Annotated in this window: 33 protein-coding genes; 14 read left to right on the top strand and 19 right to left on the bottom strand. The window is 62.8% G+C overall.

Annotated elements, in window-relative coordinates; translation table 11 throughout:
• The first annotated feature begins 178 nt into the window (after window positions 1-178).
• A complete protein-coding gene (gene yegS, locus BM70_RS0125380; RefSeq protein ID WP_025858634.1) occupies window positions 179-1,099 on the top strand; it encodes a lipid kinase YegS in 921 nt (306 codons plus the stop codon).
• Here the strand turns inward: yegS and BM70_RS0125375 are convergent.
• The 3 genes from BM70_RS0125375 to BM70_RS0125365 all read right to left on the bottom strand — a co-directional run bounded on the left by BM70_RS0125375 (window position 1,058) and on the right by BM70_RS0125365 (window position 3,427).
• Entirely contained in the window at window positions 1,058-1,717 is a 660-nt protein-coding gene (locus BM70_RS0125375; protein ID WP_025858633.1) for a response regulator transcription factor, read from the bottom strand. The genes yegS and BM70_RS0125375 overlap by 42 nt on opposite strands.
• A complete protein-coding gene (locus tag BM70_RS0125370; RefSeq protein WP_025858632.1) occupies window positions 1,714-2,607 on the bottom strand; it encodes a sensor histidine kinase in 894 nt (297 codons plus the stop codon). The genes BM70_RS0125375 and BM70_RS0125370 overlap by 4 nt, the downstream gene beginning before the upstream one ends.
• Before the next feature lie 370 nt (window positions 2,608-2,977).
• Window positions 2,978-3,427 (bottom strand): hypothetical protein, encoded by a 450-nt coding sequence (locus BM70_RS0125365; RefSeq protein ID WP_025858631.1) that lies wholly within the window; start codon window positions 3,425-3,427, stop codon window positions 2,978-2,980.
• Between the two features lie 539 nt (window positions 3,428-3,966).
• Between BM70_RS0125365 and BM70_RS0125360 the strand changes: the two genes are divergently transcribed.
• On the top strand, window positions 3,967-4,902 hold the full coding sequence (locus BM70_RS0125360) for a chemotaxis protein CheV (protein WP_025858630.1): 936 nt from the start codon (window positions 3,967-3,969) through the stop codon (window positions 4,900-4,902).
• Between the two features lie 39 nt (window positions 4,903-4,941).
• A complete protein-coding gene (locus tag BM70_RS0125355) occupies window positions 4,942-5,748 on the top strand; it encodes an MOSC domain-containing protein (protein ID WP_025858629.1) in 807 nt (268 codons plus the stop codon).
• Window positions 5,749-5,751: 3 nt separating this feature from the next.
• Here BM70_RS0125355 and BM70_RS0125350 read toward each other — a convergent pair whose 3' ends face one another.
• Window positions 5,752-6,525: an SDR family oxidoreductase gene (locus tag BM70_RS0125350; RefSeq protein WP_256220944.1), complete on the bottom strand. Its 774-nt coding sequence runs from the start codon at window positions 6,523-6,525 to the stop codon at window positions 5,752-5,754.
• Window positions 6,526-6,590: 65 nt separating this feature from the next.
• Between BM70_RS0125350 and BM70_RS0125345 the strand changes: the two genes are divergently transcribed.
• Window positions 6,591-7,484 (top strand): AraC family transcriptional regulator, encoded by an 894-nt coding sequence (locus BM70_RS0125345; RefSeq protein WP_025858627.1) that lies wholly within the window; start codon window positions 6,591-6,593, stop codon window positions 7,482-7,484.
• A 51-nt stretch (window positions 7,485-7,535) separates the two neighbouring features.
• On the opposite strand, the gene BM70_RS0125340 is transcribed toward BM70_RS0125345, so the two are convergent.
• From BM70_RS0125340 to BM70_RS0125305, 8 genes are all read right to left on the bottom strand, one after another.
• Entirely contained in the window at window positions 7,536-7,820 is a 285-nt protein-coding gene (locus tag BM70_RS0125340) for a pyrimidine/purine nucleoside phosphorylase (protein ID WP_010208796.1), read from the bottom strand.
• A 154-nt stretch (window positions 7,821-7,974) separates the two neighbouring features.
• A complete protein-coding gene (locus tag BM70_RS0125335) occupies window positions 7,975-8,517 on the bottom strand; it encodes an exonuclease domain-containing protein (RefSeq protein ID WP_025858626.1) in 543 nt (180 codons plus the stop codon).
• Between the two features lie 73 nt (window positions 8,518-8,590).
• On the bottom strand, window positions 8,591-10,465 hold the full coding sequence (locus BM70_RS0125330; protein ID WP_043274369.1) for an acetyl/propionyl/methylcrotonyl-CoA carboxylase subunit alpha: 1,875 nt from the start codon (window positions 10,463-10,465) through the stop codon (window positions 8,591-8,593).
• The gene (locus BM70_RS0125325; protein WP_025858624.1) at window positions 10,462-11,223 is read right to left on the bottom strand and encodes an enoyl-CoA hydratase/isomerase family protein; all 762 of its coding nucleotides are present in this window, start codon (window positions 11,221-11,223) and stop codon (window positions 10,462-10,464) included. Before BM70_RS0125325 ends, BM70_RS0125330 begins: the two co-directional genes overlap by 4 nt.
• Window positions 11,220-12,377, bottom strand: a complete 1,158-nt coding sequence (gene atuD / locus BM70_RS0125320) for a citronellyl-CoA dehydrogenase (protein ID WP_025858623.1) — start codon at window positions 12,375-12,377, stop codon at window positions 11,220-11,222. The genes BM70_RS0125325 and atuD overlap by 4 nt, the downstream gene beginning before the upstream one ends.
• A gap of 45 nt (window positions 12,378-12,422) precedes the next feature.
• On the bottom strand, window positions 12,423-14,039 hold the full coding sequence (gene atuC / locus BM70_RS0125315; protein WP_025858622.1) for a geranyl-CoA carboxylase subunit beta: 1,617 nt from the start codon (window positions 14,037-14,039) through the stop codon (window positions 12,423-12,425).
• A gap of 3 nt (window positions 14,040-14,042) precedes the next feature.
• On the bottom strand, window positions 14,043-14,915 hold the full coding sequence (locus BM70_RS0125310; protein WP_025858621.1) for an SDR family oxidoreductase: 873 nt from the start codon (window positions 14,913-14,915) through the stop codon (window positions 14,043-14,045).
• A 13-nt stretch (window positions 14,916-14,928) separates the two neighbouring features.
• Window positions 14,929-16,707, bottom strand: coding sequence for an acyclic terpene utilization AtuA family protein (locus BM70_RS0125305; protein WP_025858620.1), 1,779 nt, complete (start codon window positions 16,705-16,707; stop codon window positions 14,929-14,931).
• A gap of 153 nt (window positions 16,708-16,860) precedes the next feature.
• Here BM70_RS0125305 and BM70_RS0125300 point away from each other — a divergent pair, with 153 nt between their 5' ends.
• Window positions 16,861-17,484 carry a TetR/AcrR family transcriptional regulator gene (locus tag BM70_RS0125300; protein WP_025858619.1) on the top strand — a complete coding sequence of 208 codons (624 nt, stop codon included), beginning with the start codon at window positions 16,861-16,863 and terminating at the stop codon, window positions 17,482-17,484.
• A 94-nt stretch (window positions 17,485-17,578) separates the two neighbouring features.
• Window positions 17,579-18,367 carry an ABC transporter substrate-binding protein gene (locus tag BM70_RS0125295; RefSeq protein ID WP_025858618.1) on the top strand — a complete coding sequence of 263 codons (789 nt, stop codon included), beginning with the start codon at window positions 17,579-17,581 and terminating at the stop codon, window positions 18,365-18,367.
• A gap of 162 nt (window positions 18,368-18,529) precedes the next feature.
• Here BM70_RS0125295 and BM70_RS0125290 read toward each other — a convergent pair whose 3' ends face one another.
• Window positions 18,530-19,081: an RNA polymerase factor sigma-70 gene (locus tag BM70_RS0125290; RefSeq protein WP_005789991.1), complete on the bottom strand. Its 552-nt coding sequence runs from the start codon at window positions 19,079-19,081 to the stop codon at window positions 18,530-18,532.
• Between the two features lie 302 nt (window positions 19,082-19,383).
• On the opposite strand from BM70_RS0125290, the gene BM70_RS0125285 reads away from it, so the two are divergent.
• The 3 genes from BM70_RS0125285 to BM70_RS0125275 all read left to right on the top strand — a co-directional run bounded on the left by BM70_RS0125285 (window position 19,384) and on the right by BM70_RS0125275 (window position 35,888).
• Window positions 19,384-20,136, top strand: a complete 753-nt coding sequence (locus BM70_RS0125285; protein WP_025858617.1) for a thioesterase II family protein — start codon at window positions 19,384-19,386, stop codon at window positions 20,134-20,136.
• A gap of 50 nt (window positions 20,137-20,186) precedes the next feature.
• Window positions 20,187-33,068, top strand: a complete 12,882-nt coding sequence (locus BM70_RS0125280) for a non-ribosomal peptide synthetase (protein WP_025858616.1) — start codon at window positions 20,187-20,189, stop codon at window positions 33,066-33,068.
• Between the two features lie 129 nt (window positions 33,069-33,197).
• Window positions 33,198-35,888 (top strand): hypothetical protein, encoded by a 2,691-nt coding sequence (locus BM70_RS0125275; protein WP_025858615.1) that lies wholly within the window; start codon window positions 33,198-33,200, stop codon window positions 35,886-35,888.
• A 62-nt stretch (window positions 35,889-35,950) separates the two neighbouring features.
• Here BM70_RS0125275 and dsbG read toward each other — a convergent pair whose 3' ends face one another.
• The 3 genes from dsbG to dsbD are packed head-to-tail and all read right to left on the bottom strand — an operon-like array spanning window position 35,951 to window position 39,260.
• Window positions 35,951-36,712: a thiol:disulfide interchange protein DsbG gene (dsbG, locus tag BM70_RS0125270; protein ID WP_025858614.1), complete on the bottom strand. Its 762-nt coding sequence runs from the start codon at window positions 36,710-36,712 to the stop codon at window positions 35,951-35,953.
• Window positions 36,688-37,533 (bottom strand): prolipoprotein diacylglyceryl transferase family protein, encoded by an 846-nt coding sequence (locus BM70_RS0125265; protein ID WP_025858613.1) that lies wholly within the window; start codon window positions 37,531-37,533, stop codon window positions 36,688-36,690. Before BM70_RS0125265 ends, dsbG begins: the two co-directional genes overlap by 25 nt.
• A complete protein-coding gene (dsbD, locus tag BM70_RS0125260; protein WP_025858612.1) occupies window positions 37,533-39,260 on the bottom strand; it encodes a protein-disulfide reductase DsbD in 1,728 nt (575 codons plus the stop codon). Before dsbD ends, BM70_RS0125265 begins: the two co-directional genes overlap by 1 nt.
• A gap of 163 nt (window positions 39,261-39,423) precedes the next feature.
• Here dsbD and BM70_RS0125255 point away from each other — a divergent pair, with 163 nt between their 5' ends.
• The 5 genes from BM70_RS0125255 to BM70_RS0125235 all read left to right on the top strand — a co-directional run bounded on the left by BM70_RS0125255 (window position 39,424) and on the right by BM70_RS0125235 (window position 44,279).
• Window positions 39,424-40,104 (top strand): response regulator, encoded by a 681-nt coding sequence (locus tag BM70_RS0125255; RefSeq protein WP_025858611.1) that lies wholly within the window; start codon window positions 39,424-39,426, stop codon window positions 40,102-40,104.
• Complete coding sequence (locus tag BM70_RS0125250; protein ID WP_025858610.1) at window positions 40,101-41,423, top strand: ATP-binding protein; 1,323 nt, start codon at window positions 40,101-40,103, stop codon at window positions 41,421-41,423. The genes BM70_RS0125255 and BM70_RS0125250 overlap by 4 nt, the downstream gene beginning before the upstream one ends.
• 124 nt (window positions 41,424-41,547) lie before the next feature.
• Window positions 41,548-42,315, top strand: coding sequence for an N-acetylmuramoyl-L-alanine amidase (locus BM70_RS0125245; RefSeq protein WP_025858609.1), 768 nt, complete (start codon window positions 41,548-41,550; stop codon window positions 42,313-42,315).
• A 265-nt stretch (window positions 42,316-42,580) separates the two neighbouring features.
• Window positions 42,581-43,975, top strand: coding sequence for an aspartate aminotransferase family protein (locus BM70_RS0125240; RefSeq protein ID WP_025858608.1), 1,395 nt, complete (start codon window positions 42,581-42,583; stop codon window positions 43,973-43,975).
• A gap of 82 nt (window positions 43,976-44,057) precedes the next feature.
• The gene (locus BM70_RS0125235; RefSeq protein WP_025858607.1) at window positions 44,058-44,279 is read left to right on the top strand and encodes an MbtH family protein; all 222 of its coding nucleotides are present in this window, start codon (window positions 44,058-44,060) and stop codon (window positions 44,277-44,279) included.
• A gap of 282 nt (window positions 44,280-44,561) precedes the next feature.
• On the opposite strand, the gene BM70_RS0125230 is transcribed toward BM70_RS0125235, so the two are convergent.
• Genes BM70_RS0125230 through BM70_RS33400 form a run of 3 tightly spaced genes read right to left on the bottom strand, consistent with a single transcriptional unit; the run spans window position 44,562 to window position 48,311 of the window.
• Window positions 44,562-45,899, bottom strand: a complete 1,338-nt coding sequence (locus BM70_RS0125230; RefSeq protein ID WP_025858606.1) for an amidohydrolase — start codon at window positions 45,897-45,899, stop codon at window positions 44,562-44,564.
• A 17-nt stretch (window positions 45,900-45,916) separates the two neighbouring features.
• Window positions 45,917-48,082, bottom strand: a complete 2,166-nt coding sequence (locus BM70_RS0125225; RefSeq protein WP_025858605.1) for a mechanosensitive ion channel family protein — start codon at window positions 48,080-48,082, stop codon at window positions 45,917-45,919.
• 52 nt (window positions 48,083-48,134) lie between these two features.
• Entirely contained in the window at window positions 48,135-48,311 is a 177-nt protein-coding gene (locus BM70_RS33400) for a hypothetical protein (RefSeq protein ID WP_016970148.1), read from the bottom strand.
• Window positions 48,312-48,488 lie beyond the last annotated feature (177 nt).

Here is a 48,488-nt window from a genome sequence, read left to right as displayed (position 1 = left end):
TGGTTACTTTTGGGCTCTTTTCAAAAGTGACCCGCCGTAAGGGCGGAACCAATACCAGCCGTTACCCAAAAAACGGATATGCACTCAATCATCCAATTTTTTTCCCCATCCAATGGCTTTTTTCTCCCCGCCCAAGGTCCACATCCTCCAAGCACCCTTGAATCAGGAGATTCCCGCAATGACCACCCCCAAAGCCCTGTTGATCCTCCACGGCAAGCAAGCCCTCAACGAGGACGTACGCTCTGCCGTGCAGGCCCGACGCGAGCAGGGCGGGGAGCTGGCGGTGCGCGTGACATGGGAAGGCGGCGACGCCCAGCGCCTGGTCAACGAAGCCCTCTCTGACGGCTACACCCACATCATCGCCGGTGGCGGCGACGGCACCTTGCGCGATGTGGCCGAAGCCATGGCCCTGGCCAAGACCGACGCCAGCCTGGTGCTGATGCCCCTGGGCACCGCCAACGACTTCGCCAAGGCCGCCGGCGTGCCGTTGGAGCCTGCCCAGGCCCTGGCGCTGCTGGACGTGCCGCCAAGGGCCATCGACCTCGGCCAGGTCGGCGGGCAGATCTTCCTCAACATGGCCACCGGCGGTTTTGGCAGCCAGGTCACCGCCAACACCTCCGAGGACTTGAAAAAGGTCCTGGGGGGCGCCGCCTATCTCTTCACCGGCCTGACCCGTTTCAGCGAGTTGAAGGCCGCCTATGGCGAGCTCGAAGGCCCGGAGTTCCATTGGAAGGGCGAGTTGCTCGCGCTGGGGATCGGCAACGGTCGCCAGGCGGGTGGCGGGCATGTGCTGTGCCCTGGCGCATTGGCCGATGACGGCTTGCTGGATGTCAGCATCCTGCCGGCGCCGCAGGAAGTGGTCGGTACCCTGCGTGAGCTGATGAACAACGGTTGGGGCCTGGACACCATGTTTGTGCGGGCGCGGTTGCCGTGGGTGAATATCAAGGTTGCGCAAGGCCTGTACATCAACCTGGATGGCGAGCCGCTGGAGGGTGATGACCTGCATTTCGAGGCTTTGCCCAAGGCCTTGCGCGTGCACCTGCCGGTGGATTCGCCGCTAGTCGTCCAGGCTGATGATCTGCTCGCGCACCGCAAATAGCACCAGGCCCGCCACGTCGAAAATCTGCAGGCGCTTCATGATCTGCGAGCGGTGGGCTTCCACGGTCTTGATGCTCAGGCCCAGGCCATGGGCGATTTCCCGGGTGGACTTGCCGCGCACGATCAGGCGCAGGATCTCCAACTGCCGCGCCGTGAGGTTGTGGCTGTGGCCGGCGGGGGTGGTGGGGCCCTGGCTGCGCACCAGCGCCTGGTTGATCACCGTATGGGCAATCGCCGGGCTCAGGTAGCGTTCGTTGTTGCGCAAGGCCAGCAGCGCGTGTTCCAGCTCGTTGGCGGTGGTGTCCTTGAGCAGGTAGCCATGGGCGCCGGATTCCAGCGCGCACATGATCAGTTCGGGGTCGGTGTGCATCGACAGGATCAGCACGCGGCTCTTGGGATAGGCGCGCTTGAGTTGCTGCAAGGCATCCAGGCCGCCGGTGTGCTTCATCGACAGGTCCAGCAGCACGATGTCCGGCAGCAGGGCGCTGAACCGCTCCAGCAACTGCGCGCCATCGCTGGCTTCGCCGATCACCGTGTAGCCGGGAATGTCCTGGACCAGCGCGCGTACGCCGGCCCTGATCAGTGCATGGTCATCCACCAGGAGTAATTTGCAGGTCACTCGAGAACCTTAGGGGAGCTGGCCCGTTCGAGGGCGCGCGGCGCCCAGGGGAAGAGCGCGTCGATCCGGGTCCCTTTGCCTGGCTGGCTGCTGACGGAGAGTGAACCGCCAAGCTGATCAATCCGCTCGGACATGCCGGCCATGCCCCGTTGGCCTTCCAGGCCTGGGTTGATGGCGGGCGAAAAGCCCTGGCCGTCATCGCTGATAAGCAGCGACAGGCCCTCGGGCAGGCGTTGCAGGCGAACCAGCAGATTGCGCGCCTGGGCGTGGCGTAGCATGTTGGTCACCGCTTCCTGGGTAATGCGAAAGGCCGCCACGGCCATTTCTTCCGGGATACCGGTCAGCCGTTGCTGGCATTCCAGGCTCCAGTGAACCGGGGTGTTTTCCAGGGTCTTGAGCAGGTGCGCGCGCAGGCTGGCTTCCAGGCCCAGGCTGGCCAACTGGCGAGGGTTGAGGATGGCGGAGACGTCGCGCACCTTGGCCAGGGTTTCATTCAGGGTATTGCACAGCACCGTGCACTGGCTTTGCAGGTCCTCGGGCAGTCGGCGCTTGAGCCATTCGCTTTGCAGCTTGGCCGCGGTGAGCAGTTGGCCGATATCGTCATGCAGTTCGCGGCTGAGGCGGTGGCGTTCGTTTTCCTGCACTTGCAGCAGGCGGTCGGCCAACTCCTGGGGTTGAAACTTGATCGATTTGCGCGAACGCCATTGTCGCAGGCCAACCACCACCAGGGTGGCCAGGTTGAGCACAATCACCAGCAACGGCAGCGGCGCGGAGCGGGTATAGGCCCACAGGCTCAGCAGCAGCGAGCCAAGGCACAGGGCGAGGATCAAGCGGTGTGCATTGCTGCGGGACGCGGACCTGGCGATAAGTGTCTTGAGACTGGCATACATAGCAGATGGAGCCAATGAGGGTTCGCTGCGGGAAGATCGGTCACGGCGGCTGACCGGGCTCTGTTTGGGATGCGCTATCGAATCGTTTTTATGCATGATGAAGTTGAGTCACTTCGAGCGGGGCATAGTACCACCACTATTACCGTTGGTCGCCTGGTGCCGTGCCTGGCAGGGTTATTATCCGCGCAAATGCTCCGGGTGGTATTCCCAGAGTTCATAGAGTGGGGGAGTTATATTATTTCCGTGTGGTTGTATCGTTATTGCCGTTAGTGGCTATTTGATATCTATGGGCGGTTTATCCAACTCCGAAAATTTAATTGATGTTGTCGTTTTCAGACAACTTCAGGTTTAAACACGACGCGATATGCGCTTACGACGCATGGTGTACACGTTGCTGCGGTTTATAACTGAAATCCTTTTGCGGGATCTGCAGCGTGACAGTGGCAATCAACGTCGCTTGCTCAGTGTCATCCATGCTCAACTCGCCGGTGCGAATGTCGATCAGTTCCAGTTGCCACGCCAGTAATGTCAGGCACGCATGCAAAGCGTCCAGGGCCTCGTCATGCAGTTGCATGGGGCTGGCGGCATTGGCAATCAGGTACTGGATATGCCGGGAAAATTCGCTGATGGCTTGCAGGGCCAGGCTGTCGGCCTTTTCGGCCAGCTTGGCCAGGCTGGTCTTCATGCAGTCGATGGCATCGCTATCATCGCGAATCAGGTGCAGATGGCTCAGGCACTCTTCCGACTTGGCCAGCAGCGTTTCCGCTTCCATCAAGAATTCGGGAAGTGTGGTTTGCCATTCATTTGCGCTGTTCATCATGCAAGTCTCCACAACATAAGGTCGGGTGATGAGAGGTCGCACCGGGTGAATGGCTTAAAACTAGCGCTGAAATATGACTGAAATCTGTAGGTTGCTTCTGAGTTTTCAGTAGGACGTTTATTAGAGTGACGGCAACGGCGGTGCGTGGCCCTCATGAGTGGGGTCAATTGCACACCTTCAGTTACCGACATCTTTATGTCTGGAAGGCCTGTGGGCCGAGGGCTTGGGATGGCAAACAAAAGCCTGACTCCATTCATGCATTGAGAATGGCGTCACATTAATGGCTATTAGATATTGCGAATATCAGGTTGGGCCTGATTGTGCATAGGGGAATCCCTTAGATAGCGGAACCTTGCGTCGAATTGAATGTCGCGCAACGTTGCTGGGCCGCTATCTGGAGAGCGAGTGCAGTAAAGCATGATGTCAGTGTGACATCAATGAATTTACGTGGCATTTTACAAGGGTCAAGGTCTGGCGCTCGCCGCCGATAACCAGGCTTATGTGAACTGCACAATTCCTCAGCGCATCAGGAGCTTTTAATGGCCGGCATTCTCGACACGGTAGATCAACGCACGCAACTGGTGGGTGAGAATCGCCTGGAGATTCTCATGTTCCGCCTGGCCGGGCGCCAGTTGTTCGCGATCAACGTGTTCAAGGTGCAGGAAGTGCTGCAACTGCCCAAGCTGACGTTGATGCCGCAACGTCATCCGTTCGTGTGCGGTGTGGTCAACCTGCGTGGCCAGACCCTGCCGGTGATCGACCTGTCCCAGGCCATCGGCATGCGCCCGCTGGTGCCGGGCCCCAACAGCACCATCATCGTCACCGAGTACAACCGCTCGGTGCAGGCGTTCCTGGTGGGCGGTGTGGACCGCATCGTCAACATGAACTGGGAAGCCATCCTGCCGCCGCCGACCAGTGCAGGGCGCCAGCATTACCTCACCGCCATCAGCAAGGTCGACGACCAGTTGGTGGAGATCATCGACGTGGAAAAAGTCCTCGCCGAGATCGTGCCGTACAACGCCAAGGTCTCCCGTGAAAAACTCGACGATCCGGTGCTTGAGCGCGCCCGTGGCCGTGAAGTGCTGCTGGTGGATGACTCCAACGTGGCCCTCTCGCAACTGCGCGACACCCTTGGCCAACTGGGCGTGAAGATGCACATCGCCAGCGACGGCCTGAAGGCGCTGAACATGCTCAAGGCCTGGGCTGACAGCGGCCAGGTGATGACCGACAAACTGCTGATGATCTTCACCGACGCCGAAATGCCCGAGATGGACGGTTACCGCCTCACTACCGAGATCCGTAACGACCCACGCCTGCGCAAACTGTACGTGGTGCTGCACACCTCGCTGTCGGGCAGTTTCAACGACTCGATGGTGAAGAAGGTCGGCTGCGACAACTTCCTGTCCAAATTCCAGCCCGACAAGCTGGTGGACGTGGTGCGTCAGCGTCTGATGCTGGACGAAGTGCCCGCTTGACCTTAGGGTGATGGCTTTGCCCCTCAGGAAAGCAGGCCCATGCTTCGTCTCAGCGCGTTGTACCGTTACCCCTTGAAGTCCGGCAAGGCCGAAATACTGCAACAGGTCGGCCTGGATAAACTGGGGGTGGACGGGGATCGACGCTGGATGCTGGTGGACGAGGCCAGCGGGCGTTTTCTCACGCAGCGCGCCGTGGCCAAGATGAGCCAGCTGTCGGCACTGTGGAACAGCGCCGGCGGGCTCACCCTGAGCTCGCCTGGCTACACGTCGTTGGACGTGGCCCTGCCTGGCGGCGATGCCGAGTTGCGCGGTGTGACCATCTGGCGTGACACCTTGCGTGTGCCGGACGCGGGCGACGAGGCTGCGGCGTGGGTCAGCGACTTTATCGGCAAACCGACGCGCCTGGTGCAAATCCCCCTCGAACGTGCGCGCACCACCGAGGCCGGTTATGGCAAGGACGATGACCAGGTCGCGTTTGCCGACGGTTACCCGCTGCTTTTGATCGGCCAGGGCTCGCTGGACGATCTCTCGCAACGCATCGGCCGGCCCATGGAAATGCTGCGCTTTCGTCCCAACCTGGTGATCGAAGGCGGCGAAGCCTTTGCTGAAGACGGTTGGAAACGCTTGCGCATCGGTGATGTGGAGTTTCGCGCGGTCAAGCCGTGCTCGCGCTGCATCCTCACCACCATCGACCCGCAAACCGGCGAACGCAGCGTCGACCGCGAACCCTTCGCGACGCTGGATACCTATCGCAAGACCGAAAATGGCGCGATGTTTGGCCAGAACCTGGTCAACGATGGCATTGGTCGCCTGGAAGTCGGCATGCCGGTGACGATTCTCGAATAAGCGCTAGCGAGTCAGGGCCAGGGCATCCGCGCCGGCTGCAAAGCGCAGTCGGCCGGACGTATCATTGGCTGCGCGCCATACCCCCTGCGCCACATCACTCTCCTGCGTGACTGCGGTGGGGTTGGTTGCCCAGGCGAACACGCGATGGGCAAACGGTTCGTAGGCTTCGGGAATCAGGCCTTGCATGCGCTGCTGTCCATTGCTGGTGAAGCGCGTGGTGGGGCCGTAGCCTGGCTGGACGACCTTGATGTTCACGTCGAACTCCTTGAGCTCCAGTTCCAGCGACCCGGAAAACCCTTCGATCGCGGTCTTGCTGGCCGTGTAGACCGCCACCAGCGGAAAGGGCGCCAGCGTTGCGCTGGAAGTGACATTCACAATCGTCCCGGCCCGGCGTGCGCGAAACTGCGGGATCACCGCTTGGCACATCGCCATGACCCCAAAGGTATTGGTCTCGAACACATCGCGCACGGTGGCCATGGGGGTGGCTTCGAACGCGCCGAACAAGCCGATGCCGGCGTTATTGACCAGGACGTCGATGGGGCCGGCAGCCTCAAGCGCCCGTGCGATGCTGTCGGCGCAGGTCACGTCCAGCGCAAGCACGCGCAGGCGGTCCGACGCCGGCAGCAGGTCTTCGCGCGGTGTGCGCAGGGTGGCGATGACTTTCCAGCCCTGCGCCAGGAAGTGACGGGCCGTGGCAAGGCCGTAGCCCGAGGAACAGCCGGTGATCAGTACGGTTTTCATGGGACGCTCCAATCGTTGAGTTGATTCGTCCGCCACGATAGAGAAACCTTCGCGGATGATCGATGATGCAACGTCCTTATCTGTTTAGTCGGAGTCCAGACATGGCCGATCCGCTGTCCGAAGTCGTTCGATTGCTGCATCCCCGCGCGGCGTTCGCCAACCCCATCAGCGGCAAGGGCAACTGGGCTGTGCATTACACGGAATTCGGCCTGCCCAGTTTCTGCATCATGCTGGAGGGCAGTTGCCTGCTGACGGTCGAAGGGCATGCGCCCGTTGCCGTCAGTGCCGGTGATTTTGTCCTGTTGCCCACCACGCCGGCCTTTACCCTGTCGAGCTTTGCGCCTGCACCCGCGGTGCAGATGGACCCCCATCAAGTCGCCAGTGCCCGTCGCGAGGTGCGTTATGGCGACCCAGAGGGCGCGCCGGAGATGCGCTCGCTGGGCGGCTCGTTCGTGTTCGACTGCGCCGATCCGGGCTTGCTGGTGTCGCTGTTGCCCACGGTGGTTCACGTACGGGACTCGACCCGCCTGTCGCAACTGGTGAACATGGTCGGTGAGGAGTGCGCCCCACAACGAGCGGGCAGTGAGTTCGTCCTGTCGCGGCTGGTGGAATTGTTGCTGGTGGAAGCCATGCGTTCGGCTGCGACGGGCAATGCCCCGGCGGGGCTGCTGCGTGGCTTGGAGGATGAGCGACTGGCACCGGCGCTGAAGCAGATCCACGCGCGTATCGGCCACGCCTGGACGGTCGACCAATTGGCGAAGGTGGCAGCGCTTTCTCGCTCGGCGTTCTTCGAGCGTTTCACGCGGGTGGTGGGCATTGCGCCGATGGCCTATCTGCTGGGATGGCGCATGCAGATCGCCAAGCAATTGCTGGCCGAGAACAGGCTGGCGGTCGGCGACATTGCCGAGCGGGTGGGCTATGGCTCGACCAGCGCCTTCAGCGTGGCGTTCAGCCGGTATGTCGGGGTCGCGCCGAGTCAGTACGCCCGCCCATAAAAAACTGCCCGTCTCCTGGGAGACGGGCATTTTTTTGCCTGCCGTTAACCTTTAGCCGCGGTATTCGCACAGGTAAGCGGTGTCCACGGCGACCTTCAGCTGGAACTTGCTGTTGGCCGGCACGTTGAACTGGCTGCCGGCGGCGAAGGTTTCCCACTCGCTGGCATCCGGCAGCTTGACGGTCAGGGCGCCGGACACCACGTGCATGATTTCACGCTGGGCGGTGCCGAATTCGTATTCGCCGGGGGCCATCACGCCGATGGTCGCCGGACCTTCTGCGGTGCCGAAAGCGATCGACTTGACGGTACCGTCGAAGTACTCGTTGACTTTGAACATGGGCGATTCCTCGGAAAGTGGGTTAAGGCTTCCTGCTTCCTGCTGGGGCCGGCTGGCTGCTTGAGCGATGCAAGCCCGCCGGCAAGCCGGCTCCTACGGGGAGCGCAGATTACGGAAAAAGGCCGGCCAGTATGCCCAAGCCTTCGGGAGCTGCCTAGACCGGCAAAATCAACGGCAGCAGGCGTGCGGTGTTGCGTGCATCCTCCAGCGCCCGATGTTGCTGGCCATGGAACTGCATCCCCGCCAACTGCAGGGCGCCGTTGAGTCCCAGGGGCTTGTCCAGGCGCCGGGCCTTGGCGAAGCGCTGCTTGAGGTTCACATGCGGTGTGTGGGCGAGTGCGCTGGCCAGGCTGTGGCGCTGCCACTCCAGCTCAAGTTGCACGCGGTCGTAGTCACCCCAACTGGCCCAACCCTCCAGGCGTGCCTGGTGCTGGCCCAGCCAGCGTTCGAACAGCGGCCACACCTCGGTGATCGGTGCGGCGGCATCGATGTTCGCCTGGGTGATGTGCGTCAGCTGACGGCAGAAGGGCGTCAGCAATGGCCGGCGCAGCGGCCGTACAAAGCGCTGGAAGTGATCCAGCTCGCGCCCCTGGCGGTTGACCAGGCTGGCGCCGATCTCGATGACTTCCATCTCCGTCACGGGCCAGCCGCCTTCATCCGTTGTGGCTTCAAGGTCAATAATCAGCCAATGAGGCATCGCGCAGGTTCCCGTACTCTTCCCTTTCTGTTGGGGATAGAGCGTAGCCCGGCCCTGTAGTTCCGCCTAGGGGCTAGACGATCTCGAGCAAAACCTGACGATTGCGCACTTGATCACCGGCGACCACCTGCACGCCCTGGACCACGCCGTCGATGCCGGCCGTCAGTGGGTGTTCCATTTTCATCGCTTCGAGCACCAGCAGCAGTTGGCCTTTGGTGACGCTGTCGCCGGCGCTGACCCGCACATCGACAATCGCCCCGTCCATCGGCGCCTTGACCGTGCCGCTGCGGGCCTCGGCCTGGCGGCTGGCGATGTGTTGGGTGCGGTCGATCACCGTGAGGCCGGGTAGCCACAGTCGGTTACCGTCGAGGTGATAGGCGACGCGGCGGCGGATGCCATTGAATAGCACCGTGGCGTAGCGACCGTCGGTGCTCAGTTGCAGGTGCTCGGCGCTGACGCTGTGGAGGTCGCCGTTGACCTCAAGGCGATAGTTGCAGGGCGCGCCGGCGTTGTTGCGCCATCCCGCCAGTGCTGGGGAATACTGGTTTGCGCTGTGTGCGTAAAACAGCGCGGCGGCCAGGCTGAGCTGCTCTTTCGACGGCACCTGGGGCGGGATTTCGCTGAAGTGTTGCGCGATAAACCCGGTGCTGAAATCGCCAGTGATGAAGGCCGGGTGCTTGAGCAGGGCGGCCAACAGCTGGCGATTGGTCTCCAGGCCCAGCAATACCGTGTCTTCCACGGCCCGTAGCAGTTTACGCCGCGCCTCTTCGCGGGTGGCGCCATGGGCGATGATCTTGCCCAGCATCGGGTCATAGAACGGGCTGATGCGCTGGCCTTGGACCACACCATGATCGGTGCGCACGCCGGCAGCCGGTTCCCAGCGCAGCACCTCGCCGGTTTGCGGCAGGAAGCCCCGGGCCGGATCCTCGGCGTAGAGGCGCACTTCCATGGCATGGCCGCTGAGGATGACGTCGGCCTGTGTCAGCGGCAGCGGTTGGCCGGCGGCGATCTGCAGCTGCCAGTCCACCAGGTCGAGACCGGTGATCAGTTCGGTCACCGGGTGTTCCACTTGCAGGCGAGTGTTCATTTCCAGGAAATAGAACCGGCCGTGACGGTCGAGCAGGAATTCCACGGTGCCGGCGCCGACGTAGTTCACCGCGCGCCCAGCCTTCAGGGCCGCTTCGCCCATGGCTTGGCGCAGCGCGGGTGTCATGACCGGGCAGGGCGCTTCTTCGATGACTTTCTGATGGCGGCGCTGCAGCGAGCAGTCGCGTTCGCCGAGGTAGATCAGGTGGCCGTGGCTGTCGCCGAACAGCTGGATTTCGACGTGGCGTGGGTCGATCAGCGCTTGTTCGAGGATCAGTTCGTCGCTGCCGAAGGCGTTTTTGGCTTCCGAGCGGGCTGTCTGCAGGTTGTCCAGCAAGGCTTCTGGGTGGTGCACCAGGCGCATGCCGCGTCCGCCACCGCCGGCGCTGGCCTTGATCATCAGCGGGTAGCCGATGCGCTCGGCTTCTTGTTGCAGGGTGGTGTCGTCCTGGGCGCTGCCCTGGTAGCCGGCGATGCACGGCACGCCGGCGTCGAGCATGGCGAGTTTGGACAGGCGTTTGCTGCCCATCAGCTCGATGGCCTCGACGCTGGGGCCGATGAACGTGAGGTGGGCGTGCTGGCAGGCGCGGGCGAAGTCGGGGTTTTCGGAGAGGAAGCCGTAGCCGGGGTGGATGGCGTCGGCGCCGGTGAGCCTGGCGGCTTCGAGGATGGCTTGGATGTTGAGGTATGACTGTTGGACGGGGGCGGGGCCGATATGCACGGCTTCGTCGGCCATCTGGACGTGCAAGGCCTGGGCGTCGGCGTCGCTGTAGACCGCCACGGTGCGGTAGCCCAGGGCTTGGGCAGTGCGCTGGATACGGCAGGCGATTTCGCCGCGGTTGGCGATCAGAATCTTGTTCATTTGGCCCACCGTGGCTTGCGCTTTTGCACAAAGGCTTGCATGCCTTCGATGCCTTCTTCACCGGTCACCGCTGCGGCGAACCACTCAGCGGCCTCATCCAGCAGGGGGCCCAATGGCTGCTCAACACTGGCCAACAATAAGGCTTTGGTCCGCCCATTCGCCCCTGGCGCACACTTCAGTACCTGCCCTAAAACCTCATCCAAGCGCTCTGCCAACGCCTGTGGATCGCGTTCGGTAAAGTGCACAACGCCCAGCCGCTCGGCTTCCAGGCCGTCAAAGCGCGCGGCGGTCAGCGCCAGTCGGCGTGCCTGGGTCAATCCGATGCGCTTGACCACAAAGGGTGCAATCTGCGCCGGCAGCAAGCCCAGGCTGGTCTCCGGCAGGCCGAATTGCGCCTGGTGATCGGCGATGGCGATATCACTCACGCACGCCAGGCCAAAGCCACCGCCCAGCACCGCGCCTTGCAGCACCACGATCACCACTTGCGGCACCGCTTCGACTTCTTGCAGCAAGGTGCCAAATGCGCGGTTCAGCGCTTGCAGTCGATTGCCCGCTGTGACCAGGTCTTTCACATCGGCCCCGGCGCAAAAATGCCCACCGGCGCCGCTGATCACCAGTGCGCGCACCTGGCTGTCCAACTGCGCCACCACTGTGCGCAGTTCATTGACCATCTCCAGGCTCATCGCATTGCGGCTGTCGGGCCGGTTGAGGGTGATGTGCAGCACGCCGTTATGGGGTTCGAGCAGCAGGGTGTTCATGGCTTTTTCCCAGGCAAGGTGCCCATCAGTTTGCAGATGATGCCCAGCATGATTTCGTCGGCACCGCCGCCGATCGATACCAGGCGCACATCGCGATAGGCGCGGGCCACGGGGTTGTCCCACATGAAGCCCATGCCGCCCCAGTATTGCAGGCAACTGTCACTGACTTCGCGGCCCAGGCGTCCCGCCTTGAGCTTGGCCATGGAGGCCAGGCGGGTCACATCCTGGCCTTTGATGTATTGCTCGGTGGCCTGGTAGACCAGCGCACGCAGGCATTCGATTTCGGTGGCGAGTTCGGCCAGGCGAAAGTGAATGACCTGGTTGTCGATCAGCGCCTTGCCGAAGGTCTGGCGCTCCTTGCAGTACTCGATGGTGCTGTCGATGCAGTGCTCCAGGCCCTTGATCATATTGGCCGCGCCAAACAGGCGTTCTTCCTGGAACTGCAGCATCTGCATCATGAACCCCGCGCCTTCGTGGCCGATGCGGTTGCGTTGGGGCACGCGCACGCTGTCGAAGAACACCTGGGCGGTCTCGGAGCTGTGCATGCCGAGCTTTTCCAGGGGCGGGCTGACGCTGATGCCGGGTGTGTTCATCGGCACCATGATCAGCGACTTGTTGATGTGCGGCTTGTCGTCGGAGGTGTTGGCCAGCAGGCAGATGAAGTCGGCGCTGGGCGAGTTGGTGATCCACATTTTGCTGCCATCGATCACATAGTCATCGCCGTCCTTGCGCGCATGGGTTTTCAACCCGGCCACGTCGGAACCGGCGCCGGTTTCCGAGACACCGATGCAGCCGACCTGCTCGCCGCTGATGGCCGGGCGCAGGAATTCGTCGCGCAGTTCATCGGAGCCGAAGCGGGCGAGGGCGGGCGTGCACATGTCGGTCTGCACGCCGATGGACATGGGAATACCGCCACAGCGGATGGTGCCGAACTCTTCGGCGGCGACGATGGAGTAGCTGTAGTCCAGGCCCATGCCGCCGAATTTCTCCGGCTTGGATATGCCCAACAGGCCGAGGGCGCCGGCCTTGCGGAAGATCTCGTGGATGGGAAAGCGCCCGGCTTTTTCCCATTCGTCGACATGGGGGTTGATCTCGCGGTCGACGAAGGCGCGGACGGTGCGGCGCAGTTCCTGATGTTCCTGGGTAAAGATCATTTTTACTGTGCTCCTTATCGCGACGCGGAGCGTCTCGGGCGAAATTTAGAGGCGTGCTACACCGAAGGTATTGGCTTGCAACTCACGCACCTCGGCCTCATGGCAGATATCCAGCAGAAAGCCCAGCAAGGTTCGCGTATCCCTGGGATCAATCAGCCCGTCATCCCACAGGTTCGCGCTGCCGTAGAGCGCGGTGGACTGGCTGTCGAGCTTCTGCGCGGTGACCTGCTCCAGCATGTCCAGCACCTTGGGATCTGGCACCAGGCCGTCCTTCAACTGCTTGGCCTCTGTCACGATGCGCAGCACCTTGCCCGCCTGGGCGCCGCCCATCACCGCCGTGCGGCTGTTGGGCCAGGCAAAAATGAAGCGTGGGTCCAGGCCGCGGCCGCACATCGCATAGTTGCCGGCACCGTAGGAGCCGCCCACCACCACCGTGAGTTTAGGCACTCGCGCATTGGCCACCGCCTGGATCATCTTCGCACCGTGCTTGATCACCCCTTGCTGCTCCGACTCGGTGCCCACCATGAAACCGGTGGTGTTGTGCAGGAACAGCAGCGGCGTACGGCTCTGGTCGCACAGTTGGATAAATTGCGCGGCCTTGCTCGCCCCCTTGGGCGTGATCGGGCCGTTGTTGCCGATCACACCGACGGCACGCCCCTGAATGTGCAGGTGGCCGCAGACGGTGTGGGCATCGAACTCGCCCTTGAATTCAAGGAAGTGCGAACCGTCGGCCAGGCGCGCGAGGATTTCGCGGACGTCGTAGGGTTTTTTCGGGTCATCCGGGATCAGGCCCAACAGCTCTTCGATGGGGTACAGCGGCTCTGTATAGGCACGTTTGGGCGCAGGCGACAGGCGATCATTCCAGGGCAAACAGCGGACAATCTCCCGGGCGATGCGCACGCCGTCGGCGTCATTTTCCGCCAGGTACTCGGCGGTGCCGGCGGTTTGTGCGTGCATCTCGGCGCCGCCCAGTTCTTCATCGGTCGCCACTTCGCCGGTCGCGGCTTTAAGCAGCGGCGGGCCGGCGAGGAACAGCTTGGCCCGGCCGCGCACCACCACCACGTAGTCCGACAACCCCGGTTGATATGCGCCGCCCGCTGTGGCCGAGCCATGCACCACGGTGATCTGCGGCAGGCCCATGGCCGACATGCGCGCCTGGTTGGCGAAGCTGCGCGCACCTTCGACGAAGATCTCGGCGGCATAGTTGAGGTTGGCGCCGCCGCTTTCGGCGAGGGTCACCACCGGCAGTTTGTTCTCCAGGGCGATCTGTTGCAGGCGCAGGGATTTCTTCAGGCCGGTGGGGGAAATAGTGCCGCCCTTGATCGCGCTGTTATTGGCCACCACCAGCATGCGCACGCCGCTGACGTAGCCGATCCCGGCGATCAACCCACCACCGGCGGCGCTGCCGTCCTTGTCGTCGTGCAGCTTGTAACCGGCCAGGCTGGCCAGTTCCAGGAACGGTGCGCCGGGGTCCAGCAGCAGGTTGAGGCGTTCGCGGGGCAGCAGTTGGCCGCGCTTGTCGAACTTGGGCTTGGCGTCCTGCGCCTTGCTCAGCAGGTTGTGCTCCAGTTGGCGTAGCTGGGCGATGGCCGCCAGCATGGCTTCGCGGTTTTGCGCGAACTGGGTACTGTGGGCGTCGATCAGGGATTCAATCACCGGCATGGTCTATTGCTCCGCCTTGAGCACATCCGGCAGGTAGGCACGGTGGAAGCCATTGAAGGGTTCGCTCGGCGACTGCGCCTTGTGCAATGGCCAGGCGCGGCTGCCCAGGCTGGCGGCACCGTCGATGCGCAACGTACTGCCGCTGATAAAGGCGGCGGCGGGGCTGAGCAGGAACACGATGGCCGCGCTGACTTCCGACTCGGTGCCAATGCGCTTGAGCGGCACGTGTTCGCGCAACGTCGGGATCACCGCCTTGAACGCGCCTTCGTAGGTGTCCATGCCGCTGGAGGCGATCCAGCCCGGCGCCACGGCGTTGACCCGTACGCCGGCGTAACCCCATTCGAAGGCGGCGGTCTTGGTGAAGTTGTCCATGCCGGCACGCGCCGCGCCCGAGTGGCCCATGCCAGGCATGCCGCCCCACATGTCGGCGAGCATGTTGACGATGGCGCCGCCGTGCTTGCTCATGGATTGGTTGAACACTTCCCGGGCCACCAGGAAGCCGCCGACCAGATTGGTGCGCAGCACCGTTTCGAAGCCTTTTTGATTGATCGCGGCCAGCGGCGACGGATATTGGCCGCCTGCATTGTTGACCAGGCCGTGGATCGGGCCGTGTGTGTGAATGATGTGTTTGACCAAGGCCTTTACCGCCTCCTCGTCGCGAATGTCGCACACCTGCCAATCGGCGGTGCCGCCATCTTCGGCGATCTCTATCGCGACGTTCTGCAGCTTTTGCGCCTTGCGTCCCACCAGAATCACGTGAGCGCCGAGGGCCGCCAATTCATGGGCGGTGCAGCGGCCAATGCCACTGCCGCCACCGGTGACCACCACGGTTTGCCCCTGGAACAGGTCGGCTTTGAAGATCGAGTCGAAGGCCACGGCAATGCTCCTGTCAGTTGAGAGAGTCTGCGATGTGTTGCGGCACGGCAATGGGGATTTCCAGCAGTTGCTGGGCGAAGGCTTTGCCCTGCGGGTCGATGCGCAGGCTGGCGATGCCGCCACCGCCCAGGGCGTTTTCCAGCAGGAAATTGAGGCTGTGGCTGCCGGGCAGGTACCAACGCTCGACGCGGCCATGCACAGGGTCAAGCACATGGCCCATCCAATCGACGATGACTTCCGGGGCCAGCGCCTCGGCGATCCACGGCAGGTAGTCGGGGTCGCGGGCGATCACGCCGATATTGCTGTGGTTGCCTTTGTCGCCGGAGCGCGCCACGGCCAGTTTCACCAGCGGCACGCTGGCGTCGGCGCGACCTTGGGGCTTGGGCGGATCCATCGGCGCATCGGGCAGGGTGGGGGCGTCGACCTTTGGCAGGGCACAGGCGTGGCGTTCGCCCTGGAAGTCGATCTCTACGGCACAGGACGCCTTGTCGATCAGGAACGAAAACAGCCGGATCAACGGGTACACGGTGGGTCGGCCGCCGACGATGCCAGTCAGGCCCGGCGCCATGCCGGTTGCGGCCTGGGCGATCTCGCGGGCGAACAGCACCAATGCCTGTTTGCTGGGGTGACGCACCGCCAGTTTCACCACCACTTCGCGGCCGTCCTGGCGCATCGCGTGGGCGCCGTAGGTGGCCTCGCTGCCGAGCAGTTCGATGTTCACGTCGGTGTACGGCGCCCAGCCGCGTTGGCTGAACAGTTCAGAGGTCTTGTTGATGATTGCCTGGCTGACCCGTTCGGCCTTGGCCACCGCATCGATCCCGGCGATCAGGCAACTGGCGGTGCAGCGGAAACCATCCGGGTAAGTGGCGCTGACTTTGTACTGGTCGGTCGGCGGCGAACCCTTGGCGCCGTGCAGGCGTACGCAGTGCTTGCCTTGTTGCTGCAATTTGACCTGGCTGAAATCGCAGATCACATCCGGCAGCAGATACGCGTGTGGGTCGCCGATTTCATACAGCAGTTGTTCCGCCACACTGAGTTCGCTGATCAATCCGCCGGTGCCGTCGACCTTGTTGACGGTGAACTGGCCGTCGGCGCTGACTTCGACGATCGGGAAGCCGATGTGCTCGTAGTCCGGCACGTCGCGCCAATCGGTGAAGTTGCCACCGGTGCACTGTGCGCCACACTCGATGATATGCCCGGCCAGTGCGGCCTGGGCGAGGCGGTCGTAGTCCTGCCATGACCAGTCGAATTCATGCACCAGCGCCGCACTGACCACCGCGCTGTCGACCACGCGGCCGGTGATGACGATATCCGCGCCCAGTTTCAGCGCCTGGCTGATACCGGGGGCGCCCAGGTAGGCGTTGGCGGACACGCACAGGGGCGGCAGCGGCGTGCCGTTGAACATGTCGGTGATGCCGCGCAGGTGCTTGAGCTGGGGCTGCAGGTCGTCTCCCAGCAGCACGGCGATTTTCAGTGCAACGCCGGCCTTGTCACAGGCGACTTGCAGGGCGGCGGCGCAGGCCTGGGGGTTGATACCGCCGGCGTTGCTGATCACCCGCACGCCCTGGCGCTGGATATCGGCCAGCAGCGGCGTGAGCACCTCGACAAAATCCGCGGCATAACCGGCCTGGGGATCTTTCATCCGCGCGCCGGCAAGGATCGACATCGTGACTTCCGCCAGGTAGTCGAACACCAGGTAATCCAGCTTGCCACCGTGCACCAATTGGGCGGCGGCGGTGCAGGTGTCACCCCAGAAGGCGCTGGCGCAGCCGATGCGAACCGTCTTGCTCATGAGAAATCCTTCCTCGAATGGCTGGCAACGAGACTACCAAGCAAGCGCTTGGTTTGTAAACTCTAGAAACAAGTTTCACCCAAGCGCTTGCTTGGGTGGCCGGCACGGCCTAAATTGCGGGCCAAGACGTCCGTGGAAGTAGAGGAGAGAGGCATGGATGAGCACAAAGCCCTGCGGGTGATGCGCACCATGGTCGACGGCGGCCAATTGACCGACCCCGACAGCGCCCGGGGCAAGCTGCTGCAGACTGCGGCCCACCTGTTTCGCAACAAGGGCTTCGAGCGTACCACCGTGCGCGACCTGGCCAGCGCCGTGGGCATCCAGTCCGGCAGCATCTTTCATCACTTCAAGAGCAAGGACGAGATCCTGCGCGCGGTGATGGAAGAAACCATCCACTACAACACCGCGATGATGCGCGCTTCGCTTGAAGAAGCGAACAACGTGCGCGAACGCGTGCTGGCGCTGATCCGCTGCGAATTGCAGTCGATCATGGGCGGCAGCGGCGAGGCCATGGCGGTGCTGGTGTACGAGTGGCGCTCGCTGTCGGCCGAGGGCCAGGCCCAGGTGCTGGCCCTGCGTGATGTGTATGAGGCGATCTGGCTGCAGGTACTGGGCGAGGCCAAGGACGCCGGCTATATCCGCGGTGATGTATTTATCACCCGGCGTTTCCTGACGGGAGCCTTGTCCTGGACCACCACCTGGTTTCGCGCCGAAGGCAGCCTGACGCTTGAGCAGTTGGCCGAAGAGGCCCTGCTGATGGTTTTGAAAGCCGATTGAGGTGCAAGCTATTAATTTGCCGGTGGAAAGTTGTCTCTCCAGACAAAAACGCCTAGCTTATCGCCATTAGCGTTTTTCAACGGTGTGTGCCTTGATGTTTTCGCCATGGCGGCTGGCTGCAGGACTTACCTTTTGGGCACTGGGCACCGCGTGGTGTGTGCCAGTCTCGGCTGCGCAATTGGTGCGCATCGGCGCGGCACATTTCCCGCCGTACACCGTACGTCCCGAGCAGGGCGCCGACACCGGCTTGCTGCCACAACTGGTCGAAGCCCTCAACGCCTCGCAAGCCGATTACCAGTTTGTACTGGTGCCCACCTCCATACCGCGGCGTTTCCGTGATTTCGAGCAGGGGCGGGTGGATATGGCCATCTTCGAAAACCCCGACTGGGGCTGGCAGAAGATTCCCCACACTACCGTCGACATGGGCCTGGAAGATGCAGAAATCTTCGTCGCCCAGCGTGAGACCGGTCGCGACCAAAGCTATTTCGCCGACCTCAAGGGCAAACGCCTGGCGGTATTCAGCGGATATCACTACGCCTTCGCCAACTTCAACCCCGATCCCAAGTACATGGCCGAGCACTTCAATGCCACGTTGACCTACTCCCATGACAGCAACCTGCTGATGGTTGCGCGCGGGCGTGCCGACATCGCCTTGGTGACCCGTTCGTACTTGAGTGATTTCATGGTGCGCAATGCGGAGATGGCGGGGCAGTTCCTGGTGTCGGAACGCATCGACCAGGTCTATCACCACTATGCGTTGCTGCGCCCCAAGGCGCCGATCACGGGGGAAGCGTTTTCCGCGTTGCTCAAGCGCTTGCGTGATGACGGCGAGATGCTGAAGATTTTCGAGCCGTATCGTATCGATGTGATGCCGGTGCCCTGACAGGCACGATACAGATCGTCCTGGTGGACATAGGTTCATGTGGGCGCCGGGCTTGCCCGCGATGCAGGCGCCTCGGTGTATCTGTCAAACCGGGTCGTCTGCATCGCAGGCAAGCCAGCTCCCACACTTAATTTGCTGAGTGTCAGATCACTCTGCTGAGCGTCAAACCCGCCGCGCAAACGTATCGCTATGGCTGCCCGACACCTTGCGGCAGTGCACCAGCGCATCACGGATCATGAAGTTCACCAGGGTCGGCGATACCCCCAGTTCCTTGGCGATGTCCTTTTGCGGCACGCCGTGCAGGCGGTACATCTCGAACGCGTAGCGGGTGCGCTGCGGCAGCTCGGTCAGGGCGTCGGCGATGTTTTCCAGGGTATTGAAGTTGATGTGCGAGGTTTCCGGTGAAGCGCCGTGAATAACCACATTCAAGCCTTCCTCTTCCGTCCCGGAGTACTTGAGCTCCAGGGCCTGCTTGCGGTAGTGATCGATCGCCAGGTTGCGCACGATCTGGAACAGATAACTCAATTGAGCCTTGAACGATGAGGTGATCGTCGGTGCCGATTGCAGGCGGAAGTAGGCGTCCTGCACTACGTCTTCGGCTCGGGAGCGGCAGCCGGTAATGCGGGCCGCGATCTTCACCAGAATCAGCCGGTTATCGACGAATGCCTGGAGAAGCGGTGAGTCGCACCTGCCTGTGGATACTTGTTCCGTCATGGAAATCACCTTGTCGCAAAAGAGGTTAGGGGAGGGCGTCCTTGCTGAGGCCTCCTACACATCGGGCAACAAATTATGCTTAATGATAATGATTGTCAAATGAGAAGGCGAACTAATCTTATGCTTTCTTGTTAGGTGTGAACCACGTCTCGCTCGTACCCGGCGACTAATTATTTGCCGGTGCCGTCCGTTCTTCTGGGTGACAGGTCCGTTAGTAAAACGGCCAAGGATCAGCACCCGCAGGAGGACGAAATGGGTTTCTATCGTGCATACAGCGTGTTTCAGTTTGGAGTCGTCGCTCGATGAGTACGCCGACTCGACTGCGCCTGTTCTGCCTGCCCTATTCGGGCGCCAGCGCCATGGTTTATGCGCGCTGGCGCCGAGCCCTGCCTGAGTGGTTGCAGGTGTGCCCGCTGGAATTGCCCGGCCGTGGCATGCGCATGGACGAGCCGCTGCAGCGCGATATCAAGGCCCTGGCCGCGCAGCTCGCGGAGGAAATCAGCCGCGACTTGAGCGGGCCCTATGCGCTGTTCGGCCACAGCCTCGGCGGCCTGCTCGCCTTCGAACTGGCGCACGCCTTGAGCGCTCGTGGCGTGCCCGCGCCGCTGGCATTGTTCGCGTCCGGCACGGCCGGGCCGGCGCGTCGTGACGTCAGCGAATACGCCATCGAAAAAACCGACGAACAACTGATCGCCCGCCTGCGCGAACTGCAGGGCACCACCGAAGAAGCCCTGGCCAACCCCGAGTTGATGCAGTTGATGCTGCCGATCCTGCGCGCCGATTTCCTGCTGTGCGGCAGCTTCACCTACGGCGAGCGCGCACCGCTGGGCATGCCGATCCACGTGTTCGGCGGCAAGCAGGACAGCGTGCGCGCCGACCAGTTGCTCGACTGGCAACTCGACGCTGCCAGCGGCTTTTCCCTGGACATGTTCGACGGTCACCACTTCTTCCTCATGCAGCACGAAAGCGCGGTGTTGCGTTGCATGCGGCGTTACGCCGACGAACACCTGGCCCGCTGGCGCAATGGCGCGGCGCGGCAACTGGCCGCTGGCTAAAAGCTCCCACTTCCCGAATTTCCCGTAAGCCGATTTCAGGCAGGAACCCCATGATGGACGCCTTCGAACTTCCCCGTACTCTGGTCCAGTCCCTTCAGCGCCGCGCTGCGCAGACCCCGGACCAGGTCGCCCTGCGCTTCCTTGCCGAGTCCGCCGAGCACAGCGTGGTACTCAGTTACCGCGACCTGGACCAGCGTGCCCGCACCATTGCCGCTGCCCTGCAAGCCAATGCGGATCTGGGCGACCGTGCGGTGCTGTTGTTCCCCAGCGGTCCGGATTACGTCGCGGCGTTCTTCGGTTGCCTGTACGCCGGGGTCATTGCGGTGCCGGCCTATCCGCCGGAATCCACCCGTCGTCACCATCAGGAGCGCTTGCTGTCGATCATTGCCGACGCCGAGCCGCGCCTGTTGCTGACCATCGCCAGCCTCGCCGATGGCTTGTCGCAGATCGAAAACGCGCCGCCGGTGTTGAGCGTCGACAGTCTGGAGGCAGCGGGCAACTGGATCGCCCCCGACCTGCATCCCGATGACATCGCCTTCCTGCAATACACCTCCGGCTCCACCGCGTTGCCCAAGGGCGTGCAAGTCAGTCACGGCAACCTGGTGGCCAACGAAGTGCTGATCCGTCGCGGTTTCGGCATCGACCTGAACCCGGATGACGTGATCGTCAGTTGGCTGCCGCTGTACCACGACATGGGCCTGATCGGCGGCCTGCTGCAACCGATCTTCAGTGGCGTGCCGTGCGTGCTGATGTCGCCGGCCTACTTTCTCGGCCGGCCGTTGCGCTGGCTCGAAGCGATCAGCGAATACGGCGGCACCATCAGCGGTGGCCCGGATTTCGCCTATCGCCTGTGCAGCGAGCGGGTCAGCGAGTCGGCCCTGGAACGCCTGGACCTGAGCAAATGGCGCGTGGCCTATTCCGGTTCCGAGCCGATCCGCCTCGACACCCTGGAACGCTTCGCCGAGAAGTTCGCCGCTTGCGGTTTCACCCCGAACAATTTCTTCGCCTCCTACGGCCTGGCCGAGGCGACCCTGTTTGTCGCCGGTGGCACCCGGGGCCAGGGCATCCCCGCGCTGCGCGTCGACGAGCAGGCCCTGGCCGCCAACCGCGCCGAGCCGGGGCAGGGCAGTGCGATCATGAGCTGCGGCACCCGCCAGCCCGACCATGCGGTACTGATTGCCGACCCGCACACCCTTGTGGAACTGCCCGACAGCAGCGTCGGCGAACTCTGGGCTAGCGGCCCGAGCATTGCCCACGGCTACTGGCGCAACCCCGAAGCCACCGCCAGGACTTTCGTGCAACACGCCGGCCGCACCTGGCTGCGCACCGGCGACCTGGGTTTTATCCGTGACGGCGAGGTGTACATCACCGGTCGCCTCAAAGACCTGCTGATCGTGCGCGGCCACAACCTGTACCCCCAGGACATCGAGCAGACCATCGAGCGCGAAGTCGAAGTGGTGCGCAAAGGCCGGGTCGCCGCATTTGCGGTGAATGACCAGGGTCTGGAAGGTATTGGCATTGCCGCTGAAATCAGCCGCAGCGTGCAGAAAATCCTGCCGCCCGAAGCGCTGATCAAGGCGATCCGCCAGGCCGTCGCCGAGGCGTACCAGGAGGCGCCGAGCGTGGTGGTGTTGCTCAATCCCGGTGCATTGCCGAAGACCTCCAGCGGCAAGGTGCAACGCGCGGCGTGTGCGCTTCGCCATAAGGATGGCAGCCTCGACAGTTATGCACAGTTCCCTGATCTGCAGGTACAGGCGAGCGATGGTGCGCTGCAGTCCGAACTGCAACAGCAGATCGCTGCGATCTGGTGCGAGCAATTGCAGGTGCCGACAGTGGCCGCCGACGATCATTTCTTCCTGCTTGGCGGCAACTCCATCACGGCCACCCAAGTGGTCGCACGCTTGCGCGAAACCCTCGGCCTGGAACTGAACCTGCGCCTGCTGTTCGAGGCGCCGACCCTGCAAGGCTTTGCCGCGAATGTCGCGCAGTTGCAACAGGACGGCGGCGTCGCCCAGGGCGTGATCCACAGCCTGTCACGCCAGGACGAGTTGCCCCAATCCCTGGCGCAGAACCGCCTGTGGATCACCTGGCAACTGGACCCGCACAGCAGCGCCTACACCATCCCCGGTGCGCTGCGCCTGCGCGGCGAGTTGGATGAAGACGCCGTGCGCGCAAGCTTCCAGCAACTGATCCAGCGCCACGAAGCGCTGCGCACCCGCTTCTACGAAAGAGACGGCCAGGCTTTCCAGCGTATCGATGCCAAGGTGGGGTTCGAGCTGCAAGTCATCGACCTCAGTGATCTGCCGGCGGCCGAACGCGAAGCCCGTGCGCAACAGATCCGCGAAGACGAAGCGCGCACCCAGTTCGACCTGGAAAAAGGCCCGCTGCTGTGGGTGACCCTGGTGCGCCTGGACGATGAAGATCACCAACTGCTGGTAACGCTGCACCACATCATCGCCGACGGCTGGTCGCTGAATATCCTCATTGACGAGTTCTCACGCCTCTACGCGGCCGCTGTCCAGGGTCAAACCCTGGAATTGCCGCCCCTGGCCCTGCAATACGCCGACTACGGCAGCTGGCAGCGCCAATGGCTGGCCGAAGGCGAAGGCGAGCGCCAACTGGCGTACTGGACAGCGCAACTGGGTGAAGAACATCCAACCCTGAGCCTGGCCACCGACCACCCGCGCTCGGTGCACCACCGTCACACGGCCTCGCGCCATAGCGTGCGCTTGGGTGCGAGCCTCAGCGAAGCGATTCGCCAGACCGCCCAGGCCAACGAATCCACCCCGTTCATGCTGTTGCTGGCGGCTTTCCAAAGCCTGCTCTACCGCTACAGCGGCCAGCGTGACATCCGCATCGGCGTGCCCAACGCCAACCGCCCGCGCCGGGAAACCCAGGGCCTGGTCGGCTTCTTCATCAACACCCTGGTACTGCGGGCCGAGCTGGACGGGCGCCTGCCGTTCAGCCAGTTATTGGCCGCGACACGCCAGACGGCAGTAGGCGCCCAGGCCCATCAGGACCTGCCCTTCGAACAATTGCTGGAAGCCTTCCCGCACGCCCGGGAACAGGGCCTGTTCCAGGTCATGTTCAACCACCAGCAGCGTGATTTGAGCGCGTTGCGTCGCTTGCCGGGCATGCTCGCCGACGAGTTGCCCTGGCACAGCCGCGACGCCAAGTTCGACCTGCAACTGCACACCGAAGAAGACCGCAACGGGCGCTTGAGCCTGTCGTTCGACTACGCCGATGAGCTGTTCGAAACCGCGACCATCCAGCGCCTGGCCGAGCACTACATCAACCTGCTGCATGCCGTGTGTGAACAGCCGCAGCAAGCCATCGGCGACCTCAAGCTGATGCAGCAAGACGAGCAGCAACCTTGGAGCGAAGCCCCGTGCGTGCCGGCCCGGCAGTGGCTGCCCGAACTGCTCAATCAGCAGGCCTCGGACAACACCGCCCTGGTCTGGGACGGCGGCAGCCTGACCTTCGCCCAACTGCACACCCAGGCCAACCGCCTGGCCCACTACCTGCGGGACAAAGGCGTCGGCCCGGACGTGTGCGTGGCCATCGCCGCCGAGCGTTCGCCGCAACTGCTGATCGGCCTGCTGGCGATCATCAAGGCCGGTGGCGCCTATGTGCCGCTGGACCCGGATTACCCTGCCGAGCGCCTGGCCTACATGCTCAAGGACAGCGGCGTACACCTGCTGCTGACCCAGACCGCGTTGCTGGAACAGCTCCCGAGTGCCGAAGGTGTGTGCGTGATTGCGATGGACAGCCTGCACCTCGACAGCTGGCCCACCCAGCCGCCCGGCTTGCACCTGGACGGCGATAACCTCGCCTACGTGATCTACACCTCCGGTTCCACCGGCCAGCCCAAAGGCGTGGGCAACACCCATGCAGCCCTGGCCGAGCGCTTGCAGTGGATGCAGGCCACTTATCAGCTCAACGACACCGATGTGCTGATGCAAAAGGCGCCGATCAGTTTCGACGTGTCGGTGTGGGAATGCTTCTGGCCACTGATCAGCGGTTGCCGCCTGGTGCTGGCCGGCCCCGGCGAGCATCGCGACCCGCATCGCATCGCGCAGTTGGTGCAGCAACACGGCGTGACCACGCTGCACTTCGTACCGCCGCTGTTGCAGCTGTTCATTGACGAGCCGCTGGTAGCCGAATGCACCAGCCTGCGCCGCTTGTTCTCCGGCGGCGAAGCCTTGCCAGCCGAACTGCGCAACCGTGTGTTGGCGCAATTGCCGGCGGTGCAGTTGCACAACCGCTATGGCCCGACCGAAACCGCGATCAACGTGACCCACTGGCACTGCCGCACGGAAGACGGCGAGCGTTCGCCGATTGGCCGCCCGTTGGGCAATGTGATCTGCCGCGTGCTGGACGAGCAGCTCAACCCCGTGCCGCTGGGTGTGCCGGGTGAACTGTGCATCGGCGGCATCGGCCTGGCCCGGGGTTACCTGGGCCGCGCCGGGTTGACGGCTGAGCGTTTTGTCGCTGACCACCAAGGGACGCGCCTGTACCGCACCGGTGACCGCGCCCGGTGGAATGCCGACGGTGTGATCGAGTACCTCGGGCGCCTCGACCAGCAGGTCAAGCTGCGCGGCTTCCGCGTCGAGCCGGAAGAAATCGAAGCGCACATGCTCGCGCTGGACGGCATCGCCCAAGCCGTGGTGTTGGTGCGTGATGCACAGCTGATCGGCTATTACACCGCCCAGGCTGAGCTGGACGAACAACAGGTCAGAACTGCCCTGGCCGCCGAGCTGCCGGAGTACATGGTGCCCGCGCTGCTGATGCGTCTGGACGCCATGCCTTTGAGCCCCAGCGGCAAGCTCGACCGCCGCGCATTGCCGGATCCGGTGTGGCAAACCCGTGAGCACGTCGAGCCTGAAACGCCGCTGCAACAGCAGATCGCCGCGATCTGGCGCGAGGTCCTTGGCCTGCCAAAGATCGGCCTGCACGATGACTTTTTCGCCCTCGGCGGCCACTCGTTGCTGGCCACGCAAATCATCTCCCGCACCCGCCAGGCGTGTGACGTCGAGTTGCCGTTGCGCACCTTGTTCGAAGCCAGTGAGTTGGGGGCTTTCGCCGAGCAGGTCGGTCTGATCCAGGCCTCGGGCCAACGCAACCAACAGACCGCCATCGCCAAGGTCGACCGCAGCCAACCGGTGCCGCTGTCCTATTCCCAGCAGCGCATGTGGTTCCTGTGGCAGATGGAACCGGACAGCCCGGCCTACAACGTCGGCGGCATGGCGCGCCTGCGTGGCGTGCTGGATGTGGGGCGTTTCGAGGCGGCGTTGCAGGCCTTGATCATGCGTCACGAAACCCTGCGCACCACCTTCCCGAGTGTCGATGGCGTGGCCTGTCAGAAGGTCTCGTCGCAGACCGGCCTGCGCATGGACTGGCAGGACTTCTCCGCGCTGGACGAAAGCGAACGCCAGCAGCGCTTGCAGCAACTGGCCGATCACGAGGCGCATACGCCGTTCAACCTGGAAACCGGGCCGTTGCTGCGCGCCTGCCTGGTCAAGGCCGGCGAGCGCGACCACTACCTGGTGCTGACCCTGCACCACATCGTCACCGAAGGCTGGGCCATGGACATCTTTGCCCGTGAACTCAGCGCGCTGTACGAAGCCTTTATCGACGAACGCCTGTCACCGTTGGCGCCGCTGCCGGTGCAATACCTCGATTACAGTGTGTGGCAGCGCCAGTGGCTGGAAGCTGGCGAACGTCAGCGCCAACTGGACTACTGGACCGCGCAACTGGGCAACGAACACCCGTTGCTGGAACTGCCCGGCGACCGTCCACGGCCACCGGTGCAAAGCCACCGGGGCGAGCTGTACCGCTTTGATCTGAGCGATGACCTGGCAGCCCGTGTGCGTGCCTTCAATGCCGAACGCGGCCTCACGCTGTTCATGACCATGACCGCCACACTGGCCGTGTTGCTCTACCGCTACAGCGGCCAGACCGACCTGCGCATCGGCGCCCCTGTGGCCAACCGCATTCGCCCGGAAAGCGAAGGGCTGATCGGTGCCTTCCTCAACACCCAGGTGCTGCGTTGCCAGCTCAATGGGCAGATGAATGTCGCTGAATTGTTCGAACAGGTGCGCCACACCGTGATCGAAGGCCAGTCCCATCAGGACCTGCCATTCGACCACCTGGTGGAAGCCCTGCAGCCGCCGCGTAGTGCGGCGTACAACCCGCTGTTCCAGGTGATGTGCAACGTGCAGCGCTGGGAATTCCAGCAGAGCCGCCAACTGGCCGGCATGACCGTCGAGTACCTGGCCAACGATGCGCGCGCGACCAAGTTCGACCTCAACCTGGAAGTCACCGACCTCGACCATCGCCTGGGTTGCTGCCTGACCTACAGCACCGACCTGTTCGACGAGCCGCGCATTGCGCGCATGGCCGAACATTGGCGCAATCTGCTGGAAGCGTTGATCGCCGACCCGCAACAGCGCCTCAGCGAACTGCCGTTGCTGACTGTCGCCGAGCAGCGCGCATTGCAGGACAGCCTGGGCATCGAGGCGGGCGAACACCGTCTCGACCAATGCATCCATCAACTGTTCAGCCAGCAAGCGGCAGCCCGTGGCGATGCCCCCGCGCTGACCTTCGCCGGTGAAACGCTGGGTTATCGCGAGCTCGACGCCCGCGCCAACCGCCTGGCCTGGATGCTGCGCGAGCGCGGCGTCGGCCCGCAGGTGCGCGTAGGCCTGGCGCTGCCGCGCTCGCTGGAAATGGTCATCGGCCTGCTGGCGATCCTTAAGGCGGGCGGCGCCTACGTGCCGCTGGACCCGGAATACCCGCTGGACCGTTTGCACTACATGATCGAAGACAGCGGCATCGGCCTGCTGCTCAGCGATGCGGCGATGTTCGCAGCGCTCGGCGAATTGCCGGCGAACTTGGCGTGCTGGTGCCTGGAAGATGACTTGCCGGCGCTCGCCAACTACCCGGCCGATGCGCTGCCGTTTATCAGCCTTCCGCAACATCAGGCGTACTTGATCTACACCTCTGGTTCCACCGGAAAGCCGAAAGGCGTGGTGGTATCCCACGGTGAAATCGCCATGCATTGCACGGCGGTGATCGAGCGATTTGGCATGCGCCCTGATGACTGCGAACTGCACTTCTATTCGATCAACTTCGACGCTGCCACCGAGCGTTTGCTGGTGCCGCTGCTCAGTGGCGCGCAGGTGGTGTTGCGTGCCCAGGGCCAGTGGGATGCCGAAGAAATCTGCGCGCTGATCCGTACCCATCACATCAACATCCTGGGCTTCACGCCGAGCTATGGCAGCCAGTTGGCGCAATGGCTGGCGACCCAGCAGCAGACGTTGCCGGTGCGCATGTGCATCACCGGTGGTGAAGCGCTTACCGGCGAACACTTGCAGCGCATCCGTGCCGCGTTCCAGCCGCAGGTGTTTTTCAATGCCTATGGCCCGACTGAAACGGTGGTGATGCCACTGGCCAGCCTCGCGCCCGAGCACTTGGAGGAGGGCGCTGCGAGCGTGCCGATCGGCAGCATTATCGGTGACCGCGTGGCCTATATTCTCGACGCCGACCTGGCGTTGGTGCCGCAAGGCGCGATCGGCGAGTTGTACGTCGGCGGCGCCGGCCTGGCCCAGGGGTATCACCAGCGTCGGGGGATGACCGCCGAGCGTTTTGTCGCCGACCCGTTTGCCCACAATGGCGGGCGCCTGTACCGCACCGGCGACCTGGTGCACCAACGTGCCGATGGCCTGGTGGAGTACCTGGGGCGTATCGACCATCAGGTGAAGATCCGCGGTTTCCGTATCGAACTGGGCGAAATCGAAACCCGCCTGCTGGAACACGACGCCGTGCGCGAAGCGGTGGTGCTGGCGCTGGATTCGCCGAGTGGCAAACAACTGGTGGCGTACCTGGTCAGCGATGCCGAGCACGGCGCATTACGCGATGCGCTCAAGGCTCATCTCAAGGCACAACTGCCGGACTACATGGTGCCGGCGCACCTGATCGTGCTCGACAGCATGCCGCTGACCGCCAACGGCAAACTCGATCGCCGTGCCTTGCCGCAACCGGATCCCGAGGCGAATCGCCAAACCTATGTGGCGCCACGCAACGAGCTTGAAAGCACGTTGGCCGCCATCTGGTGCGCCGTGTTGAACGTGCAGCAAGTCGGCCTGGACGATAACTTCTTTGAACTGGGCGGCGACTCGATCCTGTCGATCCAGGTGGTCAGCCGTGCGCGGCAGGCCGGGATTCATTTCAGCCCCCGCGACCTGTTCCAGCACCAGACCGTGCAAACCCTCGCCGCCGTCGCCACCCGTTCCGAGCAGGTCACGGCCGAGCAAGGTGTGTTGACCGGCTCCTCCGGGCTGACGCCGATCCAGCACTGGTTCTTCGACACCGAGATTCCACAGCGTCAGCACTGGAACCAGGCGCTGGTCCTCAAGCCGTTGCAACTGCTGGAACCCCATCGTCTGGAGCAAGCGTTGCTGGCCGTGCTGGAGCACCACGACGCCCTGCGCCTGAGCTTCTCCCCGCGTGACGCGCAATGGCATGCCGAGCATTTGGCCGTGCCGCAAGGCGGCGTGCTGATGCAGGCGCAAGTGCGCGATATGGCGCACTGCACCGCGCTGTTCACCGACACCCAGCGCAGCCTCGACCTGGAACACGGCCCGCTGCTGCGTGCCTTGCTGGTGGATGGGCCCGAGGGGCAGCAGCGCCTGTTGATCGCGATCCATCACCTGGTGGTGGACGGCGTGTCCTGGCGTTTCTTGCTCGAAGATCTGCAGACGGTCTATCGCCAGTTGAGCGACGGCCAGTCCGTCAGCCTGCCGGCCAAGACCAGCGCCCTGCGCGATTGGGCTGCGCGTTTGCAGGCCTACGCCGGCAGCGAATCCCTGCGTGAAGAATTGAGCGTCTGGCAGGCACAGTTGGCGGGGCCTGACGCGGCGTTGCCGGTGGCGCGCCCGCACGGTTCGCTGCGTCACCGCGACGCCGACACCGTCAGCGTGCGCCTGGATGCCGAGCATACGCGCCAGTTGTTGCAACAGGCCCCGAGCGCCTACCGCACCCAGGTCAACGACCTGCTGCTGACCGCCTTGGCCCGTGTGCTGTGCCGCTGGAGCGGCCACGCGTCGGCGCTGATCCAGCTGGAAGGCCACGGCCGCGAAACCCTGTTCGATGACATCGACCTGACCCGCAGCGTCGGCTGGTTCACCAGTGCCTATCCGCTGCGGCTGACCCCGCAAGCCGGGCAGGGCGATTCGATCAAGGCGATCAAGGAGCAATTGCGTGGCGTGCCGCATAAAGGCCTGGGCTATGGCGTGCTGCGCTACCTGGCCGATGATCTGTGCAACCGGAGCATGGCCGCACTGCCGAGCGCGCAGCTCACCTTCAACTACCTGGGGCAGTTCGACCAGAGCTTTGGCGCCGATGCACTGTTCCATCCGCTGGACGAGTCCGCAGGCCTGGCCCATGACCCGGATGCACCGCTGCCCAACGAACTGAGCGTCGACAGCCAGGTGTACGGCGGTGAGCTGGTGCTGCGCTGGACCTTCAGCCGCGAGCGCCTCGATCAGCACAGCGTGCGCGAATTGGCCGAGGCGTACCTGGCTGAACTGCAAAGCCTGACCCAGCACTGCCTTCAGGACGGTGCCGGTGGTCTTACACCGTCCGACTTCCCGCTGGCCCACCTGTCCCAGTCGCAACTCGACAGCCTGCCGGTACCGGCCAACGTCATCGAAGACGTCTACCCGCTGACGCCGATGCAGGAAGGCCTGCTGCTGCACACCCTGCTGGAACCAGGCACCGGCCTGTACTACATGCAGGACCGCTACCGCATCAACAGCGCCCTGGACCCCGAGCGTTTCGCCCAGGCCTGGCAAGCGGTGATCGCCCGTCACGAAGCCTTGCGCGCCTCGTTCTGCTGGAACGTCGGTGAAGACATGCTGCAAGTGATTCACACACCGGGCAGTACGCCGATTGAGTACCTGGACTGGAGCCAGGCCCCGGAAAGCGAACAGGAACCGCGTCTGCAGGCGCTGCTCAAGCAAGAACGCGAAGCCGGTTTCGATCTGCTCAACCAGGCACCGTTCCACCTGCGCCTGATCCGCGTCGGCGAAGCGCGGTACTGGTTCATGATGAGCAACCACCACATCCTCATCGATGCCTGGTGCCGTTCGTTGTTGATGAATGATTTCTTCGACATCTACATGGCCCTGGGCGAAGGCCGCGAAGCGCAACTGGCCACGCCGCCGCGTTATCGCGACTACATCGCCTGGCTGCAACGCCAGAACCTCAACGAGGCGCGCCAGTGGTGGCAGCAGAACCTGCAAGGGTTCGAGCGCACCACGCCGATCCCGAGCGACCGGCCGTTCCTGCGTGAACACGCGGGCCACAGCGGCGGCATGGTGGTGGGCGACTGCTACACCCGCCTCGACGCCCGCGACGGTGCACAACTGCGCGAACTGGCCCAGGCTCATCAACTGACCGTCAACACCTTCGCCCAGGCGGCATGGGCGCTGGTGCTGCGGCGCTTGAGCGGCGACCGTGACGTGCTGTTCGGCGTCACCGTGGCCGGGCGCCCGGTGGAAATGCCCGAGATGCAACGCACGGTTGGCCTGTTCATCAACAGCATCGCGCTGCGGGTGAAACTGCCCGAGGACGATCAGCGTTGCAGCGTGCGCCAATGGTTGAGCGGCTTGCTCGACAGCAACATGCAACTGCGCGAGTACGAATACCTGCCGCTGGTGACGATCCAGGAACACAGCGAATTGCCCAAGGGCCAGCCGCTGTTCGACAGCCTGTTCGTGTTCGAAAACGCGCCGGTGGAGGTCTCGGTGCTGGACCGCGCGCAAAGCCTGAATGCCACCTCGGACTCCGGCCGCACCCACACCAACTTCCCGTTGACCGCCGTGTGTTATCCGGGCGATGACCTTGGTTTGCACCTGTCCTACGACCAGCGCTACTTCGACGAGACCACCGTGCAAGGCATGCTCGGCGAGTTCAAGCGCCTGCTGCTGGCGCTGGTCCAAGGCTTCCATGGCGACATGGCCGACCTGCCGCTGATCGGCGAGCAGGAACGCGGGTTCCTGGTGGAGGGCTGTAACCAGAGCGCGCATGACTATCCGCTGGAACGCAGCTATGTCGAGCTGTTCGAAGAGCAGGTGGCCGCGCATCCGCAGCGTATCGCCGCCAGCTGCCTCGACCAGCAATGGACGTATGACGCGCTGAACCGCCGCAGTAACGGCCTGGGCCACGCGCTGGTCAGCGCAGGCGTCGGCCTGGATCAACCCGTGGCGTTGCTGGCCGAACGCAACCTTGACCTGCTGGGCATGATCATCGGCAGCTTCAAGGCCGGTGCCGGCTACCTGCCGCTCGACCCAGGCCTGCCGAGCCAGCGTTTGCGCAGCATTATCGACCTGAGCCGCACACCGCTGCTGGTGTGCACCGAGGCATGTCGCGAGCAGGCCATCGAGTTGCTGGAAGGCTTCGACTGCCAGTTGCTGGTGTGGGAAGAAGTGCCTGCACGCGGCGAAAACCCCGGCATCTACAGCGGTCCGGACAACCTCGCTTATGTGATCTATACCTCGGGTTCCACCGGCCTGCCCAAGGGCGTGATGGTGGAGCAGCGCGGCATGCTCAATAACCAGCTGAGCAAGGTGCCGTACCTGGCGTTGAGCGACGCGGACGTGATTGCGCAAACCGCTTCGCAGAGCTTCGATATTTCCGTGTGGCAATTCCTTGCCGCACCGCTGTTCGGTGCGCGGGTGGACATCGTGCCGAACACTCTCGCCCATGATCCCCAAGGCTTGCTGGAACATGTCCAGGCCCAGGGCATTACCGTGCTGGAAAGCGTGCCGTCGCTGATCCAGGGCATGTTGGCCCAGGACCGCATCAGCCTGGATGGCCTGCGCTGGATGCTGCCAACCGGCGAAGCGATGCCACCGGAGCTGGCGCATCAGTGGTTGTTGCGTTACCCCGAGATCGGGCTGGTGAACGCTTATGGTCCGGCGGAATGTTCCGACGATGTGGCGTTCTATCGCGTCGACCTGGCGTCGACCCGTGGCACCTACTTGCCGATTGGTACGCCGACCGACAACAACCGCTTGTACCTGCTGGATGGCGCGCTGGAACTGGTGCCGCAAGGCGCAGTTGGCGAGTTGTGCGTTGCCGGTACCGGTGTCGGTCGTGGCTACGTCAGCGACCCGCTGCGCACCGCTCCCGTGTTTGTACCCAACCCGTTCGGCGCGCCCGGCGAACGCCTCTACCGCACCGGCGACCTCGCGCGCCGTCGCAGTGACGGTGTGCTGGAGTACGTCGGGCGTGTCGACCATCAAGTGAAGATTCGCGGCTACCGCATCGAACTGGGTGAAATCGAAGCGCGCCTGCACGAACAACCGGAAGTGCGCGATGCGGCGGTAGGCGTGCAGGAAGGCGTCAACGGCAAGCACCTGGTCGGCTACCTGGTGGCGGCGGATGAGGCACTGAACCCAAGCGAACGCCTCGACCGCATCAAGCAACGCCTGCGTGCCGAGCTGCCGGAATACATGGTGCCGCTGCACTGGCTCTGGCTCGACCGCCTGCCGCTCAACGCCAATGGCAAACTCGACCGCAAGGCGTTGCCTGCACTGGAGATTGGCCAGTTGCAAAGCCAGGATTACCTGGCGCCGCGCAACGAGCTGGAAACCACCTTGGCCGCGATCTGGGCCGAAGTGCTGAAGGTTGAGCGGGTGGGGGTGCAGGACAACTTCTTCGAACTGGGCGGGCATTCGTTGCTGGCCACACAGATTGCCTCGCGGGTGCAGAAGACTTTGCAGCGGGATGTGCCGCTGCGAGCGATGTTCGAGTGCAGCACGGTGGGGGAATTGGCTGAGTATATCGATGGGTTGGCGGCTAATGAGATCAGCGCCGAGAAGGTGGATCGGTTGAGTGATTTGATGGCGGAGTTGGAGGGACTCTGAGCGGGCCACTTGTCAGAACTGTCAGATCTGACAGTAGGCGAGACTTCTGATCCAAGCGCTAGATAGCCAAAATTTCAGGCAGGCATGGCCAGCCTCGACGGTTATCTAACGCTGGACAGGAGTCTTATCGTGGCTAAAAAACCGATCCCTAAAAAAAACACCCCGGCTCAGGCTATGAGCGTTGCGTCCGTCCCTTCAACCAGGGCCGCCACAGTTGAATTCCCCTTTGCGATCATCAAGCACGCTGAGAACAATAGTCTGCTCTACCCTCTGGATGCAGCCCAAGGTACGACTGCGACACTGACGCTTCCCGCAGGAAGCACCCAGGTCGTTGTACATTTCGCTATCAAAGGCCCGACCTGCGTGACATTTGCGCCGATCACCGTCGCGAGCGGCGATGTAGCCGATATTCCCTGGGAATGGATCAGTACCTGCATCGGGCATACGGTGCTGATCTGGTACGAGGCCGTTGTCGGTGGTACGCGAAAGGAGTCACTGGTACTTGAACTTGAGATTCAGGACGTCCGCGAAGAGCATCTGCGTGAGTCAATGCCTGAGTTCGCGCATGCCGAATTGGAGTCGGGCACGCGGTGGTTGAACATGTTCAAGTTCACGGGAGACGAAACTATCCGGGTCAAGGCCTGGCCGATGATTCGGCCGGGCTCGCGATTGTTTGTTGTTGTCGCGGGTAATGAGCACAACGTACCGCCATTATTTAAATGGGTGGCATTTGATCATGTTGTGACTGAAGAGGAAGCGCATGCGGAGTTTGTGTTCGAGTTTGGATTATTGCGTGACTGGCTAGGACGCTTGGATGACTACTCATCCTGTACCTGCCATCTGGGGGTTATCTGGGACGGTTGTGACCCTGAGGCACCGGTGTCGAATGTGAACCCGCTGCCTTTAAATGCGCAGGACTTCCATCAGCGCTCTACGGTGCTGCTGCGCGTCGATCCTGGACGGGACTTAAACCCGCCGCGTCTACGGGAAGCGGTACAAGTATCCCCGGGTAACTGGCAGGTCAACCCGGCCAACACCACCCAGGGCGGGCATGCAATAGTGGCCTACCCAGGCATGACTGAAGGCGATCATGTCTGCGTGCAAGCCAGCGGGCCGAATTATGGGCCTGTACCTCTCGGTTGTCAGGACGTAAAACCGGGCGATGTGAGCCTGTCATTCGATGTCGGCCCTGAGACCTTCGCAGCCCTGTTCTGCCAAAAGTTGACACTGATCTATAGCGTTCAACCTGACAATGGCCTGCCTCAGAACTCTCCCGAGTGTGTGATTCAAGTGCTCGCTCCTCAACTGACCGGGCAGTGTATCGACGAAGCAACGGGTAAAACCTTGGCGCTCACCTCGTTCGAAGGCGATGCGACATTACTGGTGCGTGCCTGGGATTACGCGGCTGTCGGACAATGTATCTGGGCCTGGATCACCGGTATGCAGGAGGATGGCAGCCCTTTCCACTTGTCCCTCTTGCTTGGGGAGCCTCTCACCGCCGATTGGTTGACCAATGGCGTCGACGCACCGATTCCGAGGGCAGAGTTGCAAAAGCTGGAAGACTGCAGTGAATTCGAACTGCATGCGGCGGTGAGTTTCGATGGGAAATGCGATCTGGCGACGGCCATTGCGTTTCAGGTGGAGCCGTTCAACATCGAGCAGGAGCCGCTGGAACTGGATGCGCCGACTGTATGCCAGGCCGTGGGCAACCAACTGACGATTCACAATGGCCGCGACGGGGTGACCGTACGGGTGGCCTTCCCAGGCATAAGCAAGAAGCATCAGATCCAGCTGAACTGGAAACGGTTGGACGGTACTTACGTGCCGCTGGACCCCAAAGCCGGTGATAGCGCCCAAGGCTACGTGGAGTTCGATATTGATCGTGTGGAAGTGATTCATGGCAGCGGCCAAACCATAACAATCAACTACACCGTGACCAATGCCTGCAAGCGACAGACGTCCGATGATCTGGATCTGGAGATCAGTGTCCCTGTGCGCTTGAAGACGCCGGTTGTGCTCCAGGCCACGCCACCGGCTGTCCCAAACGGTATTTTGGACCTGCGCTGCTTTAGCGGGGATGCTGACATTACGCTGGAGCGGTGGTGGTTCATCTTGGAAGGCCAGATTGGCTGGTTGGAATGCACGGGCACCAAAGAGGACGGTACGTTATACACCATAAAAGTCATGACCCAGGAGCCAATAGGTAGAGACGACTTGAATGGGTTGTCGCGGATACTGCCACGCGCGGAGTTGGAAAAGCTTCGTGACAAGACTGAATTGACGGTCATCTTCAAAATGACCACAAACGGCAGTACTCAACAGGCTGATGCAATTGAGTTTCCGCAGTTAAAGCTGGGGTTCAGGAAAGCCTATCGGGATCTAACCAAATTTGATGACCACACATTCGGCAAATGGGAGAAAGGCTCCGGGGTCGGTGACCCGAGAGATCTCACGATTGAATCGATAGACGGGCCGGACGGGAGGCCGGGTTATTCGGTGAGAGATTTCACGTACACCAGCAATACTGTTGGTCCGATTTTGCAGCGGCTATTTAATGATCTTGAAAGTGGCCGTACGTATAGGTTTTCCGTACAAGTTCGGCAATATGGTCATAATCCTCCCGCGCCGCAATTATCGTTAAGCAAAGATGGTGTGCGTCAAACAGACATCCTTACGCTTTCCGATCTTGCTTGGCACAAACTTGAGTTTACTTTTTTGGCAGACGGGGGGGGCGTACAGCTGGACATCTACAGTCATAGGGCGTCTGGAATGGGGAATGATTGGTACATGGATGATTTTCTGGTCGAAGAATTAAGTTAAACCTATGAACAAGAATGCCCGCGTTGTGCGGGCATTCTTGTTTGCGAGAATAAGTCGACGAATCACTTCGCTCCCAGGATTTTCACCAACTTATCCGGCGAAGGCGCACCCTGCTGTTGCTGCAACCCACCCTTGTCATCCAGATAGAAAATCGCCGGCGTCGCCGACAACTCCAGTTCGTCCATCAACTTCATATTCCCTTCAAGCTTGGCCTCGATATCCGCCGGGATCTTGTCGAGTGCCTGCAACTTGCTGCCTTTGCCGGCGGCTTCATGTTCTTCCAGGGCTTTTTGTGGGTCTTTGGCGGCAAACAGCGCGGCGGATTTGCCCGGGCTGTCTTCGCGGATGATGCCCACCATGATGTGGCGCAACTGCACCTTGCCGGCTTTTACCCACGGGCGGGCTTGTTCCCAGAACATGTTGCAGTAAGGGCAGTTGGGGTCGCTGAACAGGTAGACGATGCGCGGGGCTTTAACGTCGCCGTCCTGGATCCAGCTGCTTTTTTCCATCTTGGCCCAGACTTCCTTGGCCATCGGCGCGTACACCAGTTTTTCCAGGGGCGCGCTGCTCAGGTCATTGCCCTGGGCGTCGTACAGGTTGCCGGCGATCACGTTTTTGCCGTCGGCGGTCAGGTACAGCGCCATGCCACGGTTCTGGTACTGGGCGGCGTAGCCGGTGAGGCCACTGGGGGCGTCGAATTTGCCGAGGATCTTGGCGCCCTTGGCTTCGATCTGTTTGATCGGTGCCGGCCAGTCTTCGGCCTGGGCCAGGGTGGCGGCAAGCGTCAGCGGCAACAGGGTCAGCAGGTGGCGGAGGCGGGGCATGTCGGTTTCCTTTCAGGAGCGGTATCGAAGGGTTCCATGGCACGGGCCAGGCTGGCCTGGGACAACTCGCCCAGGTGGCTGTTGATCAGGCGACCGTCGGCGCGGTAGAACAGGGTGGTAGGCAAGGCCATCGAGCCTACGGCCTGGCCGAGGCGGCCGCTGGCGTCGAACAGCACGTTGTCGAGGGTCAGGCCCTGGGTCGCGAGGAAAGTGCTGACGCTTTGCATGCTTTCGGCCTGGTTGACGAACAGGAAGGTCACGTCGGGGCGTTGATGCTGGGCGCGTTCCAGTACCGGCATTTCACGGCGGCACGGCGGGCACCAGGTGGCCCACAGGTTGATCACCAGCGGGCCGCCCTTGTAGTCGGCCAATTGCACCACCTCGCCGTTGGCGTTGCGCAGGGTGATGTCCGGCAGTTGCGAGCCCTTGTCATACAGGCTCAGGGACACACTGGTCAGGCCCCAGAACACCAGGCCGGTGATCACCCCGGCACTCAGCGGCTTGCGCAGGGCCGGGCGCCGCCAGCCGTAGGCCAGTGCGCCAAGGACCAGGGCGATCACGCCGGGCCAGGCAAGGAAGCCGCCGTCGCGCAGGTCGACCATTTGCAGCCAGTCGTTGCGGTAGTCGTTCCAGTACATCAACACAAAACTGATGCGGGCCACCAGCATGCCCAGCAGGAACAGGCTGAACAACACCGACTCCGGGTTCTCGCCGCCGCGTTTGGCCACGCGCCAGCCGACCAGGGTGGCGAGAATCAGCGCGCTGATCAGCAGGATGTGATTCAGGGCGATGGCGAAGGTGCCGATGGTCAGGGTCAGCATCAGAGGGCGTCCCGGGTTTGCGTCCAGCGTTGCAGGAAAGCGGCGGCATCCACTTCGCCGGTGATGCGTTGGGCACGGCGTTCTTCGCCGTCCGGGCCGATCCACACGAAGCTCGGTGGGCCAGGGACTTTATAGCGGCCGAGCAGCTCGCGGCTGGCGGCGTTGTCTGCGGTGACGTCCAGGCGCAGCAAGCGCACGTCTTTCAATGCCTGCATGACCTCGGGTTTGCCGAACACCTGTTTTTCCATGATCTTGCACGCCACGCACCAGTCGGCATAGTAGTCCACCAACACCCATTGGCCTTGGGCCTTGGCGCTGTCGAGTTGGTTTTGCAGCACGGCCGGGTCGCTGATGGTCATGAAGGCGTCATGGGCGGACGCTGCGGTGGTGATCCGTGAACCGCTGTAGACCTTCAGCGGCTGCCACAGGTCATCGCTGCCACCGGCCGCGCCCACCACCAGCACTGCGCCCCACAGGCCCAGTACCAGGGAGCCTGCGCCAAATACCTTGGCGGCCAGGCCGTATTCGCGGGCCAGGGTCCAGCCGCAGTAGGCCATTACCAGCGCGAGTGCGCCCCACAGGCCGATCCACAGGCTCTCGCCGACCACCGGGCGAATCATCAGCACAGCGGTGCCGAGGAACAGGAAACCGAAGATGCCCTTGAGCACATTCATCCAAGTGCCCGGCTTGGGCAGGAAGCGATTGCCCACGGTCACCAGCAGCAAAAGGGGAATACCGATGCCGATGCCCATGGCGAAGAGGATCAGGCCACCGTGCAGTGTATTGCCGCTCTGGGCGATGTAGAGCAGGGCGCCGGCCAGTGGCGCGGTCATGCACGGGCCTACCAACAGGCCGGACAGCGCACCGAGAACCCCGGCGCCCACCAGGCTGCCGCCGCTTTGCCGACGGCTGACGTTGTCCAGGCGGTCGCGCAGGAATGCGGGCAGTTGCAGTTCGAAGAAGCCGAACATCGGCAGGGCGAGGATCACGAACAACGCGGCGAAACTGCCGAGGATCCAAGGGGTTTGCAGCAGCGCGGCGAGGTTGCTGCCAAGCAACGCGGCCAATACGCCGAGCGCGGCATACACCAGCGCCATGCACACCACATAGCTGCTGGCCAGGGCAAAGCCGCGACGCGGGCTGGCGCCACTGCCCACCACCAGGCCGGCGAGGATCGGCAGCATCGGCAACGAACAGGGGGCAAATGCCAGCAACAGGCCGAGGCCGAAGAACAACAGCAGGCTCCAACCCAGGCTGCGTTGCTGCAGGCCACTGGCCAGGCTCTGGTCCTGGGCTGCGGCGCTCGCGGCGACGGCCGGGTTGCCACCCAGGTCCACGGTAATCGACTGCGGCGGGTAGCACAGGCCCGCGTCGGCGCAGCCCTGCCAGCCCAGCTTGACCTGCCCGGTGGCGCCGGCCGGGATCTTCACTTCGAGGCCCTGGCGATACACTTCCTGGTCGCCGAAGAACTCATCGCTGTGGGCCTCGCCTTGCGGCAGCGCGGGCTTTTCAGCCAGGCCATCGAACTTCATGCGCTGCTTGTACAGGTAGTAACCGTCGGCAATCTGCCAATACAGTTGGGTCTCGCCACTTTCAAGACGTTCGGAGGTAAAGGTGAAGGCGTTGCCCACCGGAAGGAAATCAGGTTTGGTCTCAAACGGATTGCCCGGCGCGGCCTGGGCGAGCCCCGCGAACAACACCAGCAGAAAGGTAAACAGATGCCGCATGGTCAAGCCTTAGTTCGATGCAAGTGGGCACACAATGTGTGGCGTTGATTAACCGATGATTAACCGAGGCTATTCTAGAGTCTTAGTGGGCGTCTTTTCACGGCATAATCGGCGCTTAATCCCCAGCATTTTTAATCACCCCATCTTTCATGAAGGGTTCAGCATGCACGTATTGGTCTGCGAAGACGACGAACTGATCGCCAGCGGCATTGTGGCCGGCCTTACTGCCCAGGGTTTTACCGTCGAACGCGTGGCCACGGCGGGCGCCGCACGCGCGATGCTCAAGGCGGCCACCTTCGACATCATGGTGCTCGACCTCGGCTTGCCCGATGAAGACGGCCTCAAGCTGCTGCAGCAACAGCGCAGCCAGGGCCTGGAAATCCCGGTGCTGATCCTGACCGCACGGGACTCGGTAACCAATCGCGTCGACGGCCTGCAAGCCGGCGCCGATGACTACCTGCTCAAACCCTTCGACCTGCGCGAACTCGCCGCGCGCCTGCAAACCCTGTTGCGGCGGGTGGCGGGGCGCAGTGTCAACCTGATCGAGCATGGTCGCCTGGCCTACGACCCCAGCAGCCGCGAAACTTTCCTGGGCGGCCAGCCGGTGGACCTCTCGCGCCGCGAACAGGCGCTGCTGCAAGCGCTGCTGCACAACAAAGGCCGGGTGCTGTCCAGCGAACAGCTCAAGGACAGCGTCTACGGGTTCAACGACGAGTTGGAAAGCAACGCCCTCAATGTGCATATCCACCACCTGCGGCGCAAATTGGGCAATGGCATCGTCGAGACCGTGCGCGGCCTCGGTTACCGCCTGGGCCCGGCCGATGGGGGCGAGGACGCATCGTGAAAAGCCTGCGCCTGCGCCTGACGTTCAAGCTGGGCGCCGCTTTTGTGTTGATCTGGGCCCTGGCGGCGGCCTGGATGCTGAGCGACCTGCGTAACCAGATGATGTTCTCCCTCGATCAGCGCCTGGTGGCGTCGGCGCGCATGGTGGCGGGGCTGACCGAGCAGATGCCGGGCCTGGCCAGTGTGAGCGGCGGTGCGCATTTCAGCGCCGAACAATTGAATGTGCCCGGTGGCATGGCCTGCCAGGTCAGTTCCCTGCGCGGGGAAATCCTGGCGCGCAGCCACACCACGCTGGACGAAGGGCTGGAGTCGCGCAGGAGCGGGTTCCGTGACCAGGTCATCGATGGTGTGGGCTGGCGCAGTTTTACCCTGTCCCGTGGCGATCTTTTGATCACTACCGCCGACCGCCAGGTGGAGCGTGAAGCGCTGAACCTGTCGATCCTGCTGGCGGCGTCGGTGCCGGTGGGCGTGGCGATGCTCGGCTGCCTGTGCCTGCTGTGGCTGGGCATCGGCCAGAGCCTGCTGCCGCTCAATCGCATGCGTGACGCCTTGATGCGCCGCAGTGCCGACTCCCTCGAACCGCTGCAGATCCATCCGTTGCCCAGCGAACTCAAGCCACTGCTCGATACCCAGAACCAACTGTTGCAACGCATCGCCAAGACCATCGAGCGCGAACGCCGCCTTACCGGCGACGCCGCCCATGAACTGCGCAGCCCGCTGACGGCGATCAAGACCCACCTGCAAGTGGCGCGCATGACCGATGGCGCAGCCCGCGACCAGTCCCTGGCCCACGCCGAGGAGGGCGCCGACCGCCTGCATCGCACCCTGGAGCAATTGCTGCTGCTGGCGCGGGTGGAGGGCAACCTGTCATTTGACGATGGCATGCACTCCAGTGCCGAGGACGTGGCACGGCTGGCCATCCAGGATGCCAATGCCGGTGATAACTCGCGCATCGACCTGATCCTGCCAGATAACCTCTCGGTTACCCCGGTGGAAATGCCGGTGGGCCTGGCGGTCGCGGCCCTGCGCAACCTGCTGGACAACGCCCTGCGTCACACGCCGGCGGACACGCGGGTGGAACTGCGCGTATTGATCGAGACGGATAGCGTGGTGTTCCGCGTGCGTGACCACGGCCAGCAGATTTCGCCGGAGGACCTTCAATACCTGACCCAACGCTTCTGGCGCAATGGCAACAGCGAAGGCTGCGGGCTGGGCCTGGCGATTGTGCAAGCTATCGTGCAGCGTTGCTCCTGCTCGCTGAAGTTCGACAGCCAGCCGGATGGCCTGCGCGTCGACCTGGGCATGCCGCTGCGGCGCTGATCACTTTTCTTTCAAGTGCCACATAGTTACCGCCCTCCTGAGGATCAAGCCTTCAGGATGGCGGTAATTTTTTTGCGCTTGAACGGGCTGAACGACTCGGCCTGTATTGAAAAGGACGGTTCTTATGTTGGTCATTGATACAAGCTTCCCTGCCAAAGGCTTCAACGAACGTAACGGCGAACCCGTGCGGCAGGTGATCCTGCATTACACCGCAGCACCTTTTGGCGCATCCCTGCGCACCCTGACCCAGGATGGCGTGAGTGCACACTATTTGCTACCCGACCCTGACGATCCCAGCTACTGCGCCGCAGGCTATGAAGAGTTGCGGGTATTCCGGTTGGTGGAAGAGGACAAGCGCGCCTGGCATGCCGGGGCGAGCCATTGGGCGGGGCGCGACAACCTCAACAGCCGCTCGGTTGGCATCGAAATCGTCAACCTGGCACGGGATGACGGCGGCGTGTTCACCTTTCCCGCCTATGGTGAGGAACAAGTCGAGGTGTTGATTGCCCTGGTGCGCGACATTCTCGGACGTTATCCACAGATTGGGCCTACCGACATTCTCGGGCATTCGGACGTGGCGTTCAGCCGCAAGAGTGATCCGGGGCCGCGTCTGCCGTGGCGGCGCTTGTATGACGCGGGGATAGGGGCCTGGTTTGATGAAGCGTCCCAGGCGATGTATCAACGCCGCTTTTGCCTCGGGCTGCCGTCGGAAGTCGAGGTGGAGCGGGCGTTTCAGCGCTACGGGTATGCGCCGGCGAAGAATCGGCAGGGGTTTGAACAGCGCACGCGGGCGTTTCAGATGCATTTTCGTCCACGGGATTATTGTGGGTTTCTGGATGCTGAAACCTGCGCGATTGTGTATGCACTGAACGAAAAATACCTGGGATTGTGAAACCGGGCACGGTTCAAATGTGGGAGCGGGCTTGCTCGCGAATACGGGGGTTCAGTCAACATTTCCGGCACCTGACACAGCGCTTTCGCGAGCAAGCCCGCTCCCACACTGGGATCTTCATCGACCAGTTAAAGCTCTGCGATCACTAAATCCATTCCGTGCTGGTGCGTTTCCAGAACAGGAAATCCGTGCGCATGCCCCTTGGGCCAGACGCCAGCGGATCGGCAGTTTGGTCACCATCATCAGCGTATTGAGGGATCGAGAAATGTCAGTCGCTACCACCCGTATCGAAGACGCCCAGGTGCATGAAACGCTCTACCAGTTCGACGAAACCCCCTTGCTCGCCCGCCAGCGCCAGCAGGAGTCCAATGCCCGCAGCTATCCACGGCGTATTCCCCTGGCGCTCAAGCGCGCCAAGGGTATTTACGTGGAAGACGTAGAGGGCCGCAGTTTCATCGACTGCCTGGCCGGCGCCGGCACCCTTGCGTTGGGGCACAATCACCCGGTGGTGATCGAGGCCATCCAGCAGGTGCTTGCCGATGAACTGCCGCTGCACACGCTGGACCTGACCACGCCGGTCAAGGACCAGTTCGTGCAGGACTTGTTCGGCCTGCTGCCGCCAGCCCTGGCGCGGGAAGCGAAAATCCAGTTTTGCGGCCCCACCGGCACCGATGCGGTGGAAGCCGCGTTGAAGCTGGTGCGCACTGCCACCGGGCGCAGCACAGTGTTGTCATTCCAGGGCGGTTACCACGGCATGAGCCAGGGCGCCTTGAGCCTGATGGGCAGCCTGGGGCCGAAGAAACCCTTGGGTGCCTTGCTCGGCAATGGCGTGCAATTCTTGCCGTACCCCTACGATTACCGTTGCCCGTTCGGCCTGGGTGGCGCGGAAGGTGTGCGGGTCAACCTGCATTATCTGGAAAACCTGCTGAATGACCCGGAGGCAGGAGTATTGCTGCCGGCGGCGGTGATTGTCGAAGTGGTGCAGGGCGAGGGCGGTGTGATTCCGGCTGACCTGGACTGGCTGCGCGGTCTGCGCCGCATCACCGAGCAGGCAGGCGTGGCATTGATCGTCGATGAAATCCAGAGCGGTTTCGGCCGCACCGGCAAGATGTTTGCCTTCGAACATGCCGGCATCGTCCCCGATGTGGTGGTGATGTCCAAGGCCATCGGCGGCAGCCTGCCGCTGGCGGTGGTGGTGTACCGCGACTGGCTCGACACCTGGCTGCCGGGCGCACATGCCGGCACCTTCCGTGGCAACCAGATGGCGATGGCCGCGGGCTCGGCGGTGATGCGCTACCTCAAGGACCACGACCTGGCCGGCCACGCGACGGCCATGGGCGAGCGCCTGGGTGAACACCTGCGCATCCTGCAGCGCGACTTCCCGCACCTTGGGGATATTCGCGGCCGTGGCCTGATGCTCGGCGTGGAGCTGGTGGACCCGAAGGGCGCGCCAGACATCCAGGGCCACCCGCCGGTGCACCGCCATTTGGCGCCGCTGGTGCAGCGCGAATGCCTCAAGCGCGGGCTGATCCTCGAGCTCGGTGGCCGGCATGGCAGCGTGGTGCGTTTCCTGCCGCCGTTGGTGATCACCGCCGCCGAAGTCGACCGCGTGGCGGATATCTTCGGACGTGCCTTGGCAGCGGCCGTGGCCAGCCTCTAATTTTTTCGCAACTTGGTACGTTTCTACAGGTATCAGTGCTGCGCACGGTGCGCAGCCAGCCTTTTAGCGATGGAGAACAGCAATGACCTCAGTATTTGACCGCGACGACATCCTGTTTCAGGTAGTGGTCAACCATGAAGAACAGTATTCCATCTGGCCCGACTACAAGGTTGTGCCGGAAGGCTGGCGCACCGTGGGCAAGAGCGGCATGAAGAAAGAGTGCCTGGCCTACATCGAAGAAGTGTGGACCGATATGCGCCCACTGAGCCTGCGCCAGAAGATGGACGGCGCTGCGCTGGGTTGAAGAGGGTGGGCTTACTGTGGTGAGCGGGCTTCTGTGGTGAGCGAGCTTGCTCGCGCCGGAGTGCGAAGCGCTCCCGGCTTTTTAGGGGCTGCTGCGCAGCCCAGCGCGGGACAAGCCCGCTCACCACAGGTCAGCCCGCTCACCACAGGTCAAGCCCGCTCACCACAGGACAAGCCCGCTCACCACAGGTCAAGCCCGCTCACCACAGGACAAGCCCGCTCACCACAGGTCAAGCCCACTCATCACACCAACCCTGCCCACCACAGAAAAACATCTCGGCGGTTAGTTGGTATAGAGATAATCCGTCGCCAACGACGCCAACGTCCTCACCCCCACCACCAACGCCGACTCATCCACAAAGAACCCCGGGTTGTGGTTCGGTGCCGCCTTGCTCATGTCCTGATCCCTCGGCGTCACCCCCAGGAACACAAACAGCCCCGGTGCTTCCTTGGCATAAAACGAAAAGTCTTCCGCACCGCCCACCAAGGGGCCCTGTACCACGTCATCCTTGGCCGCCCAACGCAGGCTCGGCAGCATTTTCTCGGTCAATGCCGGGTTGTTGATGGTGGGGTCGTACTTCTCGATGATGGTGACTTCGGCCTTGGCGCCGCCGCTTTCGGCGATTTTTTCCACGGTCTGCCGCACGTCCACGTGCAGTTTCTGGCGGATGCCGTAGTCGTAGGAGCGAATGGTGCCGGTCATGTCCACCGACTCAGGGATGATGTTGTAGCGCGTGCCACCGTTGATGGTGCCAATGCTCACCACCGAGGGGAACGAGGAAATGTCGGTGCGGCGGCTGACCACGGTTTGCAGGCCGACGATGGTCTGTGCGCCGACAGTGATCGGGTCGATGCCGTCCCATGGGCGACCGGCGTGGGTCTGCTTGCCGAGGATCTTGATGCGCAAGTCATCCGAGCTGGCCAGGGTCGGCCCCGGGCGGTAGGCGATCTGGCCGGCGGGCACACCGGCCCACACATGCAGGCCGAACACCGCGTCCGGCTTGGGCGCCTTCATCACGCCTTCCTGCACCATCATTTTGGCGCCCCAGGTATTTTTACCGTCGGGGATGAAATCACTCGGGCCTTCCTCGGCCGGTTGGAAGTAGAACACCACGGTGCCGGGCAGGCGTTCGCGCATGCCGGTCAGGATTTTCGCAGTGCTCAGCAGGATGGCGACATGGGCGTCATGGCCGCAGGCGTGCATCACGTCGACGTCCTTGCCCAGGTAGGTACCCTTGGCTTTGGAAGCGAAGGGCAGGTCGGCGACTTCCTTCACCGGCAGCGCATCCATGTCGGCCCGCAAGGCGACGGTCGGGCCGGGCAGGGCGCCTTTGAGTACGGCAACCACACCGGTGCGGGCGACACCGGTCTTGACCTCAAGGCCCAGGTCGCGCAGTTGTTTGGCGACCAGTTCGGCCGTGCGGGTTTCGGTGTTGCCCAGTTCGGGGTGGGCGTGAATGTCGCGCCGGGTCTCCAGCAGCGTCGGCTCGAGCACGTTTGCCTGGGCGGCGATTTCCTCCCGGGCGCTGTCCTGGCCGCTGCTGGCGGCGATCACGGCACTGCTGGCAACGGCGCACAGCATGCCGAAAACCCATGGGTGTGTCAGACCGGTTAAACGCATAAGGACCTCTCCTGAGTTTATTGTTGTTGATCTTTCTCCTGCACAGTGCCGGCGGTCACCACCTGCACACTCAAGCGCGGCGTGGCCAGGTCCAGCCCGGCTTCATCCAGATGACGCTTGAGCGACAGGTTGAACGCCCGCGACACTTCCCACTGCTTGATCGGCGCCGTCTTGAACCGCGCCCTTAGAATGGCGCTGCCCGACTCGAAACTTTCGACACCCTGGATCTCCAGTGGCGACCAGATATTGCGGCGTTGCAGAGGGTCGTTGCGCATTTTCTGGCCGACATCGCGCATCAGTTTGATGGCGTCGTCGATTTCCATGTTGTAGGGGATCGCCACCCGGAAGATCGCGTAGCCGAACTCCCGCGAGTAGTTCTTGATACTCTTGATTTCGCTGAACGGGATGGTGTGCACGATGCCGTCGATGTCGCGCAGGCGTACGGTACGGATGGTCAGGCCTTCCACCGTCCCCAAGTGGCCGCCGACATCCACATAGTCATCGATGGCCAGGGAGTCTTCGATGATGATGAACAGACCGGTGATCAAGTCCGCCACCAGGGATTGCGCGCCAAAGCCGATGGCCAGGCCGATCACACCGGCACCCGCCAGCAGCGGCGTGACGTTCATGCCCATGTTCGCCAGGGCGACAATCGCGGCGATGATGAAGATGGTCACGAACAGCACGTTGCGGATCAACGGCATCATGGTCTGCGCCCGTGCGTTGGCCAGGCCTTTGCGCGAGCGGGTGAGGGCGTGATGGATCGCGGTGTCACTGAGGATCCAGATCAGCCAGGCAAACAGCAAGGTCCCGGCCAGGCCGAATAGCTTGACGCTGACTTCATGGCCATCGCCTTCGGTAAAGCGAATCAGTGACAGGCCCCACACCCGCAGGCCCAATTCGATAAACACCAGCCATACCACCAAGTGAGCCAGGGTGTAGACGAAGCTTTTCAGGCGTTCGGAATACAGCGCATGGCGTTTGTGCCCGCGCTGCGGCTTGAGGGCGTGGCGGCGTACCAGGCCGTTGATCACCATGCACAGCACCAGCAGCACCGTACACAGCAGTGATTGGCGCAAGGCCGTGCTGGTATCGCCGGCAGAGACGAAGGTGGCGAACAGCGAGATGCCCACCAACAGCAAGGCGGGGATGTACCAGAAGGAGCCGATGATCTCGATGGTGTCGCTGAGGGCGCGGCGGGTCAGGCGGCGGGACAGTGGCTGGTTGCGGATCAGGTGGGCGATGGGCCTGCGGAAACGCAGGATGAATACGCCGGTGGACAGCGCCGCCATCACATTGGCGACGGTCGCAGCGGTATGGGACAAGTGCTGGCCCAGGGCCTGGACCAGTCGCGGGTCGCTCAACGCTTCACCGAAAGCGGCAAAACTGCCGATCCACCACAGTGGGCGGAAGGCCTGGTGACGCAGGATATACAGCGCGCGATGGCGATGGGGGCCGTCCAGCACGGAAAAGGCAATCACGCAGATGGCCGAGAAGCAGGTGCCCACCACCAGCGCGTAGGCCAATACCATCGCCAGGGATTTGCCAAGGGACGAGGGCAGGGCGTAGCTCAGGTAGACCGTGATCACCAGGGCGATCAGCCATGGACCCAATTTGCGCAGGGCGAAGCGCACCATGTCCCAGGTGCGCGGGTGTTGCGGCAGTTCTTCGGGCAGGCCGAAGCGTTCGCGTACGCGGTGGCTGAGCCAGATCAGCGCGGCGGCGAGCAGGCTCCAGACCGCCAGGATCAGGGCAAACCCGAAAATGATCGGCAGCCATTCGTTGGCCGGCAGCATCAGCGCACTGAGTTCTTCCTTGGCCAGGTCGACTTCGTTGGACCAGCGTCCCAGCGGACTGTCGGCGCCGGAGAATTGTGCTTCCAGGTTGGCCAGCGTGCCGCCGATCAGCCCCAGCACGCCTTCTTCGGCGGCCGGCTGGGCTTTTTTCGTGGCTTCACGGAGTTTTTTCAGGTCACTCAGCAACTGGGTGCGTTGCTGGTCGTTCTCCAGGGTCTTGATCACCTCGTCCAACGACTGCCCCAGTGGCACTTCAGCCTGGGGTTGGGTCTTGTTGGTGCTGCCCAACAAGCCCGGCAAACTCACGGCGTGGGCAGGCGCGGGCGGCAGCAGCATCAGCAGGGCGATCAAACAGTAGCAGGGCAGGGCAAACAGACGGGAAAGCACGAGGCGGTCAACCTTGGAAACGACGAATTGACCGAGTGTACGAGTGCAATCGTCATTCGGCCAGTTTGGCGAGGATCTTGTACACCACAGTGCCCAGGATCAGCAGCATGCCGACCCACATGCCAAATACGCCGAGGGGCTTGTCACGGAAGTTGAAACCTACGGCCAGCATGATCATGCCGATCAGAATGGGAATAAGCATGGCGTGGAAGGAGGACATGGAGATCATGGTGCGACGGCCTTGTCGGAGTGGGAATACTGACAAGTCTAGGTCGGATTGCGGAAAATGCAGGTGATGCAGATCAGGTGTAAGCAGAACTAATGTGGGAGCTGGCTTGTGTGGGAGCTGGCTTGCCTGCGATGAAGGCACCTCGGTGTGTCAGTCACACCGCAGTGATGCCATCGC

The sequence above is a fragment of the Pseudomonas sp. CHM02 genome (genome assembly GCF_000612585.1).
In the GTDB taxonomy this organism is placed as follows: domain Bacteria; phylum Pseudomonadota; class Gammaproteobacteria; order Pseudomonadales; family Pseudomonadaceae; genus Aquipseudomonas.
The sequence above is the reverse complement of the archived record's forward strand: the minus strand, read 5'-3'. Positions and strand labels throughout refer to the sequence as shown.

Bases quoted from the DNA above. Each gene is read 5' to 3' on its own strand.
- yegS (WP_025858634.1), top strand. From the start codon at position 179: ATGACCACCCCCAAAGCCCTGTTGATCCTCCACGGCAAGCAAGCCCTC.
- BM70_RS0125370 (WP_025858632.1), bottom strand. From the start codon at position 2,607: ATGTATGCCAGTCTCAAGACACTTATCGCCAGGTCCGCGTCCCGCAGC.
- BM70_RS0125365 (WP_025858631.1), bottom strand. From the start codon at position 3,427: ATGATGAACAGCGCAAATGAATGGCAAACCACACTTCCCGAATTCTTG.
- BM70_RS0125360 (WP_025858630.1), top strand. From the start codon at position 3,967: ATGGCCGGCATTCTCGACACGGTAGATCAACGCACGCAACTGGTGGGT.
- BM70_RS0125355 (WP_025858629.1), top strand. From the start codon at position 4,942: ATGCTTCGTCTCAGCGCGTTGTACCGTTACCCCTTGAAGTCCGGCAAG.
- BM70_RS0125345 (WP_025858627.1), top strand. From the start codon at position 6,591: ATGGCCGATCCGCTGTCCGAAGTCGTTCGATTGCTGCATCCCCGCGCG.
- BM70_RS0125340 (WP_010208796.1), bottom strand. From the start codon at position 7,820: ATGTTCAAAGTCAACGAGTACTTCGACGGTACCGTCAAGTCGATCGCT.
- BM70_RS0125335 (WP_025858626.1), bottom strand. From the start codon at position 8,517: ATGCCTCATTGGCTGATTATTGACCTTGAAGCCACAACGGATGAAGGC.
- BM70_RS0125330 (WP_043274369.1), bottom strand. From the start codon at position 10,465: ATGAACAAGATTCTGATCGCCAACCGCGGCGAAATCGCCTGCCGTATC.
- BM70_RS0125325 (WP_025858624.1), bottom strand. From the start codon at position 11,223: ATGAACACCCTGCTGCTCGAACCCCATAACGGCGTGCTGCACATCACC.
- atuD (WP_025858623.1), bottom strand. From the start codon at position 12,377: ATGATCTTTACCCAGGAACATCAGGAACTGCGCCGCACCGTCCGCGCC.
- atuC (WP_025858622.1), bottom strand. From the start codon at position 14,039: ATGCCGGTGATTGAATCCCTGATCGACGCCCACAGTACCCAGTTCGCG.
- BM70_RS0125305 (WP_025858620.1), bottom strand. From the start codon at position 16,707: ATGAGCAAGACGGTTCGCATCGGCTGCGCCAGCGCCTTCTGGGGTGAC.
- BM70_RS0125300 (WP_025858619.1), top strand. From the start codon at position 16,861: ATGGATGAGCACAAAGCCCTGCGGGTGATGCGCACCATGGTCGACGGC.
- BM70_RS0125295 (WP_025858618.1), top strand. From the start codon at position 17,579: ATGTTTTCGCCATGGCGGCTGGCTGCAGGACTTACCTTTTGGGCACTG.
- BM70_RS0125290 (WP_005789991.1), bottom strand. From the start codon at position 19,081: ATGACGGAACAAGTATCCACAGGCAGGTGCGACTCACCGCTTCTCCAG.
- BM70_RS0125285 (WP_025858617.1), top strand. From the start codon at position 19,384: ATGAGTACGCCGACTCGACTGCGCCTGTTCTGCCTGCCCTATTCGGGC.
- BM70_RS0125280 (WP_025858616.1), top strand. From the start codon at position 20,187: ATGATGGACGCCTTCGAACTTCCCCGTACTCTGGTCCAGTCCCTTCAG.
- dsbG (WP_025858614.1), bottom strand. From the start codon at position 36,712: ATGCCCCGCCTCCGCCACCTGCTGACCCTGTTGCCGCTGACGCTTGCC.
- BM70_RS0125265 (WP_025858613.1), bottom strand. From the start codon at position 37,533: ATGCTGACCCTGACCATCGGCACCTTCGCCATCGCCCTGAATCACATC.
- dsbD (WP_025858612.1), bottom strand. From the start codon at position 39,260: ATGCGGCATCTGTTTACCTTTCTGCTGGTGTTGTTCGCGGGGCTCGCC.
- BM70_RS0125255 (WP_025858611.1), top strand. From the start codon at position 39,424: ATGCACGTATTGGTCTGCGAAGACGACGAACTGATCGCCAGCGGCATT.
- BM70_RS0125245 (WP_025858609.1), top strand. From the start codon at position 41,548: ATGTTGGTCATTGATACAAGCTTCCCTGCCAAAGGCTTCAACGAACGT.
- BM70_RS0125240 (WP_025858608.1), top strand. From the start codon at position 42,581: ATGTCAGTCGCTACCACCCGTATCGAAGACGCCCAGGTGCATGAAACG.
- BM70_RS0125235 (WP_025858607.1), top strand. From the start codon at position 44,058: ATGACCTCAGTATTTGACCGCGACGACATCCTGTTTCAGGTAGTGGTC.
- BM70_RS0125230 (WP_025858606.1), bottom strand. From the start codon at position 45,899: ATGCGTTTAACCGGTCTGACACACCCATGGGTTTTCGGCATGCTGTGC.
- BM70_RS33400 (WP_016970148.1), bottom strand. From the start codon at position 48,311: ATGATCTCCATGTCCTCCTTCCACGCCATGCTTATTCCCATTCTGATC.